General features: G+C 72.9%; 53 protein-coding genes and 2 riboswitches (1 of these 55 running past the window's edge). Of the genes, 19 read left to right on the forward strand and 34 right to left on the reverse strand.

The annotated features are described in order from the left end of the window. Positions 1-382 precede the first annotated feature (382 nt). A complete protein-coding gene (locus JXZ78_RS17995) occupies positions 383-1,003 on the forward strand; it encodes a DUF4126 domain-containing protein (RefSeq protein ID WP_030020896.1) in 621 nt (206 codons plus the stop codon). 43 nt (positions 1,004-1,046) lie between these two features. After that, entirely contained in the window at positions 1,047-2,597 is a 1,551-nt protein-coding gene (locus JXZ78_RS18000) for a phytoene desaturase family protein (RefSeq protein ID WP_030020895.1), read from the forward strand. Positions 2,598-2,682: 85 nt separating this feature from the next. On the opposite strand, the gene JXZ78_RS18005 is transcribed toward JXZ78_RS18000, so the two are convergent. From JXZ78_RS18005 to JXZ78_RS18025, 5 genes are all read right to left on the reverse strand, one after another. Beyond that, entirely contained in the window at positions 2,683-3,864 is a 1,182-nt protein-coding gene (locus JXZ78_RS18005; RefSeq protein WP_030020894.1) for a hypothetical protein, read from the reverse strand. 52 nt (positions 3,865-3,916) lie between these two features. After that, complete coding sequence (gene metF / locus JXZ78_RS18010) at positions 3,917-4,834, reverse strand: methylenetetrahydrofolate reductase [NAD(P)H] (protein WP_030020893.1); 918 nt, start codon at positions 4,832-4,834, stop codon at positions 3,917-3,919. A 165-nt stretch (positions 4,835-4,999) separates the two neighbouring features. Continuing rightward, the gene (gene thiE, locus JXZ78_RS18015) at positions 5,000-5,650 is read right to left on the reverse strand and encodes a thiamine phosphate synthase (RefSeq protein WP_030020892.1); all 651 of its coding nucleotides are present in this window, start codon (positions 5,648-5,650) and stop codon (positions 5,000-5,002) included. Positions 5,651-5,805: 155 nt separating this feature from the next. Then, positions 5,806-6,171, reverse strand: a complete 366-nt coding sequence (locus JXZ78_RS18020) for an Rv2175c family DNA-binding protein (RefSeq protein WP_030020891.1) — start codon at positions 6,169-6,171, stop codon at positions 5,806-5,808. A gap of 179 nt (positions 6,172-6,350) precedes the next feature. Continuing rightward, on the reverse strand, positions 6,351-7,631 hold the full coding sequence (locus tag JXZ78_RS18025) for an NAD(P)/FAD-dependent oxidoreductase (RefSeq protein ID WP_030020890.1): 1,281 nt from the start codon (positions 7,629-7,631) through the stop codon (positions 6,351-6,353). A 156-nt stretch (positions 7,632-7,787) separates the two neighbouring features. Continuing rightward, positions 7,788-7,903: riboswitch (TPP riboswitch) on the forward strand. On the opposite strand from JXZ78_RS18025, the gene thiO reads away from it, so the two are divergent. The 5 genes from thiO to JXZ78_RS18050 all read left to right on the forward strand — a co-directional run bounded on the left by thiO (position 7,901) and on the right by JXZ78_RS18050 (position 13,578). After that, positions 7,901-9,253, forward strand: coding sequence for a glycine oxidase ThiO (gene thiO / locus JXZ78_RS18030; protein WP_167745433.1), 1,353 nt, complete (start codon positions 7,901-7,903; stop codon positions 9,251-9,253). (Overlaps the previous riboswitch by 3 nt.) Beyond that, entirely contained in the window at positions 9,250-9,468 is a 219-nt protein-coding gene (gene thiS / locus JXZ78_RS18035) for a sulfur carrier protein ThiS (RefSeq protein WP_030020888.1), read from the forward strand. Before thiO ends, thiS begins: the two co-directional genes overlap by 4 nt. A 10-nt stretch (positions 9,469-9,478) precedes the next feature. Further along, entirely contained in the window at positions 9,479-10,273 is a 795-nt protein-coding gene (locus tag JXZ78_RS18040; protein ID WP_030020887.1) for a thiazole synthase, read from the forward strand. A 206-nt stretch (positions 10,274-10,479) separates the two neighbouring features. Next, positions 10,480-12,489 carry a Stk1 family PASTA domain-containing Ser/Thr kinase gene (gene pknB / locus JXZ78_RS18045; protein WP_030020886.1) on the forward strand — a complete coding sequence of 670 codons (2,010 nt, stop codon included), beginning with the start codon at positions 10,480-10,482 and terminating at the stop codon, positions 12,487-12,489. A 138-nt stretch (positions 12,490-12,627) separates the two neighbouring features. Further along, entirely contained in the window at positions 12,628-13,578 is a 951-nt protein-coding gene (locus tag JXZ78_RS18050; protein WP_078624338.1) for a deoxyribonuclease IV, read from the forward strand. A gap of 111 nt (positions 13,579-13,689) precedes the next feature. Here JXZ78_RS18050 and JXZ78_RS18055 read toward each other — a convergent pair whose 3' ends face one another. Continuing rightward, on the reverse strand, positions 13,690-14,322 hold the full coding sequence (locus JXZ78_RS18055) for a sulfite oxidase-like oxidoreductase (protein WP_030020884.1): 633 nt from the start codon (positions 14,320-14,322) through the stop codon (positions 13,690-13,692). 146 nt (positions 14,323-14,468) lie between these two features. Between JXZ78_RS18055 and bfr the strand changes: the two genes are divergently transcribed. Beyond that, positions 14,469-14,948, forward strand: a complete 480-nt coding sequence (gene bfr / locus JXZ78_RS18060) for a bacterioferritin (protein WP_030020883.1) — start codon at positions 14,469-14,471, stop codon at positions 14,946-14,948. 117 nt (positions 14,949-15,065) lie between these two features. On the opposite strand, the gene JXZ78_RS18065 is transcribed toward bfr, so the two are convergent. From JXZ78_RS18065 to JXZ78_RS18075, 3 genes are all read right to left on the reverse strand, one after another. Further along, positions 15,066-15,389, reverse strand: coding sequence for a (2Fe-2S)-binding protein (locus JXZ78_RS18065; RefSeq protein ID WP_030020882.1), 324 nt, complete (start codon positions 15,387-15,389; stop codon positions 15,066-15,068). Between the two features lie 145 nt (positions 15,390-15,534). Beyond that, complete coding sequence (locus JXZ78_RS18070; protein ID WP_033038167.1) at positions 15,535-16,884, reverse strand: class II 3-deoxy-7-phosphoheptulonate synthase; 1,350 nt, start codon at positions 16,882-16,884, stop codon at positions 15,535-15,537. A 119-nt stretch (positions 16,885-17,003) separates the two neighbouring features. Beyond that, positions 17,004-18,386 (reverse strand): aminotransferase-like domain-containing protein, encoded by a 1,383-nt coding sequence (locus tag JXZ78_RS18075; RefSeq protein ID WP_030020880.1) that lies wholly within the window; start codon positions 18,384-18,386, stop codon positions 17,004-17,006. Between the two features lie 135 nt (positions 18,387-18,521). On the opposite strand from JXZ78_RS18075, the gene JXZ78_RS18080 reads away from it, so the two are divergent. From JXZ78_RS18080 to JXZ78_RS18085, 3 genes are all read left to right on the forward strand, one after another. After that, complete coding sequence (locus JXZ78_RS18080; RefSeq protein WP_238783197.1) at positions 18,522-19,343, forward strand: alpha/beta fold hydrolase; 822 nt, start codon at positions 18,522-18,524, stop codon at positions 19,341-19,343. Between the two features lie 10 nt (positions 19,344-19,353). Then, a complete protein-coding gene (locus JXZ78_RS41315; RefSeq protein ID WP_505016627.1) occupies positions 19,354-19,416 on the forward strand; it encodes a trp operon leader peptide in 63 nt (20 codons plus the stop codon). A 92-nt stretch (positions 19,417-19,508) separates the two neighbouring features. Beyond that, on the forward strand, positions 19,509-21,488 hold the full coding sequence (locus JXZ78_RS18085; RefSeq protein WP_050502585.1) for an anthranilate synthase family protein: 1,980 nt from the start codon (positions 19,509-19,511) through the stop codon (positions 21,486-21,488). Here the strand turns inward: JXZ78_RS18085 and JXZ78_RS18090 are convergent. From JXZ78_RS18090 to JXZ78_RS18110, 5 genes are all read right to left on the reverse strand, one after another. Next, positions 21,454-22,470, reverse strand: coding sequence for a 2-hydroxyacid dehydrogenase (locus JXZ78_RS18090; protein WP_030020877.1), 1,017 nt, complete (start codon positions 22,468-22,470; stop codon positions 21,454-21,456). The genes JXZ78_RS18085 and JXZ78_RS18090 overlap by 35 nt on opposite strands. Positions 22,471-22,683: 213 nt before the next feature. After that, entirely contained in the window at positions 22,684-23,712 is a 1,029-nt protein-coding gene (locus tag JXZ78_RS18095; RefSeq protein WP_030020876.1) for a 6-phosphofructokinase, read from the reverse strand. A 233-nt stretch (positions 23,713-23,945) separates the two neighbouring features. Then, entirely contained in the window at positions 23,946-24,590 is a 645-nt protein-coding gene (locus tag JXZ78_RS18100) for a response regulator (RefSeq protein WP_275127903.1), read from the reverse strand. Between the two features lie 23 nt (positions 24,591-24,613). Further along, complete coding sequence (gene macS, locus JXZ78_RS18105; RefSeq protein WP_275127890.1) at positions 24,614-25,927, reverse strand: MacS family sensor histidine kinase; 1,314 nt, start codon at positions 25,925-25,927, stop codon at positions 24,614-24,616. Between the two features lie 28 nt (positions 25,928-25,955). Beyond that, on the reverse strand, positions 25,956-26,759 hold the full coding sequence (locus JXZ78_RS18110) for a lysophospholipid acyltransferase family protein (RefSeq protein WP_033038166.1): 804 nt from the start codon (positions 26,757-26,759) through the stop codon (positions 25,956-25,958). 290 nt (positions 26,760-27,049) lie between these two features. Here JXZ78_RS18110 and JXZ78_RS18115 point away from each other — a divergent pair, with 290 nt between their 5' ends. The 3 genes from JXZ78_RS18115 to JXZ78_RS18125 all read left to right on the forward strand — a co-directional run bounded on the left by JXZ78_RS18115 (position 27,050) and on the right by JXZ78_RS18125 (position 30,017). Next, positions 27,050-27,847 (forward strand): alpha/beta hydrolase, encoded by a 798-nt coding sequence (locus JXZ78_RS18115; protein ID WP_030020873.1) that lies wholly within the window; start codon positions 27,050-27,052, stop codon positions 27,845-27,847. Next, complete coding sequence (locus JXZ78_RS18120; protein ID WP_030020872.1) at positions 27,834-28,592, forward strand: hypothetical protein; 759 nt, start codon at positions 27,834-27,836, stop codon at positions 28,590-28,592. Before JXZ78_RS18115 ends, JXZ78_RS18120 begins: the two co-directional genes overlap by 14 nt. Before the next feature lie 147 nt (positions 28,593-28,739). After that, positions 28,740-30,017, forward strand: a complete 1,278-nt coding sequence (locus tag JXZ78_RS18125) for an SGNH/GDSL hydrolase family protein (protein WP_063726104.1) — start codon at positions 28,740-28,742, stop codon at positions 30,015-30,017. Positions 30,018-30,041: 24 nt separating this feature from the next. Here JXZ78_RS18125 and JXZ78_RS18130 read toward each other — a convergent pair whose 3' ends face one another. From JXZ78_RS18130 to JXZ78_RS18155, 6 genes are all read right to left on the reverse strand, one after another. Next, a complete protein-coding gene (locus JXZ78_RS18130; RefSeq protein ID WP_050502589.1) occupies positions 30,042-30,746 on the reverse strand; it encodes an endonuclease/exonuclease/phosphatase family protein in 705 nt (234 codons plus the stop codon). A 102-nt stretch (positions 30,747-30,848) separates the two neighbouring features. Further along, complete coding sequence (locus JXZ78_RS18135; protein WP_030020869.1) at positions 30,849-31,790, reverse strand: ROK family glucokinase; 942 nt, start codon at positions 31,788-31,790, stop codon at positions 30,849-30,851. Positions 31,791-31,879: 89 nt separating this feature from the next. After that, positions 31,880-32,428, reverse strand: a complete 549-nt coding sequence (locus JXZ78_RS18140) for a DUF5304 domain-containing protein (RefSeq protein WP_030020868.1) — start codon at positions 32,426-32,428, stop codon at positions 31,880-31,882. Positions 32,429-32,529: 101 nt separating this feature from the next. Beyond that, positions 32,530-33,735 carry an ArsA family ATPase gene (locus JXZ78_RS18145; RefSeq protein WP_238783198.1) on the reverse strand — a complete coding sequence of 402 codons (1,206 nt, stop codon included), beginning with the start codon at positions 33,733-33,735 and terminating at the stop codon, positions 32,530-32,532. A gap of 2 nt (positions 33,736-33,737) precedes the next feature. Beyond that, complete coding sequence (locus JXZ78_RS18150; RefSeq protein ID WP_030020867.1) at positions 33,738-34,211, reverse strand: SRPBCC family protein; 474 nt, start codon at positions 34,209-34,211, stop codon at positions 33,738-33,740. 197 nt (positions 34,212-34,408) lie between these two features. Then, positions 34,409-35,185 (reverse strand): metallophosphoesterase family protein, encoded by a 777-nt coding sequence (locus JXZ78_RS18155; protein ID WP_106968814.1) that lies wholly within the window; start codon positions 35,183-35,185, stop codon positions 34,409-34,411. A 310-nt stretch (positions 35,186-35,495) separates the two neighbouring features. On the opposite strand from JXZ78_RS18155, the gene JXZ78_RS18160 reads away from it, so the two are divergent. Then, on the forward strand, positions 35,496-37,292 hold the full coding sequence (locus JXZ78_RS18160) for an AMP-dependent synthetase/ligase (RefSeq protein ID WP_030020865.1): 1,797 nt from the start codon (positions 35,496-35,498) through the stop codon (positions 37,290-37,292). 76 nt (positions 37,293-37,368) lie between these two features. On the opposite strand, the gene JXZ78_RS18165 is transcribed toward JXZ78_RS18160, so the two are convergent. After that, positions 37,369-38,511, reverse strand: a complete 1,143-nt coding sequence (locus tag JXZ78_RS18165; protein ID WP_030020864.1) for a glycosyltransferase family 4 protein — start codon at positions 38,509-38,511, stop codon at positions 37,369-37,371. 193 nt (positions 38,512-38,704) lie between these two features. Here JXZ78_RS18165 and JXZ78_RS18170 point away from each other — a divergent pair, with 193 nt between their 5' ends. After that, positions 38,705-39,964 carry a glycosyltransferase 87 family protein gene (locus JXZ78_RS18170; protein WP_030020863.1) on the forward strand — a complete coding sequence of 420 codons (1,260 nt, stop codon included), beginning with the start codon at positions 38,705-38,707 and terminating at the stop codon, positions 39,962-39,964. On the opposite strand, the gene JXZ78_RS18175 is transcribed toward JXZ78_RS18170, so the two are convergent. The 5 genes from JXZ78_RS18175 to JXZ78_RS18195 all read right to left on the reverse strand — a co-directional run bounded on the left by JXZ78_RS18175 (position 39,921) and on the right by JXZ78_RS18195 (position 45,643). Then, a complete protein-coding gene (locus JXZ78_RS18175; RefSeq protein WP_078624336.1) occupies positions 39,921-41,201 on the reverse strand; it encodes a hypothetical protein in 1,281 nt (426 codons plus the stop codon). The genes JXZ78_RS18170 and JXZ78_RS18175 overlap by 44 nt on opposite strands. Before the next feature lie 40 nt (positions 41,202-41,241). Next, positions 41,242-42,270 (reverse strand): C40 family peptidase, encoded by a 1,029-nt coding sequence (locus tag JXZ78_RS18180; RefSeq protein ID WP_030020861.1) that lies wholly within the window; start codon positions 42,268-42,270, stop codon positions 41,242-41,244. A 264-nt stretch (positions 42,271-42,534) separates the two neighbouring features. Then, the gene (locus tag JXZ78_RS18185) at positions 42,535-43,578 is read right to left on the reverse strand and encodes a C40 family peptidase (RefSeq protein ID WP_030020860.1); all 1,044 of its coding nucleotides are present in this window, start codon (positions 43,576-43,578) and stop codon (positions 42,535-42,537) included. Positions 43,579-43,995: 417 nt separating this feature from the next. Beyond that, entirely contained in the window at positions 43,996-45,372 is a 1,377-nt protein-coding gene (locus JXZ78_RS18190) for an NYN domain-containing protein (RefSeq protein WP_030020859.1), read from the reverse strand. 31 nt (positions 45,373-45,403) lie between these two features. Then, positions 45,404-45,643 carry a hypothetical protein gene (locus tag JXZ78_RS18195; protein ID WP_030020858.1) on the reverse strand — a complete coding sequence of 80 codons (240 nt, stop codon included), beginning with the start codon at positions 45,641-45,643 and terminating at the stop codon, positions 45,404-45,406. 207 nt (positions 45,644-45,850) lie between these two features. Between JXZ78_RS18195 and JXZ78_RS18200 the strand changes: the two genes are divergently transcribed. Together JXZ78_RS18200 and JXZ78_RS18205 are read left to right on the forward strand one after the other, a co-directional pair. Continuing rightward, positions 45,851-46,636 (forward strand): rhomboid family intramembrane serine protease, encoded by a 786-nt coding sequence (locus tag JXZ78_RS18200; RefSeq protein ID WP_030020857.1) that lies wholly within the window; start codon positions 45,851-45,853, stop codon positions 46,634-46,636. Next, entirely contained in the window at positions 46,633-46,914 is a 282-nt protein-coding gene (locus tag JXZ78_RS18205; protein ID WP_030020856.1) for an Lrp/AsnC ligand binding domain-containing protein, read from the forward strand. The genes JXZ78_RS18200 and JXZ78_RS18205 overlap by 4 nt, the downstream gene beginning before the upstream one ends. A gap of 102 nt (positions 46,915-47,016) precedes the next feature. On the opposite strand, the gene JXZ78_RS18210 is transcribed toward JXZ78_RS18205, so the two are convergent. The 6 genes from JXZ78_RS18210 to ctaE form a co-directional block, all read right to left on the reverse strand. Further along, on the reverse strand, positions 47,017-48,417 hold the full coding sequence (locus JXZ78_RS18210; RefSeq protein WP_030020855.1) for an aminotransferase class V-fold PLP-dependent enzyme: 1,401 nt from the start codon (positions 48,415-48,417) through the stop codon (positions 47,017-47,019). Between the two features lie 179 nt (positions 48,418-48,596). After that, positions 48,597-48,714: riboswitch (SAM riboswitch) on the reverse strand. 84 nt (positions 48,715-48,798) lie between these two features. Then, a complete protein-coding gene (gene trpD / locus JXZ78_RS18215) occupies positions 48,799-49,863 on the reverse strand; it encodes an anthranilate phosphoribosyltransferase (protein ID WP_030020854.1) in 1,065 nt (354 codons plus the stop codon). Between the two features lie 147 nt (positions 49,864-50,010). Then, positions 50,011-51,648, reverse strand: a complete 1,638-nt coding sequence (gene qcrB, locus JXZ78_RS18220) for a cytochrome bc1 complex cytochrome b subunit (RefSeq protein WP_030020853.1) — start codon at positions 51,646-51,648, stop codon at positions 50,011-50,013. Then, a complete protein-coding gene (gene qcrA / locus JXZ78_RS18225) occupies positions 51,645-52,709 on the reverse strand; it encodes a cytochrome bc1 complex Rieske iron-sulfur subunit (protein ID WP_238783199.1) in 1,065 nt (354 codons plus the stop codon). The genes qcrB and qcrA overlap by 4 nt, the downstream gene beginning before the upstream one ends. Beyond that, entirely contained in the window at positions 52,706-53,515 is an 810-nt protein-coding gene (gene qcrC / locus JXZ78_RS18230) for a cytochrome bc1 complex diheme cytochrome c subunit (protein WP_030020851.1), read from the reverse strand. Before qcrC ends, qcrA begins: the two co-directional genes overlap by 4 nt. Positions 53,516-53,594: 79 nt before the next feature. Beyond that, entirely contained in the window at positions 53,595-54,215 is a 621-nt protein-coding gene (gene ctaE / locus JXZ78_RS18235; protein WP_030020850.1) for an aa3-type cytochrome oxidase subunit III, read from the reverse strand. Positions 54,216-54,513: 298 nt separating this feature from the next. On the opposite strand from ctaE, the gene JXZ78_RS18240 reads away from it, so the two are divergent. After that, positions 54,514-54,915 carry a DNA-binding transcriptional response regulator gene (locus JXZ78_RS18240; RefSeq protein ID WP_030020849.1) on the forward strand — a complete coding sequence of 134 codons (402 nt, stop codon included), beginning with the start codon at positions 54,514-54,516 and terminating at the stop codon, positions 54,913-54,915. A 31-nt stretch (positions 54,916-54,946) separates the two neighbouring features. Here JXZ78_RS18240 and JXZ78_RS18245 read toward each other — a convergent pair whose 3' ends face one another. Both JXZ78_RS18245 and JXZ78_RS18250 read right to left on the reverse strand, forming a co-directional pair. Beyond that, complete coding sequence (locus JXZ78_RS18245) at positions 54,947-56,221, reverse strand: L,D-transpeptidase (protein ID WP_030020848.1); 1,275 nt, start codon at positions 56,219-56,221, stop codon at positions 54,947-54,949. Between the two features lie 108 nt (positions 56,222-56,329). Next, a protein-coding gene (locus tag JXZ78_RS18250; RefSeq protein WP_030020847.1) for a cytochrome c oxidase subunit 4 crosses the window boundary here: on the reverse strand, positions 56,330-56,626 show its 3' portion. Its footprint extends 102 nt past the window's final position; only the last 297 of its 399 coding nucleotides appear in the window; the start codon falls outside the window, past its right edge; it ends in the stop codon at positions 56,330-56,332.

Here is a 56,626-nt window from a genome sequence, read left to right on the forward strand (position 1 = left end):
GGCCCCCCCCGGCCCCCCCCCCCGGGGGGGGGCGCGGGCTGCGCCCCCCCCCCCCCGCCGCTGTTCCGTACCAGGCGCGCTGCCCCGGACCGGATCGTTCCCCCGGCGATCCGTCCAGGACAGCGCTTCCCCCGTGGGGCCCCGTACCCCCGTGCTTTCCCCCGTGGAGCCCCCTATCTTCCCCCGTGCTCCCCCGTCACGTCCGGGCTGCCGTGCCGTTCCGCCGCCCCGTGCCGGCGGTGCCGGCCCGGCGTCCCTTCCGTGCTGCACACTCTTCCGTCCGCGCAGGTCGCAGCCCATCCGCGTACCTACTCATCTCGGCGACTGAGTACGCATACTCAAACCTGAGCACCGGCGCGCAGCGGCTGGTTACGATCTCTGCGTGTCGGTACTCCCCCTTGTCTTCACCAGCGGATGGGCCAGTGGCATCAACGCCTACGCCGTCGTGCTGCTCCTCGGCGTGCTCGGAGCCACCGGAGCCGCCGACGAGGTGCCCGCCTCGTTGCAGCGCGCCGATGTGCTGATCGTCGCGGGGGTGCTCTTCCTGATCGAGGCGGTCGCCGACAAGATCCCGTACGTGGACTCGGTCTGGGACGCCGTGCACACGGTCGTACGGCCGGTGTCCGGCGGGGTCGTGGCGGCGCTGCTGGCGGGCCACGACGGGTCGCTGCCCGAGCTGGCGGCGGGCGCGGTGGGCGGCACCAGCGCGCTGGTCAGCCATCTGGTCAAGGCGGGCACGCGGATGGCGGTCAACGCCTCGCCGGAACCGGCCAGCAACTTCGTGCTGAGCACCCTGGAGGACCTCGGGGTCGCGGGCATCGTGGTCTTCGCGGTGTTCCACCCGGTGGCCGCGGCGATCGTCGCCGGTGTGCTGCTGGTCGCCGGGATCGTGCTGGTGGCGTTCCTGTGGTCGCGGGTACGGCGCTTCCTGCGGCGCAGGCGGCAGCGGCGGGAGGAGCGGCACCTGGCGGCGGCGCGGGAGGGTTCGGCGCCGGCGGGCTGAGCCGGGAGCCGCGTTGTCAGTGGTGCCGGATAAAGTCGCAGGCATGGCACGGATTGCGGTGATCGGCGCCGGGATGGGCGCGATGGCGGCCGCCGCCCGGCTGGCCGTCGCGGGCCACCGGGTGGCGGTGTACGAACGTGGGGCGACGTACGGCGGTGCGGTGCGCCGCTTCGAGCGCGCGGGCTTCGGCTTCGACACCGGCCCCGGGCTGCTCCATCTGCCCGCCGTCTACCGCGACCTGTTCGTCAAGACCGGCCGCGAGCCGCTGGAGAGCGTCGTCGAGCTGTCCCAGGTCGACCCGGCCGCCCGGCACGTCTTCGCCGACGGCTCGGCCGTCTCCTTGCCCAACGCGTCGCGGGCCGGCGTGCTCGCGGCGCTGGACGGCGCGCTCGGCGCGGGCGCGGGTGAGCGCTGGAGCGCGTTCCTGGGCCGCGCCCGCGACGCCTGGGACCGGACCCGCCGCCCGCTGCTGGAGGAGCCGCTGTGGCCCGACTGGCAGGTGCTCGGGCGTGATCCGTACCCGGCGCTGCCGAAGCGCGGGCTGTTCGGGCGCCGCAAGCCGGTCACGGACGCCTCCCTCGCCGACATCGCCGTCCATGAGCTGAAGGACCCACGGCTGGCCGCCCTCCTGGAGAGCTACGCCCTGGCGTACGGCTTCGACCCGCGCAGCGTCCCGGCGAGCGCCGCGGTCCTGCCGTACATGGAGCAGACTTTCGGAAGTTGGTATCCGCGCGGCGGCATCCGGGCGCTGGCCGACGCACTGTACGAGCGCTGTCTGGCCCGGAAGGTGGAGTTCACCTTCGGCGCCGAGGTGACGCGCGTCGTCGAGGCGGACGGCCGGGCGGCGGGCGTGGAGCTGCGCGACGGCGGGGTCGTCGAGGCGGACACGGTCGTCGCGGGCGTGGCTCCGCAGCGGCTGACGGCCCTTCTGCGGGGCGCGGAGCCGTGGGGCGCGGACGACGTACGGCCCGATGGCGACGCACACCGCCGGACGCCGGGGCGGTTCACGGTCGCCCTCGCGCTGCGTGGCCCCCGGCCCGCCGACGCGACCCACCGCACGGTGGTCCACGCGCCCGACCGTGCGGCGGAGTTGGGCACGCTCTTCGGGGTGGGCCCCGGGGCGCTGTGCGAGCGTCCGACGGTGACGGTGCTGCGCCCGGACGATCCGGCGTCCCGGCCCGACGACGATCACGAGGCCGTGACGCTGAGCGCCGCGGTCGCGCCGTACGGAGACCTGGCTGTGCCGTCCACCGCGGTAGCCGACGGGGATTCCGGGACTGCCGGGGAGACGGCCGCGCAGGCAGCGGCCGCCGACCGGCTGGTGACGGCCGCCGAGGCGGCGGTGCCAGGGCTGCGGGAGCGGGTGCTGTGGCGGGCCGTGCTGCCGCCCGCCGAGGGCGAAGCGATACCGGGCCCGGCGCTGGCCGGGGCCGGCGGCCGCTTCCTGCGCCCCGCCAACCGCACCCGCGTACCGGGGCTGTACGCGGTCGGCGGCTGGACGCACCCGGGCGGCGGGCTGGCGCACGCCGGGATGTCGGGCGCCCTCGTCGCGGGCCTGATCGTGAACGGGGACGACTGGCGCGGCTCGGAGTGACCCGAGGGCGCCGGCCAGCGGGCAGGGGGCGTCCGCGGGTGACCCGCGGGCGTCCGCGAGTGAGCAGGCGGCGTCCGCCGGCCGCTCAGTAGTGGTACTGCTGCCCGTCGTAGCCCTGGTTCTGATTCTGGTTCTGCGGTGGCTGGTAGGGCGGGTACGGCTGGTCGGCAGTGGGCTCGTTGCCACGCTGCTGCGGGACCCACACCCCGCCGGGCGGAGTGTCGCCGTAGGAAGGCTGCGCCTGGCCCTGTGACGGGTCCTGCACGCCGGTGTACTGCTGCGCCGGGTAGGCCTGGGTGCCGCCGAAGGCGTCGGGCTGGTCGTACGGGTCGTACTGCCCGGCGTACTGCTGCTGGCCGATGTACGGGTCGGTGTAGGGCGCCTGCCCGCCTTGCTGCTGGCCGGGGAACCCGCCCTGACCGGGGAGTCCGCCCTGGCCATGGCCTTGTTCGTGGCTCTGACCCTGCCCCTGCCCCTGCCCCTGCCCTTGACCGTGTCCCTGGCCCTGTCCCTGGCCCTGGTCCGTGCCGTAGGCGCTGTAGTGGTCGGGGTAGGCGTCCTGCCCGCTCTGGGCGGCGGCGCCGTAACCGCCGTCGTAGCCGTAGGCGTCCTGCCCGTATCCCCCGTAGCCGTCGTACGCGGCGTAGCCGGGCTCCTGCGAGCGGGCGTCGGAGCTGTATATGCCGTACTGGCCGGTCTCCTCGGGGATGGGCTGCGGGGCATACACCTCGGTGGAGTCGCCACCCCCGTAACCGCTCCCGGAGCCCTCGACGCCCGCGAACGGGTCCGTGCCGTCGAACGCCGCCGTGCTGCCGTACGCGGCCGTACCGTCGTACGCGGCCGTGCCGGCCGGTGGCGTGCCGCCGTCCGCCGCCCCGGTGGTGGCCGCTTCCTCCGCTGCGGGGACCGCCTCCAGGCCGCTGACCTGCAGGGTCGGCCCGGCGTCCGCGGCCCGGCCGCCGCCCTTGGCCCGGCGCCGCCGGTTGTCGCCGCGCTTGCCGCTGTCCCGGCGCTTGCCGCGCAGCGCCCAGCCGGACTGGAAACCGCTCCGGAAGGAGAGCGTGACGTAGGTCTGCCCGACGGCGAAGGCGATGGCGCCGGCCGCTATCACGATCACCGACGGGATGACGACACCGACGACCACACCGAGGAAGCCGGTGAAGGCCAGCAGCCGCCACCGCAGTCTGGCCTTGTACTGGAGCAGCACTTCACTGAGGAGCCAGAGGGCGACACAGCCGAATGCGATGTAGAGGACCACCCAGCCCATGTACGCCCCTCTTCCGCCGCCCCACAGGCCGCCGTGGTGCGGCAAACCGCCGTCAGGACTGCTGGTGCAGACCCAGATTCTCGTAGATTTCCAGCGTCGCCGTGGAGTGGTTCAGGGTAATGAAGTGCAACCCGGGACTTCCCTCGGCCATCAAGCGCGCACACAGCTCCGTCGCATACTCGATGCCAATGGAGCGTACAGCCGCCGGATCGTCCTTGACCGCGAGGATGCGCTCGGCCAGCTCGGGCGGGAAGGCGGCATTGCTGAGCTGCGCGAACCGTTCGATCTGGCGGACGTTGGTGACCGGCATGATCTCCGGGATGATGGGCGTCTCGCAACCCGCCGCGGCGACCCGGTCCCGCAGCCGGAGGTAGTCCTCGGCGTAGAAGAACATCTGGGTGATCGCGAAGTCCGCGCCGGCCCGGCACTTGTCGACGAAGTGCCGTACGTCGGTGTCCCAGTCCGTCGAGCGCGGATGCATCTCGGGGAAGGCCGCCACGCCGACGCAGAAGTCGCCCGACTCCTTGATGAGCCGGACCAGTTCGGCGGCGTACAGGACGCCTTCGGGGTGCTGGACCCAGTCGCCCATCGGGTCGCCGGGCGGGTCGCCGCGCAGCGCGAGCATGTTGCGGATACCGGCGTCGGCGTACTGCCCGATGATGTTGCGCAGGTCGGCTAGGGAGTGGTTGACGGCGGTCAGGTGGGCGACCGGGGTGAGGGTGGTGTCGGTGGCGATCCGTTCGGTCGCGCGCACCGTGCCCTCGCGGGAGGTGCCGCCCGCCCCGTACGTCACGGAGACGAAGGTCGGCGCGACCGCCTCGATCCGGCGAATGGCGTTCCACAACGTCCGCTCGCCCTTCTCCGTCTTCGGGGCGGCGAACTCGAACGAATACGACTGCTTGCCGGAAGCGAGCAGGTCGCGCACGGTCCGTGCGCGATCAGTCCTGGTGGAAGCTGTGCCTAGGGCCATACGTGCAGATTATCCACCGGCTTCCCGCACACCAACCGACTCCGGTGAAATGCCCGGATAGCCGCGTTCCGGTCCACACCGTGGACACCGCCCGGCCGACGCCCGGCCATCTCCCGTACGAACGGGCCCACGGCGGAGCGGTACGGGCGGCCCGCGCCGGAGCGGTCACTCCCCGCGGGCGCGTACCCGCTTCGCCAGGTCGGCGGCCGCGGCCCCCGGGTCCCCGGCCTCGGTGATCGCCCGGACGACGACCACCCGGCGGGCGCCCGCGTCCAGCACCTGGTCCAGGTTGGACGCGTCGATCCCCCCGATGGCGAACCAGGGGCGCTCGGGCCGCCGCGCGGCGGCGTGGCGGACCAGGCCGAGGCCGGGCGCGTGGCGGCCGGGCTTGGTCGGGGTGGGCCAGCAGGGGCCGGTGCAGAAGTAGTCCACGCCGGGCTCGGTCAGCGCGGCGTCCACCTCCGCCTCGGCGTGGGTGGACCGGCCGATCAGCACGTCCTCGCCGAGAACGGCGCGGGCGGCGGGCACCGGCAGGTCGCCCTGGCCCAGGTGCAGGACGTCCGAGCCGATGGCGTGGGCGACGTCGGCGCGGTCGTTGACCGCGAGCAGCTTGCCGTGCCGGCGGCAGGCGTCCGCGAAGACTTCCAGGTGGGCCAGCTCTTCGGCGGCCTCCATGCCCTTGTCGCGCAGCTGCACGACGTCCACGCCCGACGCGAGCACCGCGTCCAGGAACTGCGCGAGGTCGCCCTGGCGCTTGCGGGCGTCCGTGCACAGGTAGAGCCGGGCGTCGGACAGGGCGTGGCGTGCGGTGCTCATCGGGCGGGTCCCCCCAGGTCTGCGGCGTACGGGCCGGGCCTTCCGGCCCGTACGCCAGTGGTGCGAAGACGGTCGCGGCCGCGGGTGCGGGCGCGACGGTGGTACGGCTGCGGACGCACTCGACGCACGGGTGCGCCCCGCAGCAGGGAGCGGGCCTAGACGGCGAGCGCCTGAGCCCGGCGCTTCACCTCCGTACCGCGGTTCTCACGCAGGGCCTGGGCGGGGGTGCCGGGCAGCGTCTCGTCGGCGGTGAAGAGCCACTCCAGCATCTCCTCGTCGGCGAAGCCGTCGTCCCGCAGGAGCGTCAGCGTCCCGACGAGGCCCTTGACGACCTTGCCGTCCTTGATGAAGTCGGCCGGCACATGCAGGGCACGGTTCTCGCCGCGGCGCACCGCGATCAGCTGGCCCTCCTTCACCAGCTGCCGCACACGCGTCACCTCGACGCCGATCATCTCGGCGATGTCGGGGAGGGTGAGCCAGGCGGGGACGAGTCCATCGATCTTTGCGTCAATCTCGGTCACGGGACAAGCCTGCCACCTCGCACTGACAGCCGGTAGCCGGGCATCGCCATCGGCGCAGCCCACAGCACCCGAACGCGCCGCCGAACGTGCCGCCGGACGCGCTGTCGGACACACCGCCGGACACGCCACTCGCAGGAGCTACGGCCCGGCCCCGGCACCGGTTTCCGCCCCGGATTGCCTCAGACCGCCGCCGACTTCAGCGGTACGGACGCGTCCGCCGCCCTCCGCCGGTCCAGCACCGCGCCCCGCTCGATGAGCTTGCGGCCCTGGGCCAGGTCGCGGGGCCGGCCGACCGCCAGCAGCCCGACGAGCACGCCGTCGCGCAGCCACACCACCGACCAGGCCGCGCTCTCCGGGTCGCCGCGCCACACCGTCTCGTCAGCGCCCGCGTGGTGCCCGGCGTACTGCACGAAACGCCCGAACTGCTCGGACCAGAAGTACGGGACCGGGTCGTACACCGGCCCCTCGGCGGCGCCGCGGACGATGGTGGCGGCGACCGTGCGCGGCCCGTGCAGGGCGTTGTCCCAGTGGTGGACCAGCAGGCGGCTGCCGTAACGGGCGGACGGGAAGGAGACGCAGTCGCCGACCGCGTACACGTCGGGCAGCGTCGTGCGCAGCCGCTCGTCGGCCAGGACGGAGCGGTCCTCGGGCGACAGCTCGATGCCGGACCCGGCCAGCCAGGCGGTCGCGGGGCGGGCGCCGATGCCGACGACGACCGCGTCGGCGGTGAGCACCGTGCCGTCGGCGAGCGTCACCGCGCCCTCGGTGACCGCGGCGACCCGGGCGCCGGTCCGCAGCCGGGCGCCGCTGTCCTCGTACCAGGCCGCCATCGGAGCGGCGACCTCGGCGGGCAGCGCACCGGCCAGCGGCCGGTCGGCGGCCTCGACGACCGTCACCCGGCAGCCCGCCTCGCGCGCCGCGGTGGTGAACTCCGCGCCGATCCAGCCCGCGCCGACGACCACGACCTCGCGCTGCCCGGTCAGCACCGGCCGCAGCCGCTCGGCATCGTCGAGAGTGCGCAGCACATGGACGTCCGGCAGCCCGTCGCAGCCGGGCAGGGTGACCGGCTCGGCGCCGGTGGCGATGACCAGGTGGTCGTACGGCAGCGGCCCGGCGTCCGTCTCCAGCACCCGCGAGCCGGCCGCGAGCCCTATGGCGCGCCGGCCCAGCAGCAGCTCGATGCCGAGCGCCTCGAAGTCCACGTCGAAGGCGGACCCGTCGGCCTTGCCGAGCAGCACGGCCTTGGACAGCGGCGGGCGGTCGTACGGCTGGTGCGGCTCTTCGCCGAGCACCGTGACCGCCCCGCGCCAGCCCTGTTCGCGCAGGGCGACGGCGGTCTGCACACCGGCCAGTCCGGCGCCGACGATGACGGCGCGCCGGGTGCGCTCGGCCGCGCGTTCGGCGGATTCGCGGTCCTGGCGCGCGCGGTCAGGGTCCTGGGGCTGGGTCTGCTCGCTCACCCGATCACTGTAGGACGGGGCGTCTCGCGACCTGGAGCACCGCGCGACGAGATCTATGACACAACGTCACGGTCCGTAACCCGCCGGTGCCGGCCCCCGCGCCCCGCACCCGGCGCTCCCTTACGGCGCGTCGGCGGCCCGTACTAGGGTTGCCGGTGAACGCACACGCGGGAGCCCGGACGCGACCGGGCTGAGAGGGAGGCTGACGCGGCCTCCGACCGTACGAACCTGATCCGGGTCATGCCGGCGAAGGGAGGGGCTGGACACCCATGCATCCACCCGCACGGAACACGCGTCCGTCCACACGGAAATCGACATCCCCCGGGGCGGTCTCCGCGTCCGGCGCGAGCCCGGACGTGCTCGTCGTCGGCGGCGGCATCATCGGCCTGGTCACCGCCTGGCGGGCGGCCCGGCTCGGGCTGCGGACCGCCGTCGCCGACCCGGCCCCCGGCGGTGGCGCCGCCCAGGTCGCGGCGGGGATGCTGGCCGCCGTCACCGAGCTGCACTACGGCGAGCAGACGCTGCTCGGCCTCAATCTCGCCTCCGCGCGCCGCTATCCGGAGTTCGCCGCCGAGCTGACGGAGGCGAGCGGTCTGGATGTCGGCTACCGCCGGTGCGGCACCCTGGCCGTCGCGCTGGACGCCGACGACCGCGCCCACCTGCGCGACCTGCACGCCCTCCAGCTCCGCAGCGGCCTGGAGTCCGAGTGGCTGACGGGGCGCGAGTGCCGTCGCCTGGAGCCGTTGCTCGCGCCGGGCGTGCGCGGGGGCCTGCGCGTGGACGGGGACCACCAGGTCGATCCGCGGCGGCTGGCCGCCGCGCTGCTCGCCGCCTGCGAGCGGGCCGGGGTCGCCTTCCACCGCTCCGCGGCCGAGCGGCTGACCGTCGTGCGGGGCCGCGCCACCGGCGCCGGACTGGCCGACGGCAGCCGGGTCACGGCCGGGCAGGTGGTGCTCGCGGCGGGCAGCCGGAGCGGGCTGCTGGCGGGCGTCCCCGAGGACGTGCTGCCGCCGGTCCGCCCGGTCAAGGGCCAGGTGCTGCGGCTGCGGATGCCGGACGGCCTGCCCGGCGGCGTACCGTTTCTGTCCCGCACCGTACGGGCCGTGGTGCGCGGCGGCCCGCTCTACCTCGTACCGCGCGAGAACGGTGAGTTGGTCGTCGGCGCCACCAGCGAGGAGCTGGGCTGGGACACCACGGTCACCGCGGGCGGGGTCTACGAGCTGCTGCGGGACGCCCATGAGCTGGTCCCCGGCATCACCGAACTGCCCCTGGTCGAGTCCCGCGCCGGGCTGCGCCCCGGCTCGCCCGACAACGCGCCGCTGCTCGGCCCGACCGCGCTGCCCGGCCTGCTGGTGGCGACCGGGCACCACCGCAACGGGGTGCTGCTGACGCCGGTCACGGGCGACGTGATGGCGGCGGCGCTGACCGGCGGCCCGCTGCCGGAGGAGGCGCGGGCGTTCACCCCGGACCGCTTCGCGGCGGGCGCGTCCGGGCTCCCGGCATCGTCCGGTCCCGCGCCCTCGTCCGGTCCCGCGCCGTCGTCCCCTCCCCTCCAGGCTCCCGCGAACGGCACCGACCAGGCTCCCGCGACCGCCCCCGCCCCTCAGGAGCAGCCCGTATGACCGTCACCACGCCCATCACCGTCTCCGTGAACGGCGAGCCCCGGGAGTTCCCCGGCGGGCTCACCCTGGACCGGCTCGTCGCCGGTCTGACCACGGCACCGGGCGGCGTGGCCGCCGCCGTCAACGAGGCCGTGGTGCCGCGCGGCCAGTGGCCCGCCACCGCGCTCGGCGACGGCGACCGCGTCGAGGTCCTCACCGCAGTCCAGGGAGGCTGATCCGTACGTCATGGCCGACGACCTCCTCACCATCGCCGACACCGCCTTCGACTCCCGACTGATCATGGGGACGGGCGGAGCGCCCAGTCTCGACATCCTGGAACGGGCGCTGCTCGCCTCCGGTACGGAGCTGACGACGGTCGCCATGCGCCGTCTGGACCCGACCGTGCAGGGCTCGGTGCTGTCCGTACTGGAACGGCACGGCATCCGCGTGCTGCCGAACACCGCGGGCTGCTTCACCGCGGGCGAGGCGGTCCTGACCGCCCGGCTGGCCCGGGAGGCGCTGGGCACCGACTGGGTCAAGCTGGAGGTGGTCGCGGACGAGCGCACGCTGCTGCCGGACCCGGTCGAGCTGCTGGACGCCGCGGAGACCCTGGTGGACGACGGCTTCACCGTCCTGCCGTACACCAACGACGACCCGGTGCTGGCCCGCAAGCTGGAGGACGTGGGCTGCGCGGCGATCATGCCGCTGGGCTCCCCCATCGGCTCCGGGCTCGGCATCCGCAACCCGCACAACTTCCAGCTGATCACCGAGCGGGCCAGGGTCCCGGTGATCCTGGACGCGGGCGCCGGCACCGCCTCCGACGCCGCCCTGGCCATGGAGCTGGGCTGCGCCGCGGTGATGCTGGCCTCGGCGGTGACCCGAGCGCAGGAGCCCGTCCTGATGGCGGAGGCCATGCGGCACGCGGTCGAGGGCGGCCGGCTGGCGTACCGGGCCGGGCGCATCCCCCGCCGCCACTACGCGGAAGCCTCCTCCCCGGTGGAGGGCGTCGCCGCGCTGGACCCGGAACGCCCGGCCTTCTGATCGGCCGCGGCCTCCCGGGGCACGGCGGGCAGCGTCCCTGACCGGCCGCCGCCCGCCACCACCCGACACCACCCACCCCGCGAAAGGGGCATCCCGCACATCCCGGCCGGTCCGCGGCCCGCCCCTGTCACTGTTCGGATGCAATGGCCGCGGGTTCCCGGGCAGGGCGTCCGGCACCGCCGTGGCGGCTCGTAGACTCGTCTGCCGTGGATACGACCCTTCAGGACCCGCTGGTCGGGCAGCTGCTCGACGGCCGGTACCAGGTGCAGGCGCGCGTCGCCGCCGGCGGCATGGCCACGGTCTACCGGGCCGTGGACACCCGGCTGGACCGGGTGCTCGCCCTGAAGGTGATGCACCCGTCGCTGGCGGCCGACGCCGCGTTCGTCGACCGCTTCATCCGCGAGGCCAAGTCCGCCGCCCGGCTCGACCACCCCAATGTGGTGGGCGTCTACGACCAGGGCACCGACGGCACGTACGTGTACCTGGCCATGGAGTACGTCGCCGGGTGCACGCTGCGCGACGTCCTGCGCGAGCGCGGCGCCCTCCAGCCGCGGGCGGCGCTGGACATCGTGGAGCCGATCCTGGCCGCGCTGGGCGCCGCCCACCGGGCCGGGCTGGTGCACCGCGACATGAAGCCGGAGAACGTCCTGATCGGCGACGACGGCCGGGTCAAGGTCGCCGACTTCGGCCTCGTACGGACCGTGGACGCGAACAGCACCGCCTCGACCGGCTCGCTCCTGGGCACGGTCTCCTACCTGGCGCCCGAGCGCATCGAAGACAGTACGGCCGGTGCGGCCGGTCCGCCCGCGGACGTCTACGCGTGCGGTGTCGTGCTGTTCGAGATGCTGACCGGCGGCAAGCCGCACACCGGCGGCAGCGCCGCCCAGGTGCTCTACCAGCACCTCCACGAGGGCGTGCCGGCCCCTTCCACGTACGCGCCCGAGCTGGCGCCGCAGCTCGACGACCTGGTCGCCGCGGCCACCGCGCGCCGCCCCGAGCTGCGCCCGCAGGACGCGGTGACGCTGCTCGCGCAGACGCGCACGGTACGGGCCGAGCTGACCGACGCGCAGCTGGACGCGGTGCCGCCGCAGGCCAACGAGGCACCGGCGGGCGGGGCCGCGGCGGGCTCCGAGGACCGTACGAGCGTGCTGCCGCGGATCGCCGTCCAGCAGCCGCTGCCGCTGGAGGAGCCGCTGAACCACACCAGCAGGCTGGAGACTCCGCCACCGGACCCGGTGTCGGCGGCCGAGCCGACCACCCGGCTGCGCCCGGCGGCGGCCGCCCCGCGGACGGGGCCCTGGGCCGGAGCGTGGACCGGGCTGCTGCGGACCCGGCGCAGGGCGGCCTCGGTAATCGCCGCCGTGCTGCTCGTACTGGTGGTGGGCGCGGGCGTCTGGTACATCAACTCCGGACAGTTCACCACCGTCCCGCCCGTACTGGACATGACGCAGGCGAAGGCGGAGCAGACGCTGCGCGACGAGGGCCTGGAGGTGAAGGTGGAGCGCGCCTTCAGCCCGAATGTGGAGCGTGGCCACGTCATGGCCACGGAGCCGGAGAACGGCAAGCGCATCCGCGGTACGGGCACGGTCACCATCACCTTGTCCAAGGGCCCGGAGATCGTGCAGGTGCCCGACCTGGTGGGCACGCCGGTCGCCGACGCCAAGCGCAAGCTGCGCGACCTGGGGCTGACCGTCGGCACGGTGCACAAGGAGTTCTCCGACGAGGTCGCCAAGGGGTCGGTGATCGGCACCGACCCGGCGGCCGGCAGCAAGCGGCGCCCGGAGACCGCCGTCGCGCTCACGGTCAGCCGTGGCGCCGAGGTCGACGTGCCGGACGTGACCGGCCGGGACCGGGCGGACGCGGAGGCGACACTGCGCGGCGCGGGCTTCGAGGTGAAGATCGCGGACGGTACGGTGCACTCCCCGCACGACAAGGGCAAGGTCGCCCGGCAGGAGCCGGGGGCGGGCGGCAAGCTGGGCCGGGGCGACACCGTGACGCTCACGCTCTCCGAGGGCCCCGAGATGGTCACCGTGCCGGACGTGACCGGCAAGACCGAGGCCGACGCGCGGCAGGCCCTGTCCGACGCGGGCTTCGCGGTCGAGGTCAAGAAGCCGTTCCTGTTCCCGAAGGACAAGGTCGCGAGCCAGTCGGTCGCGGGCGGCGGGCAGGCGGCGAAGGGCAGCAAGATCACCATCCGGCTGGAGAGCGTGCTGTGAGCCGGGGCGGCGCCTCGGCGCCGTCCCCGGGCCCCCGGGCCCCCAGGCCCCCAGGCCCGCTGTCCCGCCGTCCCGCTGTGAGCAAGGACGCCCGCCCGCACGCCGGGGCGGGCGCCCGGCACCTGGCACCCTTGACGGGTGAGCACCTCCCCTTCCCCGCAGAACTCTCCGCAGAACGTTCCGCAGGACGCCCAGCAGGACGCCCGGCAGACCTCCCAGCAGCGCGCCCGGGAGCGCAATCCGGTCGGCGGCCACGTCCCGGTGGCCGGCGGTCTGGCCAAGGTCGGCGTCCCGTACGCCCGTGACATCGGCGGCGAGGCCGTACAGGTCTTCGTCGCCAACCCGCGCGGCTGGGCGACGCCGCCCGGCAGCCCGCAGCAGGACGAGGCGTTCCGGGAGGCGTGCGAACGGGAGGCGCTCCCGGCGTACGTGCACGCCCCCTACCTGATCAACTTCGGCTCGCACACCGCGGAGACCGTCGAGAAGTCCGTGCTCTCGCTGCGCCACTCGCTGCGGCGCGGCCGGGCGATCGGCGCGCGGGGCGTGGTGGTGCACACCGGCTCGGCGACCGGCGGGCGCCCCCGCGCCGAGGCCCTGGCGCAGGTACGCGAACGGATGCGTCCGCTGCTGGAGGAGCTGACGCACGACGACGACCCGTGGCTGCTGCTGGAGCCGACGGCGGGTCAGGGCGCGTCGCTGTGCGCGCTGGCGGAGGATCTCGGTCCGTACTTCGACGCGCTGGACCGGCACCCGAAGCTGGGCATCTGCCTGGACACCTGCCACGCCTTCGCGGCCGGGCACGACATGGCGGCGCCCGGCGGCATGAAGGCGCTGCTGGACGAGCTGGTCGACGTCGCGGGCGAGGGGCGGCTGAAACTGATCCACGCCAACGACTCCAAGGACGTCGTCGGCGCACACAAGGACCGCCACGAGAACATCGGCGCGGGGCACATCGGCGCCGACCCGTTCGGTGAGCTGTTCCGGCATCCGGCCACCCTGGGCGTACCGCTGGTGATCGAGACCCCGGGCGGCAAGGAGGGGCACGCGGCGGACGTGGCCCGGCTGAAGGATCTGCGGCACCCGGCCTGAGGCGGGCGGGCCGGGGCGCGCGGTACCGGCTACGGGCAGGTGCCGGTGCGGCTACGGGCGGGTACGACTACGGGTCGGCGCCGGTGCGGATACGAGCAGGCGCCGGTACGGCTACAGCTCCGGCCCGTCCCCCGGCCCTTCCTGGTAGGAGTAGCGCTGCTCGCGCCACGGGTCGCCGAGGTTGTGGTAGCCGCGCTCCTCCCAGAAGCCACGGCGGTCCGCTGTCATGTACTCGATGCCGCGCACCCACTTGGGCCCTTTCCAGGCGTACAGGTGCGGCACGATCAGGCGGACCGGAAACCCGTGCTCGGCGGTGAGCAGCTCACCGGAGCGGTGGGTGGCGAACAGTGACTTGGCGTCGGCGAAGTCGGCCAGCTTGAGGTTCGAACTGAATCCGTATTCGGCCCACACCATCACATGGGTGACATCCGGGGCCGGCGGCGCGAGGTCGAGAAGGGTACGGGTGGAGATTCCACCCCATTCGGCGCCGAGCATGCTGAACTTCGTGACGCAGTGCATGTCGGCCACAACGGTCGTATAGGGCAGCGCGGTGAATTCCTCGTGCGTCCAGCAGTGCTTGCCGCCGTCCGCGGTGGCGCCGAAAGCGCGGAACTCCCAGCGCTCGGGCCGGAATTTCGGTACCGGGCCGTAGTGCGTGACCGGCCATCCCCGTTGCAGTCGCTGCCCCGGAGGCAGCTGAGGATGCTCCGCTTCGCGGCTTTCGGGCTGACCCATGCTCTCCATGGTGTCAGACCCTCGGGCGTGCCGGTGACCAGGGCGACAGCGATTCGGGCAACTCGTACTAAGCGTGCACTTACTGGACGCCCAGCTCACGACGGTGCAAGGATGCGCGGCACCTGCCAGTACTCGCGTGGAAGGAGCCCGCTGCCATGCAGGGCGACCCCGAGGTCATCGAATTCCTCAACGAGCAGCTGACCGCCGAGCTGACCGCCATCAACCAGTACTTCCTGCACGCGAAGATGCAGGAGAACTTCGGCTGGACCAAGCTGGCCAAGTACACCCGGCACGAGTCGTTCGACGAGATGAAGCATGCGGAGATCCTCACCGACCGCATCCTCTTCCTGGACGGCCTGCCCAACTACCAGCGGCTCTTCCACGTCCGGGTGGGCCAGACCGTCACCGAGATGTTCCAGGCGGACCGGCAGATCGAGGTGGAGGCCATCGACCGCCTCAAGCGGGGCATCGACGTGATGCGGACCAAGGGGGACATCACCTCGGCCAACATCTTCGAGTCCATCCTGGCCGACGAGGAGCACCACATCGACTATCTGGACACCCAGCTGGACCTGATCGAGAAGCTCGGCGAGCCGCTGTATCTCGCCCAGGTGATCGAGCAGCCGGAGGGCTGAGGTGGTCCGCTGACGATCCGCTGAAACGGTCCGCCCAAGCGGAACGTTCCTTCAGCCGGGCCGTACGGACGAGTGCTCCGGACAGCGCCACGTCGGCGCGCCGCCTCCGGAGTGGCTTCAGGCCGCTTCCGGCAGGGCGCCGGGCGCCACGCCGGGTGCCGTCTGCGGCGCGATGTCGTACGGGCCGGGCCTGCCGGCACCCGTCCCCGCGGCCGTACCGCCGGACGCCTCGGCGCCGAGCGGTTCGGGGGCGCCCTGGTCGATCAGCTCGCGCCGGGGGCAGGTGCCCCGGCCCAGCAGCGCCTGGATGCGGCGGACGCAGCCGCCGCAGTCGGTGCCGGCCTTGCTGGCGGAAGCGATCTGGCGCGGAGTGCAGGCACCGGACTCCGCGTGCTCACGGACCTGCTGCTCCGTGATGCCGAAGCACGAGCAGACGTACACGCGGATTCACCTCCGTCGACCTGTTCCGCAGTGAGGTTACCCTTACCTTACCCGGGACGAAAGTCCGTTAACAACGCCGATGGGGCGCGGATCCTGTGATCCGCGCCCCATCGGTGCGTGCGTACGGCCCGGCCGGGCCGGTGACTCACTGGTCCCGGTACATCTCCGCCACCAGGAACGCCAGGTCCAGCGACTGGCTGCGGTTGAGCCGCGGGTCGCAGGCGGTCTCGTAGCGCTGGTGCAGGTCGTCGACGAAGATCTCGTCGCCGCCGCCCACGCACTCGGTGACGTCGTCGCCGGTCAGCTCGACGTGGATGCCGCCCGGGTGCGTACCCAGGCCCTTGTGCACCTCGAAGAAGCCCTTGACCTCGTCCAGCACGTCGTCGAAGCGCCGGGTCTTGTGCCCGGAGGCGGCCTCGAAGGTGTTGCCGTGCATCGGGTCGCAGATCCAGGCGACCTGCGCGCCGGAGGCGGTGACCTTCTCGACCAGCTCGGGCAGCTTGTCGCGGATCTTGTCCGCGCCCATCCGGGTGATGAAGGTCAGCCGGCCCGGCTCGCGCTCCGGGTCGAGGCGCTCGATGAGCGTGAGCGCGTCCTCGGCGGTCGTCGTCGGGCCCAGCTTGACGCCGATCGGGTTGCGGATGCGGGAGGCGAACTCGATGTGCGCGCCGTCCAGTTGGCGGGTGCGCTCACCGATCCAGACCATGTGGCCGGAGACGTCGTAAAGGTTGCCGGTCCGCGAGTCGGTACGGGTCAGCGCGGACTCGTAGTCCAGCACCAGCGCTTCGTGGGAGGCGTAGAACTCGACCGTCTTGAACTCCTCCGGGTCCACCCCGCAGGCGTTCATGAAGTTCATCGCGCGGTCGATCTCGCGCGCCAGCGCCTCGTACCGCTGCCCGGACGGGGAGGACTTCACGAAGTCCTGGTTCCAGGCGTGCACCTGGCGCAGGTCGGCGTAGCCGCCGGTGGTGAAGGCCCGTACGAGGTTCAGCGTCGCGGCGGAGGCGTGGTACATCCGCTTCAGGCGCTGCGGGTCCGGGATGCGGGCCGCCTCGGTGAACTCGAAGCCGTTGACGGAGTCGCCGCGGTAGGTCGGCAGCGTCACCCCGTCGCGGGTCTCGGTGGGCTTGGAGCGCGGCTTGCTGTACTGGCCCGCGATCCGGCCGACCTTGACGACCGGGACCGACCCGGCGTACGTGAGGACCGCGCCCATCTGGAGCAGGGTCTTGAGCTTGTTGCGGATGTGCTCGGCGGAGACGGCGTCGAACGCTTCCGCGCAGTCGCCGCCCTGCAGCAGGAACGCCTCGCCGCGGGCGACCGCGCCCAGGCGCTCGCGCAGCTGGTCGCACTCGCCGGCGAAGACGAGCGGCGGATAGGACTCCAGCTCGGCGATCACATCGCGCAGAGCCTCTTGGTCCGGCCATTCAGGCTGCTGCGCCGCGGGCAGGTCTCGCCAGGTGTTGCCACCGGCGTGGATTTCAGCGTTCACGGTCACGCGTCAACTTTACGGGGTCGGGAGAGGGGTCCATCTCGCCGACCGGGATGTGAGACGAAGGTCCCACTCCTGTGGACCGCCGGGGGCGCGCGCCCGGCCCGGTGGTGCGCCCGCGCGGCTCAGTCCGGTACGGAGTCCTCCGGGGCGCCACGGGCGATGGCGGCCAGCGTGCGCAGCGCGTACGCCAGGTCGTCGGGCGCCGGCGCGGCGAGGGCGACGCGGACGGCGTTGGGGGCGGGCGCGGCGCCGTGCGTGCCCTCCGCGCCGACGGCGAACGCGGCGGCCGGGGTGACGGCGATGCCGTGCCGGGCGGCGGCCGCGAGGAAGGTCTCCGCGCGCCATCCCTCGGGCAGCTCCCACCAGGCGAAGTAGGAGGCCGGGTCGGCCCGTACCCGGAAGCCGCCGAGATGCTCGCGCAGCAGCGCCTGCCGGGCGGCGGCGTCCTCGCGCTTGGCCTCGACGACCGTCGTCACCACACCGTCCAGCAGCCAGCGGACGGTGGCGTCCAGGGCGAAGCCGCCGGCCGTCCAGCCGCCGGAGCGCAGGGCGGCGGCGACCCGGTCGGCGGATGCGGGCGGCGCGAGGACCAGGCCGGTGGTCAGGCCGGGCGCCAGGCGCTTGGAGAGGCTGTCGACCAGGAGGGTGCGCTCGGGGGCCAGGGCGGCCAGCGGCGGAAGAGCGGCCTGCCGGCCGTCGTCCAGGAGGAAGGACCAGACGGCGTCCTCGACGGCCCACAGGTCCAGGGCGCGCAGCGTCTCGGCCAGCTCGGCGCGGCGCCCGGCGGGCATGGTCACGCCGAGTGGGTTGTGCAGCGTCGGCTGGAGGTAGACGGCGTGCAGCGGGGCGCCGCGGTGGGTCTCCCGTACGGCGTCCGGGTGCAGGCCGTACGCGTCGCCGGCGAGCGGTACGAGGGTGACGCCGAGGCGGGCGGCTACGGACTTGACCAGCGGATAGGTGAGCGCTTCAACGCCGAGACGGCCGCCGGGCGGCACCAGCGCGGCGAGCGCGCCCGCGATGGCCTGGCGGCCGTTGCCCGCGAACAGCAGGCCCGCGGGGTCGGGGCGGAACTCCCCACGGGCGAGGAGGGCGGCGAAGCTCTCGCGGGCGGCCGCGGAGCCGGTGGCAGGAGCGACGGCCAGGGCCGCGCTCAGTACGTCGGGGCGCAGCAGGGGTTCCAGCCCGCGGGCGAGGAGGGCGGCCTGCCCGGGGACCTCGGGGTAGTTGAGTTCCAGGTTGACGCGGGTGCGACGGGCGGGGTCGGCGGGTTCGGCGAGCGCGGTTCCGGGGGCGTGCTGGGCGGCGCGTACGTACGTGCCGCGGCCGACCTCGCCGACGGTCAGCCCGCGGCGGGCCAGTTCGCGGTAGACGCGGGCGGCGGTGGAGTTGGCGATGCCGTGGGCGCGGGCGAAGGCGCGCTGGGTGGCGAGCCGGTCGCCGGGGCGCAGCCGCCCGGCGGCGATGTCGGCCGCGACGGCGTCGGCGATGCGCTGGTAGTCCTCCACGGGCCCTCCCGGTCGTCACTTCAGATGTCCAGCATTGCACCGAGTGCAATGTTTTTATTGCACCGAGATGGTGGGCGTCCTAGCATCGAGCCGTCAACAGGCCGGCCGCCAAGATCCTACGAACAGGGGCGAGTTGTGCTGCGTACAGCCACCGTCAACGGCATCACCACCGCGTACGAGGACACCGGCGAAGCGGCCGGAGAAACGATTCTGCTCATTCATGGGCACCCCTTCGACCACACGATGTGGGCCCCGCAGACCACCGCGCTGGCCGCCGCCGGCCACCGCGTCCTCGTACCGGACCTGCGCGGCTACGGTGCCACCCAGGTCGTCCCGGGCACGACCCGCCTGGAGACCTTCGCCGCCGACCTCGCCGCTCTCCTGGACCACCTCGGGGTGACGGACCGGATCGTCCTCGGCGGCCTGTCCATGGGCGGCCAGATCGCCATGGAGTGCGCCTGCCGCTTCCCGGAACGGCTGCGCGCCCTCGTCCTCGCGGACACCTTCGCCCGCGCCGAGACCCCCGAAGGCCGTCAGGCCCGCAACGCCATGGCCGACCGGCTGCTGCGCGAAGGAATGCGCGGCTACACGGAAGAGGCCCTGGACAAGATGGTCTCGCCGCGCACCATCGCCACCCGGCCCGCCGTCGCGGATCACGTACGGCGCATGATGCTCGGCACGCCGCCCGAGGGCGCCGCCGCCGCTCTGCGGGGCCGCGCGGAACGCCCCGACTACGCCGATACGCTGGCCCGGCTCGCCGTACCGGCCCTCGTCCTGGTCGGCCGTGACGACACCTACACCCCGGTCGCCGACGCCGAGTTCCTGTGCGACCGCATCCCGGACGCACGCCTGGCCGTCGTCGAGGACGCCGCCCACCTGCCCAACCTCGAACAGCCGGACGCCTTCGACGCCGCGCTCACCGCCTTTCTCGCGGCGCTGCCGGAGCGTGTCGGGTAGGGTGCCCCCCATGCACGCGCAACCGACCATGAACATGAACTGGTGGTGGACCGCTCATCCGGCGGCCCACTGATCGCGCGTAACCACTGACATCGCGAAGGCCGCCCGAGGGGCGGCCTTCCGTGCTGTACGGGCCGTTCCTCCCTCCCGGAAGGAACCGCCGACATGCCTCGCTCCACCACCGAAGCCGGCATCACCGACGCAGGCACCACCGCAGCCGGCACCGCCGACGTCCTGCGCCGCCTGCTGTCCCCCGGCTGCCCGCCGTTCGCCCTGCTGCACCGCCGTACGCCCGGCCGTCCCGCCGCCGGCACCGCCGGCACTGTCGAAGTACTGGTCGGCGAGGTGACCGAGGTGTCGCGGCTGGACGGCATCCCGCTCGGCGACGGTGTGCCGGACGGCGGCGCCGCGGTCACCGACGCGCTCGCACTCGTCCCGTTCCGGCAGATCCGCGAGCGCGGGTTCGACGTCCGCGACGACGGCACACCCCTGGCGGTGCTGCGCCCGGAGGAGGCGTACGAGCTGCCGCTGGACGAGGTGCTGGCGGAGCTGCCCGCCCATGAGGTGGAGGTGCGCGGCGGCGCCTTCGACGTCTCCGACGACGCGTACGCCGGGATCGTCGAGCGCGTCCTGCGGGACGAGATCGGGACCGGCGAGGGCGCCAACTTCGTCATCCGGCGCACCTTCCAGGGCGAGATCCCCGGCTTCGGAACGGCCGACGCGCTCGCGCTGTTCCGGCGGCTGCTGGCCGGTGAGCGCGGCGCGTACTGGACGTACGTCGTGCACCGGCCGGGCGTGCGCACGCTGGTCGGCGCCAGCCCCGAGGTGCACGTACGGATGTCCGGCGGGACGGTCGTGATGAACCCGATCAGCGGCACCTACCGCTACCCGGCCGAGGGGCCGAGCCCCGAGCACCTGCTGGAGTTCCTGGGCGACCGCAAGGAGGTGGAGGAGCTGTCCATGGTCGTGGACGAGGAGTTGAAGATGATGTGCACCGTCGGTGACATGGGCGGTGTGGTGGTCGGGCCGCGTCTCAAGGAGATGGCGCACCTCGCGCACACGGAGTACGAGTTGCGCGGCCGCTCCTCGCTCGACGTGCGTCAGGTGCTGAAGGAGACGATGTTCGCCGCGACCGTCGTCGGCTCGCCGGTGCAGAACGCCTGCCGGGTGATCGAGCGCCACGAGGTGGGCGGACGCGGTTACTACGCGGGGGCGCTGGCCCTGATCGGGCGGGACGCGGGCGGCGCGCAGACGCTGGACTCGCCGATCCTGATCCGTACGGCGGACATCGGCGCGGACGGCGGGCTGCGGGTGGCGGTCGGCGCCACCCTCGTACGGGCCTCCGACCCGCGCGCCGAGGTCGCCGAGACCCACGCCAAGGCCGCCGGGGTGCTGACCGCGCTCGGCGTGCGCCCCGCGCCGGACCGTACGGAGGAGACCGCCGGGCGGCCGCGGCTGGCGGACGACCCGCGGGTGCGGGCCGCGCTCGACGCCCGCCGCGCGGACCTCGCGCCCTTCTGGCTGCGGATGCAGAGCACCGCGCCGACCGCCGCGCTGTCCGGTCACGCGCTGGTGATCGACGCGGAGGACACCTTCACCGCGATGCTGGCGCACCTGCTGCGCACCTCGGGGCTGACGGTGACCGTGCGCCGGTACGACGAGCCGGGGCTGCGGGAGGCCGTGGCGGCGCACGAGGGGCCGGTCGTGCTCGGCCCCGGCCCGGGCGACCCGTCGGACGCCGCCGACCCGAAGATGCGGTTGCTGCGCGCGCTGACCGCGCGGCTGGTCCGCGACCACCGGCACGGGCTGCTCGGTGTCTGCCTCGGGCACGAGCTGATCGCCGCGGAGCTGGGGCTGGAGACCGTGCGCAAGGAGGTGCCGTTCCAGGGCGCGCAGGAGCGCATCGACTTCTTCGGCCGCCCGGAGACCGTCGGCTTCTACAACACCTTCACGGCCCGCTGCGACGAGACGGCGGTGGCCGAACTGGCCATGCACCGGGTCGAGCTGAGCCGGGACGCGGACTCCGGCGAGGTGCACGCGCTGCGCGGTCCCGGGTTCGCCGGGGTGCAGTTCCACCCGGAGTCCGTGCTGACGCTGGACGGGGCGGCGATCACCGCGCAGCTGCTGGCCGCTGTCCTGGTGTGACGAGGAAATTCTCGTTGGTGCGGCCGGCCAGGTAGTCCTCGACGTTGCGTACGGTGGCGTCGAGGATCTGGCCGACCGCGTCCTCGGTGAAGTACGCCTGGTGCGAGGTGACGAGCACGTTCCCGAAGGTCATCAGGCGGGCGAGGGTGTCGTCGTGGACGACTTCGAGGGACTTGTCGAAGAAGAAGAGTCCGGCCTCCTCCTCGTAGACGTCCAGGCCGACCCCGCCGAGCCGGCCGGCCTTGAGGGTCTCCACCAGCGCCGCGGTGTCCACGAGACCGCCGCGGCTGGAGTTGACCAGGATCGCGTCGTCCTTCATGGCGGCCAGCGCGGCGGCGTCGACGAGGTGGCGGGTCGACTCCATGAGCGGTACGTGCAGGCTGATCAGGTCGGATTCGGCGAACAGCCGGTCCTGGCCGACGTAGGTCATGCCCAGCTCGGTGCAGCGGGGGTTCTCTGCGAGGTCCCAGCCCAGCAGCCGCATGCCGAAGCCGTGGGCGATCCGGGTGAACGCCTCGCCGATCTTGCCGGTGCCGAGCACACCGGCGGTGCGGCCGTGCAGGTCGCGGCCCATCAGCCCGTCGAGGCGGAAGTCGAAGTTCCGGGTGCGGTTGGCGGCCCGTACGATCCGGCGGTCGACGGCCAGGGCCAGGCCCCAGGCGAACTCCGCGACCGAGTACGGCGAGTAGGCGGAGACCCGGCCGACGGTCAGCCCGAGGTCGGCCGCGGCCTCCAGGTCGATGTTGTTGTAGCCGGTGGCGCGCTGGGCGATCATCTTCGTGCCGCCGGCCGCCAGCTCCTGGAGCACCTCGGCGTTCAGGTCGGCGTTGACGCTGACGCTGACGACCTCGTAGCCCGCGGCGATGGGGGCGGTGTCACGGTTGAGGAAGACGTCGAGGCAGCGGACCTGGTGGCGGCCGGCGAAGGCCTGCCCCAGCAGCGGCCGCTCGTCCGCCTGCACGCCGAACGCGATGATCTCCACGGTGTCTCCCGACGTTGCCGGTCATGCGGTCCGGTCGCCGCCGCCCGTTTCAGGGCATATGCGGCGACAGGGCCGAATATACGGCGCGGGACGCGGCCCGGCCGCCCGTCCGACGCGTTCGGCGCCATGCGGGCGCGGACGGGGCGTACGAGCGCGTACCGAGACATGCGGGCGGGCCCGCCGGTGCCCGGCCCGCCCGCACGCCGCCCGGGCTCAGCCGAAGAAGACCCCCGCCTCCGCGTACAGCTTCGGGTCGACGGTCTTGAGCTTCGTGGTCGCCTCCGCCAGCGGCACCCGGACGATGTCCGTACCGCGCAGGGCGACCATCTTCCCGTGGTCCCCGTCCCGCACCGCGTCGATCGCGTGCAGGCCGAAGCGGGTGGCCAGCCAGCGGTCGAAGGCGCTGGGCGTGCCGCCGCGCTGGGTGTGGCCGAGCACCGTCGTCCGGGCCTCCTTGCCGGTACGCTCCTCGATCTCCTTGGCCAGCCACTCGCCCACACCGGACAGCCGCACATGCCCGAACGAGTCCGTCGACCCGTCCTTGAGGACCATCTGGCCGTCCTTGGGCATGGCTCCCTCGGCGATCACCACGATCGGCGCGTACCGCACCTTGAAGCGGGACTCGATCCAGGCGCAGACCTGGTCGATGTCGAAGCGCTGCTCGGGGATGAGGATGACGTTGGCGCCGCCGGCCAGGCCGGAGTGCAGCGCGATCCAGCCCGCGTGCCGGCCCATGACCTCGACGACCAGGACGCGCATGTGCGACTCGGCGGTGGTGTGCAGCCGGTCGATGGCCTCGGTGGCGACGCCGACGGCGGTGTCGAAGCCGAAGGTGTAGTCGGTGGCGGACAGGTCGTTGTCGATCGTCTTGGGCACGCCGACGCAGGGCACGCCGTACTCGCCGGAGAGCCGGGCCGCGACGCCGAGGGTGTCCTCGCCGCCGATCGTGATCAGCGCCTCGACCTCCTCCTTGGCGAGGGTGTCCTTGATCCGGCGGATGCCGTCCTGCCGCTTGAGGGGGTTGGTCCGCGAGGAGCCGAGGACCGTGCCGCCGCGGGGCAGGATGCCGCGTACGGCGGGGATGTCGAGCGGTACCGTGTCGCCTTCCAGGGGCCCGCGCCAGCCGTCCCGGAAGCCGACGAAGTCGTAGCCGTACTCCTGGACGCCCTTGCGCACCACGCCTCGGATGACCGCGTTGAGACCGGGGCAGTCACCGCCGCCGGTCAGTACTCCGACCCGCATCGCTTCTTCACCTTCATCCCGTGAGGGGCCGCGCACCCGCCGGTGGCCGCGCGCGGCCGTGCTGTGCCGACGCCGGTCACGCTAATGGTGATGCACGTCACCCCGGGATGGGGCGGAAAGCGAATTCCCCGGAAATGCCGGGGACTTGACGCGATGCGTTCACTCGTACGAGCGCACGGCGCACCAGCGTCCGGTGCCCTCACGGAACTCCCGGGCGGCGCGGGCCTGGACGGCTAGATCTCGTCCAGGCCCCGTTCTATCGCATACCGGACCAGTTCGACGCGGTTGTGCAGCTGGAGCTTGCCCAGGGTGTTCTGCACGTGGTTCTGGACCGTGCGGTGCGAGATGACCAGCCGGTCGGCGATCTGCTTGTACGACAGGCCCTTGGCGACCAGGCGCAGCACCTCGGTCTCCCGCTCGGTCAGCTGCGGCGCGCCCGGCTCGTCCTCGGCGGCCGGGGCGGGCTCGGTCGCCAGCCGGCGGTACTCCCCCAGCACCAGCCCGGCCAGGCCCGGCGTGAACACCGGGTCACCGGCCGCCGTACGGCGCACCGCGTCCAACAGCTCCTCGGTGCTGGCCGACTTGAGCAAGTAGCCCGTCGCACCCGACTTGACGGCCTCCAGCACGTCGGCGTGCTCGCCGCTCGCGGAGAGCACCAGCACCCGCAGGGCGGGGTTGGCGCCGACCAGTTCCCGGCAGACCTCCACGCCGGGCAGGCCCGGCAGGTTCAGGTCCAGGACCAGGACGTCGGGCGCCGCGGCCTGCGCGCGGCGCACCGCCTGCGGCCCGTCCCCGGCCGTCGCCACCACCTCGTACCCGGCCCCGGCCAGGTCGCGGGCGACCGCGTCCCGCCACATCGGGTGGTCGTCGACCACCATCACCTTCACGTCCTGCGGCTCGCTCACGCCGTGTTCCTCCCCCGTTTCCGGCCCTCGGGCGCTCCGCCCTTGGGGACTTTCAGCTCCACTTCCGTGCCCTGGCCGGGGACCGAGATCCAGTCGGCGCTGCCGCCCAGCTCCCGCAGCCGGCCGCGGATCGACAGGGCCACCCCCAGCCGGCCCTCCCGCTCGGCGTCCGCGAGGCGCCCTTCGGGAATGCCGGGACCGTCGTCCCGCACCGTCACGACCACCTCGTCCGGCTCGTCCTCCACCAGGATCCACGCCTGCGCCTCGGCACCCGCGTGCACCCTGACATTGTCCAACGCGGCACTGACAGCGGCCGCCAGCTCCGCGGCGGCCGCCGCCGGGAGCACGACGGGCCCGCCCGGCTCGGAGAACGTGACGCGCGCGCCGGCGTGCGGCGCGAGCAGGGCCCGTACGTCGCAGGGCCCGGCGTCGGGACCGTCCTCGGCGCACGGCACCGGCGCGGCCAGGGCCTCCTGCGGGGTGCGGACCGTGTCCTGCCCGGCGGCGGAGACGGCCGTACCGGGCCGCGGGACCAGCCCGCTGGAGACGAGCGTGCGCAGCGCGACCTCCTGCTCCCCGGCCATCCGGCCCAGCTCGGCGGCCTCGCCGCCGATCGCGGCACCGCGCCGCTGCACCATCGCCAGGACTTGCAGGACGCTGTCGTGGATGTCCCGGGCCAGCCGCTCCCGCTCCCGGGTGGCGGCCTCGATCTGGAGGGCGCGGGCGAGGGTGCGCTCACTGGCCCGGGCCACCTCGACCACGTAGCCGATGGCGACGCTCGCCACCCACACCAGGACGACATTGTGGATCGTGTCGCGGGCGAGCTCCTGGCGCTCGACCAGATTGACGACGGCGACCAGCGCCGAGGCCACCGCGGCCCAGCGCCAGCCGCCCTTGATGGCGAAGCCGAGCACCGCGCCCGCCGTCCAGATGGAAGGCAGGGTCGCCGCGCCGTCCATGATCCGCTCGTGGCTGTCCGCCACCAGGGTGAGCAGGATGCCGCCGAGCGCGAAGGACAGGTCGCCGATGAGGAAGGCGCGGGTGCAGCGCTCCGCCGAGGTGGTACGGCGCCAGGTGAAGGCCATCCACACGGTCAGCGCCGTCATGTAGGCGGCGGCGACGAGGGGGTGCGCGTACTTCTGGTACGAGAACACGAACAGGACCAGGACGTAGGCCAGGGTCAGGACGCGGTAACCGGTCAGCGCCCGCCACAGCGGGAGCTCCACCGACATCCGGACCACCCGCTGCGGCCGCCCCTTGCCCTTGCCCGCCGCCGTGCCGGCCGCGGGCCGTGTCTCTGCCTCTGTCATGTCGCCCCCACCCTGTGCCGGGGCGTGCCTACGCCCCGCTGCCGGTCCTGTCCTGCCGGTCCGCGGCCGGCGCGGCCTGCCCCTTGCCGCCCTTGGCTGCTTTCTCGGCCTTCTCGGCCTTCTCGGCCTTCTCGGCCTTTTCCGCCTCGGCCTTCTTCTTGGCCGCGTCCGCGATCTGCCGCTTGGCGGCGGTCGCGTAGATGTCCACGTACTCCTGGCCCGACAGCTTCATGATCTCGTACATGACCTCGTCGGTCACCGAGCGCAGGATGAAGCGGTCGCCCTCCATGCCGTGGTACCGGCTGAAGTCCAGCGGCGTGCCGATCCGGATGCCGGGCCGGATCATCTTCGGCATGACCTTGCCGGGCGGCTGCACCTTCTCCGTGTCGATCATCGCGACGGGGATGACCGGGGCGCCGGTGGCCAGCGCCACCCGGGCCAGGCCGCCGGGCTTGCCGCGGTAGAGCCGGCCGTCCGGCGAGCGGGTGCCCTCCGGGTAGATGCCGAACAGCTCACCGCGCTCCAGCACCTCGATGCCGCTCTTGATCGCCGCCTCGCCCGCGCCGCGCGCGCCCGAGCGGTCCACCGGCAGCTGGCCCACACCCTTGAAGAAGGCGGCGGTCAGCTTGCCCTTGACGCCCGGCGAGGTGAAGTACTCGGCCTTGGCGATGAAGGTGACCTTGCGGTCGAGCACCGCGGGCAGGAAGAAGGAGTCCGAGAAGGACAGATGGTTGCTCGCCAGGATCGCGGGTCCCGTTGCGGGGATGTTCTCCAGGCCCTCCACCCAGGGGCGGAAAGCCAGCTTCAGCGATCCGCCGATGGAAAACTTCATTGCGCCGTAGATCAACCCACTGCCTCCTGTGTGTGACGCAAAGACCTTAACCTGCCCCGGCGTCCCCCTCTTCTCGGCGGCCCGCCCGCCGGCGGCTCCGCCCGGCCCGCCCGCCCCGCGGCTCCGTACCGCCGGAGCGCCCGTACGGAGCGCACGGCCACGGCGCGCGGGGCGCACGAGCGGGCTCCGCGGGGGCTTTCGGACCTATCCGCCCGGCGCCGCTCCGCGTAGGCTTCCAGTAACCCGCGCAACCCGTTGCCGCCCGGCCCCTCACCGATCGGAGTCCCCCGGTGCCGCTGCTCCCCGGAGCCGAGCCGTTCCGCCGCGACGGCGGCCGGACCGGCGTCCTCGTCTGCCACGGTTTCACCGGCTCCCCCCAGTCCGTACGCCCCTGGGCCGAGTATCTGGCCGACCGCGGCCTGACCGTCTCGCTCCCGCTGCTGCCCGGCCACGGCACCCGCTGGCAGGACATGCAGCTCACCACCTGGCAGGACTGGTACGCCGAGGTCGACCGCGAGCTGCGGTCGCTGTCCGAGCGGTGCGAGCAGGTCTTCGTCTGCGGCCTGTCGATGGGCGGCGCGCTGGCGCTGCGGCTGGCCGAGGTGCACGGCCCCGCCGTCAGCGGCCTGGTGCTGGTCAACCCGGGCAACAAGGTGCACGACGCGGCCGCCCCGCTGCTGCCCGTGCTGCGGCATCTGGTCCGTACGACCAAGGGTGTGGCGAACGACATCGCCAAGCCGGGGTCCGCCGAGACCGGCTACAGCCGGGTGCCGCTGCACGCCGCGCACTCGCTGCGCCGTCTCTTCCAGCTCGTCGACGCCGAACTGCCCCGGGTCACCCAGCCGTTGCTGGTGCTGACCAGCCCGCAGGACCACGTCGTGCCGCCCGCCGACTCCGAGCGCATCCTGAGCCGGGTGTCCTCCACGGACGTACGGCAGAGGCTGCTGGAGCGCAGCTACCACGTCGCCACGCTCGACCACGACGCCGAGCGGATCTTCGAGGACACCTACGACTTCATCGCCCGTCTGGCACCGAGCGTGCGCACGGGCGTGGAGAGTGAGGAGACGGCCACCGGTGGAGGAGCGTAGCCCCCGCGACCCCCGCGACCCGCTGGACGAGGAAGCCGCCTGGGCCGAGATCGTGGCCGGGTACGGCAAGGCGCCCGCCTTCCCGGACGAGGACGGACCGGTCTCCAGCACGGGCCCGAGGACGGCCGGCGAGCCGTCCGGCAGCGGTGGTACGGACACCGGACCGGCCCGCGCCGACCTGGGCAGGACGGGCGAGGACCGCGCCGACGGCGGGCGGCGCCCCGACGGCAAGCCGCCCGAGAAGAGCGACCCGGGACGTACGGACCGTACGGACCGCGCCGACCGTACCGACCCCGCGGACTGCACCGACCGGGACGACGGCGGCCTGACGGTCGAGGAGCGCCCGCGCAGCGAGCCCTCCCCCGGCGCCCCGGACGGGCCCGGCAAGAACGGCGTGGGCAGCTTCGTGGTCTTCGCGCCCGGCGTCGGACCGCGCGACTGGTCGGTGTCCGGGGCGTCCGGGGCGTCCGGCGACGACCTCGACGGAACGGACGAAGGGCACTTCGTGCCGCCCGAGCCGCCTCCGCTGCCCAAGGCCGACGTGACGGCCAAGTTCGCCTGGATCGCGGTGCTCGGCGGGCCGCTGCTGCTGGTGCTCATGGTGCTGTTGCAGCAGCCCGTCACCTGGTGGCTGACGCTGCTGGGCATCGGCGGTTTCCTGGGCGGCTTCGCGACGCTGGTGGCCCGGATGAAGCACGACGACGAGGACGACGAGGAGCTGCCGGGCGGCGGCGCGGTCGTATGACCGTACCGGCCGCAGCCCCGCGGCCGGACCGCCGTCCCCCGCACGCCCGGGGATTCACCCTCGCGCGCCAGGTGTCCTGACCGACGTTGACGCCGCGAGCGGGAAGGATCACGCCGAGTATCCGGCCGTGTTCCCGGGAGGACCCCCGTGCGTCATCCGCTCTCGTCGTCATGCCCCCGTCCACGTCGTCGCGTCCGGGTGGCGGCCGCCGCCGCGACGGCCGCCGCGGTGACGGGCCTGCTCGCCACCGTGCCCGCCGCGGCCAGCCCGCCGCAGCAGCGGCAGGCCCCCGGGCCGGGCGCGGTGGTCTCCCTCGGCGACTCCTACATCTCCGGCGAGGCCGGGCGCTGGGCCGGCAACACCAACGCCAACCCGGCCAACTTCCCCCGTGTCGACGCGCTCGGCCCGACCGCGTACTTCGACAACGCGAACCGCACCGCCGAACGCATCCCCAAGTGCCACCGCTCGCGCTCCGCCGAGATCCACCTCGGCCTGCCCGGCACCGCCAGCGAGAACCTGGCCTGCTCCGGCGCCCGTACCGACTCCTTCCGGTCCTCGAAGGGCGTCGCCAAGCCGGGCCTGGACTTCTCGGACGCGGCGGGCGTGCCGGGGCAGGCCAGGCAGCTGGAGGAGTACGCCCGCGACCACCCGGTACGGATGGTCGCCGTCTCGGTCGGCGGCAACGACTTCGGCTTCGGCGACGTGATCACGTCCTGCGTCCTGGCGTACCTGAACCCGCTGCCGAAGTCGTGCAGCCAGGACGCGGCCAACCGGGCCCGGTTCACCGACCAGGCGGTGGAGCGGCGGGCGGACGACATCGCGGGCGGGCTGCGCAACGTCAAGCAGGCGATGCTCCGGGCCGGCCACGACACCGACGAGTACGACGTGGTCGTGCAGAACTATCCGGCCCCCATCCCGCACGGCCGCGACTTCCGCTACCCGGCGGCGCTGGGCGCGCGCCAGACGTTGGGCGGCTGCGCGTTCAACGACCGGGACGCCGACTGGGCGGTGGACAGCGTGCTGCCGGCCGTCGGTCGGGCCGTGGAGCGCGGCATCGACAAGAGCGGGCTGGACAACGTCCGCTTCCTCGACCTCACGCACAGCTTCGACGGGCACCGGCTGTGCGAGCGCGGAGTCGGGCTGGTCGAGCCGGTGCGCGGCACGGTGAACCGGTGGACGGACCCGGGGGCGTCCGACAAGACCGAGTGGATCAGCTGGGTGCGGACGGTCACCGCGGTGCTGCCGCCGTTCCAGGTGCAGGAGGCGCTGCACCCGAACCACTGGGGTCAGCTGGCCCTGCGGAACTGCCTGCGGCAGGTCTACACCTCGGTGAACAGCGACAAGGCCCCCAAGAGCCGGCTCACCTGCACCGGCGGCGGCCCCGGCCGCAACGGGCGCGGCGAACCGAACATGAAGCTGTCCTGAGCACCGCCGGAACCACAGCTCGCCTTACGCGGCGGCCGGCACCCGCAGCGCGGCCAGCACCGGCAGATGGTCGGTGGCGGCGAGCAGGTCGCCGTGGGCGAGGCCCGGCAGGTCGCGCGGTACGCCGCAGCCCAGCACCTCGACGCCGTCGGTCGTGAAGACGGCGTCGATGCGCTGGTGCGGGTCGTGGGGCGTGGAGGTGTACTCGCCGCCCCACGGCGCCGCCGTCCAGGCGTCGGTGAGCGAGCCCGCCAGCCGCCGGAAGGCCCGCCCGTCGGGCCGGTCGTTCAGGTCACCGGCCGCGACGGCGTACGGGGTGTCCAGCGCGCGCAGCCGCTCCAGCAGCAGGCCCGCCTGGTCGTACCGCTCGTCGGCCTGAAGGCTGAGGTGGCAGCTGAGCAGGCCGATCCGGGCACCCCCGATCCGTACCACCGCGGTCGCGAAACCGCGCTGGTGCAGGCCGGGGGTGCGGGGCAGCAGGATGTCCTCGGTGCGCTCCACATGGGCGCGCAGCGAGGAGAGGATCATCGGGCCGGCGGTGGTGGCGCCGCCCGTCACGTGGACCAGGTCCGTCGCCCGGCACAGCTTCGCCACGCTCTTGCGCCAGCGGAAGAACCGCGGCGCCTCCTGCACGAACACGACGTCCGGGGCGCAGGCCCGGATCACCCGGGCCAGCGCCGCGCGGTCGTCGCGCAGGGAACGGACGTTGTAGCTGAGCACACGGAGCACGGCCGAGCCGCTCCGCCCCGCTCCGTCTCCGCTCGATGCGAAGCCCTCGGAAGCGGAGCCCGGCTCGGTACCGGAGGCGGGCAGCGCGGCCGGCACCGCGGGTCAGCCCTGGCGCGCCAGGTCGGCGGCGCCGACCAGTCCGGCCTTGCCGCCGAGCTGGGCTGCGAGCACCTGGGCGTGCGGCCGCCACTGGTTGCCCACCAGCCAGCGGCGGAAGGACTTGCGGATCGGGTCGAGGACCAGTTCGCCCTCGTCCGAGACGCCGCCGCCGACGATGAAGGCGGACGGGTCGAAGAGCGAGGCCAGGTCGGCGAGGCCGGCGCCGGCCCAGCGGGCCAGCTCGCGGAAGGAGTCGACGGCGACCGGGTCGCCCTGGCGGGCGGCCTCGCTGATGTGCCGGCCCTCGATGCCCTCGGAGGTGCCGTCACCCAGGGAGAGCAGCACCTCGGCGTTCTCGGGGGTGGCGAAGGCGCGCTGGCGGGCGTAGCGCAGCAGGGCGCGGCCGGAGGCGTACTGCTCCCAGCAGCCCTGGCTGCCGCAGCCGCACAGCAGGCCGTCCGGTACGACGCGGATGTGGCCGAACTCGGCGGCGACGCCGAACCGGCCGCGGCGCAGCTTGTTGCCGATGATGATGCCGCCGCCCAGGCCGGTGCCCAGGGTGATGCAGATGACGTCGCTGTGGCCCTGGCCGGCGCCGAAGCGGTACTCGCCCCAGGCCGCCGCGTTGGCGTCGTTCTCGACCACGACGGGCAGGCCGACGCGCTGTTCGACCTTGTCCTTCAGCGGCTCGTGGCGCCAGTCGATGTTGGGCGCGAACAGGACGGTGGCCCGCTTCTCGTCCACGTAGCCGGCGGCGCCGATGCCGACGGCCTCGACCTGGTGGTCGGCGCCGACGGTGCGGACGGCGTCGGCGATGGCCTCCGTCAGCTCGTCGGTGGCCTGCGGGGTCGGCACCTTGCACGTTTCGAGGATCGTGCCCTCTTCGTCGACCACGCCGGCCGCGATCTTCGTGCCGCCGATGTCGACGCCGATGGTGAGTCCCATGTGTCCCTCAGTTATTGGTCGTACCCCGCCGCGTACAACCGTACCGGAGTGCGGGGCGGCGCCCGTGCCCTCCGGCCGCGAGGGGTCGGTCAGTCGAGGTCGATCCGCTCGGTGCCGGCCGGACCTTCGTCGTCCCGGCGGGCGCCCGGGTCATCACGCTTGTCCCGCTTGTCGCGGGTGTCGTCGCCGTCGCGTGCGGTGCCCGGCCCGGCGGCCTCCCGCGGGTCGGCCTGCGCGGCCTCGTCGGCGGCCTCGCGGGTCCAGCGGCGCTCGCTGCTCTCGACGGCCGAGCGGTAGGCGGCCAGCAGCTCCGATCCGGCGGCGGCGAGGTGGTCGAAGACGTCCGGATTGCGTTCGACGACCGGCTCGACGACGGCCTTGGCCTGCCGGAAGAGCTGCTGCACGGCGCCCTGCGCGGCCATTCCGGCGAGCGCGCCCGGCATCTGGATGCCGGCGAGCTTGTCGGTGACGGCCTCCGCGAGGCGGCGCAGCTCCTCGGCGGCGCTGCCCGGCGGCGGGCCGTACTGCGCGCGGCGGCGGGCCTTCTCGGCCGCCAGGTCCTCGGCACAGGCCGTTTCCCAGGCATCGGCGTCGAACCGGTCCGTACGGTCGGCGGGGCGCTCGGTGGCATCGCTCATGGCGGACTCACTCCTGCGGCGAGGCGGATCTGGACCCGCGTGGGCGGCGGGTGCGCGGCGGTGCTGCTTCTCCCGACGTTACCCGAACGGCGGTGTGCCGTTCAGTGACCGCGGGGCCAGAGGTCCGGGTCGGGGGTGAAACGGATGTGCAGCGCGCCCTCGCGCAGCCCGGCGCCGGAGACCGAGCAGCGGCGCAGCGCGGAGGGCAGGGTGCGTATCCGACGGAAGCGGCCGACGGTGACGACGACCTCGTCGCCGCGCCGCAGCAGGCCCAGCCCGTCGCGTTCGGCGCCCGGCAGCGGCACCCGCCACACCAGGATGCCGTCCGAGGCCAGCCGGTCCTCCACGGTCCAAGGGTCGTCGGCGGCGGCGGGCGCGGCCGGTTCGCCGACCGTGCCGCGGATCAGCTCGTCCAGCTCCTCCGTGCCCTCGGGGTCGCGGCCCAGGTGCGGCACCTCGACGACCGGCGCTTCGGGGAACTCCTCGCGGAGCGCCTTGAGCGCGCTCTGCTGCTGTCCGGAGAGCGCCGCCAGGAACGGGTCGGCCGACCCGGTGGGCAGCAGCCGGTTGGCGACGACGGCGTCGGTGCGGTGCCCGTACAGGGCGAGGCCCGAGCGCACCTCCCGCAGGTCCGCGACGGCGGCCGGGCCCGCCTCGGTCACGATCCGTACGGTCGTGCCGGGGTGATCGATGATCCGCTGTACGGCGGCGAGTTCGTGCTCCCAGCGCTCCGCGGCCTCGTACAGCTTCTGGGTGGGCATCTGCACGCCCGCCAGCTGGGCCAGCACCGGCCGCAGCGCGCGGGCGGCCTGCCGCTCGGGCGGCAGCAGGCGGCGGAGGTAGCGGCGGGCCTGTTCGGGCAGGGCAAGCAGGGCGACGGTGTCGGCGGCGGGCGGCATGTCGACGACGACCGTGTCCTGGCCGTCGGGCCCGGCCGTCTCGTGGGCCGCGCGCAGCTCGTGGAGCAGCGCGAACGCCTCGGCGCCGGGCAGTTCGGTCAGCTCGTCCTCGTCCAGGGGTGCGGCGCCCAGCAGGTCGAGGGCGGCGCCCGCGCGCTCCTGGAAGGCGAGCACTTCGCGGCGGAAGTGGTCACCGGCGTCGACGCACTTGGCGTGCAGGCCGGGCACGACGGGCACCGGGCCGTCGCCGGGGCGGCCGAGGCGGGTGCCCAGGACGCGTTCCGCCGCGCCGCCGCGGGCGGTGAGCAGCAGGACGCGCTCACCGCGCCGGGCACCGGCCAGTGCGGTGGCGGCGGCGAGGGTGGTACGGCCGGCGCCGCCGGGGCCGGTGACGAGGACGGTACGCATGGTCAGAGGCTCTTGGCCTCGCCGGCGGGGGCCGCGGGGCCGCTCTCGACGCGCTTCTTCAGCCCGTCCAGCGCGCGGTCGATGATGACCTTCTCCGCCTTGCGCTTGATCATGCCGAGCATCGGGATCTTGACGTCCACGGTGAGCTGATACGTCACTTCGGTCTGCGCGCCGCCGGCCAGCGGTACCAGCCGGTAGGAGCCGTCGAGCGTCCGCAGCATCTGGGACTTCACCAGCGACCAGCTGACCTCGTGGTCGCTGGTCCAGGTGTAGGCGAGAGTGTGGTCGTCCTTGATCGCGCCGGCGTCCAGCAGCAGGCGGACCTGCTCGGCACGGCCCTGGTCGTCCTTGCTGAGGATCTCGGCTTCCTTGACCTCGCCGGTCCAGTCCGGATAGCGGTCGAAGTCGGCGATCACTCCCATCACCTCGGCGGGTGCCGCCTCGATCGTGATGCTAGAGCTGGTGTGTTCGGCCATCGCCGTGACTCCTCCATGCCGATTCGTGCCGGTCCGCCAGACGCGTATCCCTGCTGCTGAAGGCTACCGCGCGGCGAAAGCGCGCCGGACCGGCGTCCCGGCCGATCCGGTCGGCCCTGGAGGCGGCCCCCGGGAGGGCCTTTCGGGGAAGCCCTCGGAAGGCCCCGGAAAGACCCGGGAAGACCCCGGAAAGGCCGTCACCACTCCAGGACGTACGGCGCTCCCGTCGCGTTGAAGTGCCCCACGTTGACGCACTCGGTGGCGCCGACGCGTACCCGCCGGGCCAGCGGCTGATGCACGTGCCCGAAGAGCGCGTAGCGGGGACGGGTCCGGCGGATCGCGTCCAGGAGGGCGGAGCTGCCGCGTTCGAAGCGGCGGGCGACGACGTCGTAGCAGAGCTCCGGCACGTCCGGCGGGATGTGCGTGCACAGCACGTCCACCTCGCCGACGGCCTCGACCTTGGCGGCGTACTCCTCGTCGCTGATCTCGTAGGGGGTGCGCATGGGGGTCGTCAGGCCGCCGCCGACGAAGCCGAAGACGCGGCCGCCGATCTCCACCCGCTCGCCGTCCAGGACGGTGGTGCCGGGTCCGGCGTACTCGGGCCACAGGTGGGGGAGGTCCACGTTGCCGTAGGTGGCGTACGTCCGCTCCGGGAAGGCGGCGAACAGTTCGGCGTACTGCCGTCGGACGGCTTCCTCGATGACGGCCATCCGGCCGCCGCCCTCGCGCTCGACATCGCCCCACAGGCGGCGGCCCAGCGCGCGGGCCTCCTCGAAGCGGCGGGCGGTGCGCAGCTCGACCAGCCGGTGGGCGTTCTCGGTGCCGAAGAGGTCGGGGAAGATGCCGCGGGAGTGGTCGGCGTAGTCGAGGAAGAGCACGAGATCCCCGAGGCAGACCAGGGCGTCGGCCCCGTCGCCCGCCGTGGCGAGGTCCCGCCCGTTGCCGTGTACGTCGCTGACCACATGGACTCGCATGACGGTCACCCTAGATCGAAAGACGTACGGCCGGGAGGGGGGCCGGGGCGCCGCCGGGAGGCGGGTCCGACCTGCGGTTACTTCCCGGTCACCGAAAGCCTGGTCTAGTCTGCGCGAAGCAGTCCCAAGGCGTGTCCGGACGCGTGTCACGCAGCGTGTGACGCATCGAACATCTGGGCGTAACCCCCTATCCCAAAAGCAATACCGGTGGGTAACGTCCGGGCAGTCCACCACCCCCCCTGCCTGATCATGGACCGCAGCCGGCCAGCACACAGCGTCGTGACGCCGGCGCCATAGAGGAGCAGCAGTCTTGCGCGAGTTCAGCCTTCCGGCCCTGTACGAGGTCCCCGCGGACGGCAACCTGACGGATCTGATCCGCCGCAATGCCGCGCAGCACCCCGATGTCGCCGTCATGGGCCGCAAGGTCGACGGCCGGTGGCAGGACGTGACGGCCACCGTCTTCCTCGCCGAGGTACGGGCCGCCGCCAAGGGCCTGATGGCCGCCGGCATCCGGCCCGGCGACCGGATCGGCCTGATGTCGCGCACCCGGTACGAGTGGACGCTGCTGGACTTCGCGATCTGGAGCGCGGGCGCGGTCACCGTCCCCGTCTACGAGACCAGCTCCGCCGAACAGGTGCAGTGGATCCTCGGCGACTCCGGCGCGGTGGCCTGCGTGGTCGAGTCCCCCGCGCAGGAGGCCGCCGTCGAGTCCGTACGGGACCGGCTGCCCGCGCTGGAGAACATCTGGCAGATCGAACGGGACGCGATCGCCCGGCTGCACGCGGCCGGCGCCGGTGTCACCGACGCGGAGGTGGACGAGCGCAGCGCCCTCGCCGACGCCGACTCGCCCGCCACCATCGTGTACACCTCCGGCACCACCGGCCGGCCCAAGGGCTGTGTGCTGACCCACCGCAGCTTCTTCGCCGAGTGCGGCAACGTCGTCGAGCGCCTCAAACCCCTCTTCCGCACCGGCCACTCCTCGGTGCTGCTCTTCCTGCCGGTGGCCCATGTCTTCGGACGGCTGGTGCAGGTGGCCTCGGTCATGGCCCCCATCAAGCTCGGCCACGCCCCCGACATCAAGAACCTCACCGACGACCTCGCCTCGTTCCGCCCCACGCTGATCCTCGGCGTCCCCCGGGTCTTCGAGAAGGTCTACAACTCGGCGCGGGCCAAGGCGCAGTCCGAGGGCAAGGGCAAGATCTTCGACCGGGCCGCCGAGACGGCCATCGCCTACAGCCGCGCGCTGGACACCCAGGCCGGGCCCGCCCTCGGCCTGCGGCTCAAGCACAAGCTCTTCGACAAGCTGGTCTTCGGCAAGCTGCGCGCCGTACTCGGCGGCCGCGCCACCCACGCCATCTCCGGCGGCGCGCCGCTGGGCGAGCGCCTGGGCCACTTCTACCGGGGCATCGGCTTCACCGCCCTGGAGGGCTACGGCCTGACGGAGTCCTGCGCGGCGACCGCCTTCAACCCGTGGGACCGGCAGAAGATCGGTACGGTCGGCCAGCCGCTGCCCGGCTCGGTGGTGCGCATCGCCGACGACGGTGAGGTGCTGCTGCACGGCGAGCACCTGTTCACCGAGTACTGGAACAACGAGTCGGCGACCAAGGAAGCGCTCTCCGACGGCTGGTTCCACACCGGTGACATCGGCACCCTCGACGAGGACGGCTACCTCGCGATCACCGGCCGCAAGAAGGAGATCCTGGTGACGGCGGGCGGCAAGAACGTCGCCCCGGCCGTCATCGAGGACCGCATCCGGGCGCACGCGCTGATCGCCGAGTGCATGGTCGTCGGCGACGGCCGGCCCTTCGTCGGCGCGCTGGTCACCCTCGACGAGGAGTTCCTGCCGCGCTGGGCGACGGAGAACGGCCGTCCGGCCGGGCAGAGCGTCACCGAGCTGAGCCAGGACCCGGAGCTGCTGGCCGCGGTGCAGCGGGCGGTGGACGACGGCAACGCGGCCGTCTCCAAGGCCGAGTCGGTGCGCAAGTTCCGCATCCTGCCGACGCAGTTCACCGAGGAGTCCGGGCACGTGACGCCGTCGCTGAAGCTCAAGCGCAACGTGGTCGCGAAGGACTTCGCCGAGGAGATCGAGGCGATCTACCGCGCGTAGCGCCTCGGAGCCACGAACGCCGGGCGGCCGGTTCTCCAGCCCGCCCGGCGTTCGCACGTCCGGCTACGGCGATTCCCTACAGCAGCTCCTTGAGCCGCTCCGCCAGCAGGTCCCAGCGCCACTTCTCCTCCACCCAGGCGCGGCCGCGCTCGCCCATCCGGCGCCGGGCGGCGGGGTCCTTCAGGAGCGCGACGACCCGTTCGGCGGCGACCGTCGGGGAGCCGCCCGGGACGACGTACCCCGTCTCGCCGTCCAGCACGGCGTCCGGCGCGCCGCCGGAGTCCCCCGCCACGACCGGGAGTCCGGTGGCGGACGCCTCCAGGTAGACGATGCCCAGGCCCTCCACGTCCAGCCCGCCGCGCCGGGTGCGGCACGGCATCGCGAAGACGTCGCCCGCGCCGTAGTGGGCGGGCAGTTCCTCCCAGGGCACGGCCCCGGTGAAGCGCACCGCGCCGGCGACGCCCTTCTCGACGGCGAGCGCGTGCAGCTGCTTCTCGTACGGGCCGCCGCCGACGATCAGCAGCACCGCGTCCGGCACGTCGGCCAGGATGCGCGGCATCGCCTCGATCAGGGTGTCCTGGCCCTTGCGCGGCACCAGCCGGGAGACGCAGACGACGACCGGCCGCTCGGCGAGCCCGAGGCGGGCCCGTACCTCGTCGCCGCCGGAGCCGGGGTGGAAGGTCTTCTCGTCCACGCCGGGCGGCAGTTGCGTCATCCGCCCGGCGGCGGCCGGCGTCAGCGCGGCGGCGATCCGCGAGCGGGTGTACTCACCCAGATAGGTGATCGTGTCGGTGCCCTCGCCGATCCGCCGCAGCAGTTGACGGGAGGCGGGCAGCTGCGCCCAGCCCGCCTCGTGCCCGTGCGTGGTGGCCACGATCCGGCGGGCGCCCGCCCGGCGCAGCGCGGGCGCCATCAGGCCGAGCGGCGCGGCGGCGCCGAACCACACCGAGGAGCAGCCGTGCCGGCGCAGCAGGGCGGTGGCCGTCCGGGTCACCCGGGGCGTCGGCAGCAGCATCGTCGTCCGGTCGCGTACGACCGGGAAGGGCTGCTCGGCGTCGAAGCGCGCGGTGGCCTCGACGCCCTCCTTGCTCCGCTTCCAGGTGGAGGCGTAGACCACGACCCGGTCCGGGTCCAGGCGCAGCGCCATGCTGTGCAGGAAGGCCTGGATGCCGCCGGGGCGGGGCGGGAAGTCGTTCGTGACGATCAGCGTCTTGTCCATTGCCCTGGCACAGTACCGGGTCACCGGACACGACCGGCGGGGACCGCCCCGGCACGCACGTGACTCGTCTACGGTCGTGACACGGCCCCGTCCACCGGGACGGACGCGGGCGGGCGCGGAGGGACGCGGGGGACAGGAACGGGGAGGGACGCGGAGGGACACGGACAGCCGCGGACGACGGGACGAGGTGGCGATGGGCAGCGCCGGCAGCCGGCAGCCGAGGGACACACTGCGCGTGCCGGCGCCGCCGGTGGCGGTCTGGGCCGCGACCCGGGCGGTGCTGCTGCTGTGCGTGTTCAAGGTGCTGGTGCTGCCCGGCCCGGACGTCACCAGCGACATCTCGGGGATCTACCACGGCTGGTCCGAGGTCCTGAAGTCCGGTGCGTTCCCGCAGGACGACGTGGCCTGGCAGTATCCGCCGGCCGCCGCGCTCGCCGTCCTCTCCCCCGGGCTGCTGCCCTTCCTGGACTACGCCTCGGCGTTCTTCGTCCTGGCGTGCGCCGCCGACGCGGTCACCTTCGCGCTGCTCCTGTACGCGGGCCGGCGGCCGGGTAAACGTCTCACCGGTGCCTGGGTCTGGACCGCGGGGGTCGCCCTGCTCGGCCCCACCGCGTACGCCCGGTACGACCTGATGGTCACCGCCGTGGCCGTCGCCGCGCTCTTCGCCGCCGCCCGGCACCCGCGCGTCTCCGGCGCGCTGATCGCCTTCGGCGCGCTGCTGAAGGTGTGGCCGGTGCTGCTGCTGACCGGCGCGCCCCTGCGGGGCCGCCGCGCGCGGCAGCTGTGGGGCGCTGCGGCCGTCAGCGCGCTGGCGATCACCGCGCTCTGCGCCGCCTGGGCCCCTGGCGGGCTGGCCTTCCTCACCTTCCAGCGCGACCGGGGCACGGAGGTGGAGTCACTCGGCGCGCTCGTCTTCCATCTCGCCCGGCAGTTCGGCTGGGACGGACAGGTGCTGCTGCATTACGGCTCCGTGGAGTTCGTCGGCCCGTACGTGCCGCTGGTCAGCTCCCTGGCGCAGCTCCTGACCGTGGCGGCCTTCGGCTGGCTGCTGCTGTGGCGGCTGCGCGCGCGGCGGTGCACGTCCGCCACACTCGCCGACGCCGCCTTCACCGCCGTCCTGCTCTTCGTCACCACCAGCCGGGTGATCAGCCCGCAGTACATGATCTGGCTGGTCGGCGCGGCGGCCGTGTGCATGACGCTGCGGGCGAGCCGGATGGGGCCGCCCGCCGTCCTGGTCCTGCACGCGACCGGCGCGACGCTGGTGGAGTTCCCCGTACGGTTCGTGGACGTCGTGGCCAGCGAAGGGACCGGCGTCGTCCTGCTGGCCGTGCGCAACGCCCTGCTCGTGGCCGCTTCGCTGACCGCCGGCCGGCGGCTGTGGCGCTCGACGGTCACCGGGCCGCGGCGCGTCACCCCAGCTGCCGCACCACGTACGCCTGCCACTGCCGGGTGAACTCCGCCGGACTCAGGTTCAGTTGGTCGCGCATCGCCCGCCCGGCGCTCTCCGTGCCGCCCCGCCCCGCCGCCCGGTAGAACGCGCCGAGCCGCTTCTCGCCCCAGTGGTCGGCGATCATGCGGCAGGCCAGCCAGCCGCCCTCGTAGGCGCGGGCCAGCTCCCGCGCGCCCCGGCTGAAGCGGAAGTCGCCGTCGGCCGGGAGCCGGGACGGCGGGGCACCCTTGGCCACGGCGTGCGCGAGTTCGGGGGCGACGGCGGTGGCCGGGCGGCCGCCGCCACGGTAGGCGGCCCAGTCGGCGAAGCCCTCGGAGAGCCAGAGCGGGGTGGCGGCGGTGGTGGCCGTGCGCGTCGCGACGTGGGTGGCCTCATGGGTCAGTACGGTCTGGCGCCCGGCGGCGGACAGTTCGCCGTACGCCTCCGGGTTGACGACGACCCGGTCGGCCGGTGCCGCCGGTGCCGGGCCCGCCTCGCCGGTCGTGACGGCCGCTATGCCCCGGTAGCCGGAGGGGTCGTCGGCGTTCAGCAGCTCCGCCATCCCGTCCAGCGACCGCGGCGCCTCGACGACCACCCGCCCGGCCCACTTCCCGGGCCACGCCTTGGCGACGGCGGGCACGGCCTCGTCCGTACGGTCCGCCAGTTCGCGCAGCGCCGCGGCGCCGCGGCGGACCCCGAGGACCAGACTGTGGCGCCCCTTGACGACCTGGACCGGCCCCTGGTCCCACAGTTGGCGCGCGCTGCGCCGCCCGCTCCCGGCGCCGTCCGAGTCGGAGCTGATCAGCCACCGGCCACCGCGGTCGGTGAGCGTCAGGTACTGCACGGAGGTGACCGGCGCGTTGTCGTACCCGGTCAGCCGGTAGCGCAGCCGTACCTCGGCGGCCACCCGGCGGCCCTCCGCGCCGACCACCGCCGGCAGGCCGAACGCGTCGGTCTTCACCAGCTCGTACGACCAGGCGCCGAGCGGCACCTGCGCGAGGTTGGCGAACACCGCCCGCTGCTGGTCGCGGTAGGCGGACGCGTGCGGGTCGACCGAGGCGAGGAAGGCGCCGGCGTCCCGGTCGCGCACAGCCGCCGCGCGCCGGTCCAGCATCCGCTGGATGCCCGGCGGGGCGTCCTGCGCCGCGCCGGCCGGGTCCTGGCAGCCCGCGAGCAGCGGCAGCAGCGCCGACGGCAGGGTCGCGCAGAGCGCCGTCCTGATCCGCCGGGCCGTCCGCCGCGTCGTCCGTCGCCCTGCCACGCGGTTGATCGTAAGCACCGGCGCCGCGTACGGACAGCGGTCAGGGTCGGGTTACGGACGAGATGGGCATCATGCCGACGGGGTCCGAGCGCACCCGGGCGCCCGGATACGGCGCGTGCACCACCTGCCCGTTGCCCACATACATACCGACATGACTGGCGTCGTCCCGGTAGATGACCAGGTCCCCGGGCCTGGCCTGACTGACCTGAACCTGCTGCCCGGCGCCGCGCTGGGCTTGCGAGGTGCGCGGAATGGAGACTCCGGCGCGCGCGTAGGCCCACTGCATCAGCCCGGAGCAGTCGAAGGAGGACGGACCGGACCGCCCCCAGGCGTACGGGGAACCGATCGCCCCGCGCACGGCCTGGACGGCGGCCCCGGCCCGGCCGGAGGCGGGCGACGGCCCGGACACGTCGGGCAGCGACCGTCCGACTCCGCGGTTCGCGCGGTCGTAGGCGTCCCGGTCCGCGCCGGTCAGCGAGTTCAGCAGGCGCCGCGCCGCGGCCAGTTTGTCCTCGACGTCCTTCTTGTGGCGCACGACGTCCTGCCGGCTCGCCTCCAGGGCGGCCAGCTTCCCGGTCGCCTCCCGGCGCTCCTGCTCCAGGCCGCGCTGGGCACCCTGGAGTTCGCGCAGCTCCCCGGCCTGTCGGCCGTGGATGCGGTCCAGGGCGGCGGCCTTGTCGAGATAGTGCGCCGGGTCCTCGGACAGCAGCAGCTTCAGGGACGGGTCCAGGCCGCCGGAGCGGTACTGGGCGGAGGCGACGGCGCCTAGCCGGCCGCGCAGCCGGTTGACGTGCTCCTGGCCGCGGGCCACCCGGTCCTGGAGGGCCGCCACGTCGGCCCGCAGCGTGCGCGCCCGCTCGTTGGCCCCGTTGAACTGCTCGGTGGCCTTCTCGGCCTGCTCGTAGAGGGCGTCGACGCGCGAGGTGACCTCGGCGGGCGCCGGACCCGGGACGGCGTTCGCCGCGCCGGCGGACAGCGCAGCGGCGGCGGTGACCGCGGCGGCGGACAGGACGGTGGCCCTGGTCGCACCGGCCAGGCCGGACTGTGAGACACGGCGGTGGGACGCCACGTGAGGCCGCACTCCCTTCCGTGCAGCCCCTGCCGCCCGGGGCGGGCGGACGCAAACCGGCAGCTGCGAGGGCAGACAGTAACGGCGCCGGTGGCCCGCGGCCAAAGACCCGCAACACCCGTCGCCGGTAGGGAAAAAGCCGCCCCGCCGGTGACTGCGCAGGTCACCGGCGGGGCGGGAAGTCAGCGGCACACACCGCAATTCGCCCGATCGGGCGGCATGTCCGGCTGCGTCCCGCGAGCGCGGGACGCGGCCGGCGGGACGTCAGACGCGGACGCCGAACTGGAAGGGCATGTTGTTGATCGACTCGTAGCGCACGGACGCGCCCGGCTTCGGCGCGTGCAGCACCTGGCCGTTGCCCGCGTACAGGCCGATGTGGTGCAGGTCGCCGTAGAAGAGCACCAGGTCGCCCGGCTTGAGCGCGCTCTGCGAGCCGATCCGGGTACCGGCGTTGGCCTGCGCCTGCGAGGTGCGCGGCAGCGACTGGTCGGCCTGCGCGTACGCCCAGGAGGTCAGGCCCGAGCAGTCGAAGGAGGAGGGGCCGGTGGCGCCCCACACGTAGGGCGAGCCGATCTTCGAGGCGGCGGCGGCCAGGGCGGCGGCGCCGCGCTGCGAGGCCGGGACGTCGTTGCCCAGGTCGGGGCGCTCGTTGCCGCGGCTGGAGCGGCCCTGGCCCTGCTTCTTCTCCTCCTCCTTCCGCAGCTCTTCCTTCTCCTTGGCGGTCAGCGTGTTGAGGAGTTCCTGCGCCTTGGCGAGCTTGCCCTTGATCTCGTCCTTCTTGTCACCCAGTGCCTTGCGGGTGTCCGAGAGGTCCTTGATCTTGCCGGCGGCCTCCGCGCGCTCCTGGGCGAGCCGGCGCTGCTTGTCCGCGATGGTCTTCAGCTGCTCGGCCTGCTTGCCGCTCAACTGGTCGAGGGTGGCGGCCTTGTCGAGGTAGGTGTCCGGGTCGCCGGAGAGGAACAGCTGCACGGACGGGTCGATGCTGCCGCTGCGGTACTGGCCGGAGGCGACGGCGCCGAGGCCCTTGCGGAGGTCGTTCAGCTCGCCCTGGCCGCGGGCGACCTTGTCCTGGAGGGCGTCGACCTCCTTCTGGAGCTTCTCCTGGTCCTCCTTGGCCCCGTTGTACTTCTCGGTGGCCTGCTCCGCCTGCTCGTAGAGCTTGTCGACCTCGGACTTGACGTCTTCCTTCTTCGGCTTCGGGTCGGCGTGGGCGGCCTGGGACGAGAGGGCGACGGCTGCCGCTGCGGTCGCGGTGAGGACGGTCACGCGGGTGCGGCTCGGCTGCTTGGGTCGACGGTGGGACGCCACGGAGGCGAGCTCCTTCTTCCTTCAGCCGCCTACCGGGCGTGGGGGGTACGGGACCCCGGCTCCGCGTGTGAACACCGCGGACTCGGCGGTTCCTTCACTGTTCATCCCGGGTGGATGATCAACTGCATGAAGGGTTGAGGCCTGACCTTAGTAACCGAGTTGTGATCGCTTCAAATCCTCACCGGAAAAAACTGCTGGATGCTCCTCATCCTTTACCAACATCACACACGCAGTAATGGTCACTTGACACTCAGAGACGAACGACAGGCATGAGACACCTCGTTGATGGGTACACCTTTACCCCCGTCCCGGGCGCCACGGAGACCACCGGCCCGCCTCGGACGCCCGAGCGAGACTGCCCCGCGGACCCCTCCGCGAAGCACGTTCCGGACAAGTCGTACGGAAGGAACGTACGACTCAGGTACGGGCAAGTCGCTTCAGCAGCAGGGCCGATGCGACCGGCCGCGCCCCCGCCTTGGCCACTCCGTCGGCCACCTCGCGGTCCGTGGAGACCACCACCACCGGACGGCCGGGCGGCTCGGCCCGTACGAGCTGGCGGATCAGCTCGTCCGCCGTCACGCCCGGCTTGCTGAAGAGGACCCGCACCCCGCGCGGCGGCGCGAGCAGCACCGGCGCGGCCAGCTCGGCGCCGTCGAAGACACACGTCATCTCCGCGCCGGTCTGGGCGGCCAGCACCGCGAGACCGCCCAGCAGCCGCAGCCGCTGCTTGTCCAACGGCATCGTGGGATAACCGGTCTTGGTGACGTTGTAACCGTCCACCACCAGGTGGGCCTGCGGCAGCGCCAGCAGCTGGTCCAGCAGGGCCGGGTCGGTCTCCGACAGCGCGCGCGTGGCGATGTCCTTGGGCGTCATCTTGCCCGGGGCCACCGCGTCCACGGTGTCCGCCGGGTGCGTGTCGGCGGGCGGCAGTGCCAGTTCCCGGCGCAGCCCCTGGGCCGCGTCCAGGACGGTGTCCAGCAGCAGCCGCAGTCGCATGTCCTCGACGCTGCGGCCTTCACGGGTGGCGCGGCGGCTGGCCTCCAGGGACGCCTCGACCTCCGCGACACGGGCCTTCAGGCGGCGCGCCTCGCTGTCGGCCACGGTCTTCTCCTGCGCGGCGGCGGCCCGTACGGACTCCGCCTCCGCCGCGGCCTTGCGCGCGGCCGCCTCGCCCCGCTTGACGTCGCTGAGCGCGCTGCGCAGCTTGCGGTGCAACGACTCGTTCTCCTTGCGCAGCGCGTCCAGGTCGCCGCGGGTGCGGTCGGCCTCGGCGCGGGCCTGCGCGCGGACCTGCGCCAGCTCCTCGCGCAGCGCGGCCAGCTCGCGTTCGGCCTCCTCGCCGGCCTGCTCCGCGCGGGCGCGCTGCGCCTCCTCGCCGGCCGCCGCGACCAGCTTGACCCAGCCTTCGGGGCGCAGCACATAGGCCGCCGCCGCGACATCGAGCGGGTCGGCGGCGGCGGGCGGGGTGCCGTTGTCCAGCGCCTCGGCCAGTTCCGGCTGGGCCTCGCGCAGCCGGCCCGCGATCCGCTGCCGGAAGACCGCGTCGTTCTCCAGCGCGGCCGCCATCGCGTTGCCCGCGAACTTGGCCCGGCGGCTGGGGGTGAACCGGGCGTACTGCCGCAGCGGCGGCGGAAGTTCGGCGACCGTCAGGCCGCCGAAGGACTCCGCGGTGAGCGCCACGACCCGGCGCCGCACGCCCTCGGGCAGGGGACGGTCGAGCACCTCGTCCGCCTCGGCCGCACCGGCCTCGGCACCGTGCTCCGCCCCCGCGGGCCCTTCTGGACGCTCCACCACTGCTGCATCGCTCCGATCTCAGGCGCTCGACTCAGGCGCCGGCGCCGGGCCGGTCGACCAGCTCGATCTGGTCGACCGCGTTGCACCAGCGGCAGCGCACGGACTCGATGCTCTCACTGAGCACCTCGCGTTCCTCCACCTTCGGCTCCCCGGCGAGGTCGAGGTGGAGGTACTCCACGACCTCGGAACGGCGAGTGACGTCGAAGCGCGTCAGATTGCCGCACAGGGTGCAGCGCCACCGCGTCCCGTCCGTCGGCAGGGGAACAGCCATGGTGTCGTCCTCTTTCGTCGCGTTCGGGCGAGCGGGGCTCGTGCTGTCGTTCGGGGGCTTCCCGCGGTGCGCCGTCGGACTGCGGAAGTACGCGGGGTACTGACCGTTACCCTACGGCCTGACGCGTGTACGGCGCGGCCCCGCCCGGGAGGCGGGACGCGGCGAGGCACTCTGTCCCGATTGCCCGTATTACGCCATGATCACTTCATGACGGCCCCGCTCCTGACCCCCCGGACGCCCCGCGCCCGCTCGGTGCTGACCGTGTTCTCCCGGATGACGAACGTCCTGATCGCCCTGTGCTGCGTGGTCTTCGTCGTCGGGCCCGCCTCCGGCCTCAACGGCATATACGGCACCGGCGACGCCGTCGTCCAGGCGCAGACCGCGTACTTCGAACGCTGGGGCGTCATCCCGCGCGACCTGTGGAGCGGCTCCCCCGGCCCGCTGCTCACCCCGCTGACCGCCCTGTTCGTGCACGGCAGCTGGCTGCACCTGCTGGGCAACGTCCTCTTCCTGTACGTCTTCGGCGGCATGGCCGAGGACCGCATGGGCCGGCTGCCGTTCACCCTCTTCTACCTCGTCACCGGCTACCTGGCCCTGATGGGCTACGCGGCCGCGCACGCCTCCTCGGGACAGACCCTGGTCGGCGCCTCCGGGGCGATCTCCGGGGTGCTGGGGGCGTTCCTCTACCTCTTCCCCAAGGCCCGGGTCACCAGCATCTACCCGTTCCTCTTCTTCCTCCCGCTGCGCTTCCCGGCGTGGATCGTGCTGCTGTTCTGGTTCGTCCTCCAGTGGATCGCCGCGCAGCGCGGCCCCAGCACCCCGGGCGTGGCCTATCTCGCCCATGTCGTGGGCTTCGCGGTGGGCTTCCTGTACGCCTGGGTGCGGTACCGGCCGAGCCCCGCTCCGGCCGGGGGAACCGCCGCGCCCACCGGTAGGGTGGACTCCGCCGGAACGGCGAAGCAGCAGGCGGCCGAGGGAGAGAGCCAACCGTGATCACTTCGATCGTGCTCATCAAGACCAGCGTGGACCAGATCCCGGAGATCGCGGAGAAGATCGCCGCTCTGGAGGGCGTCAGCGAGGTCTACTCGGTCACCGGTGCGCACGACCTGATCGCGCTGGTGCGGGTGGCCCGGCACGACGACCTGGCGGACGTCATCCCGGGCCGGATCAGCAAGGTGCCGGGCGTCGCCTCCACCGAGACGCACATCGCCTTCCGTACGTACTCCCAGCACGACCTGGAAGCGGCCTTCGCCATCGGCCTGGACGCCTGACCGGGCGACCGGGCCGGACCGCCACCGCCACCACCATCACGTACAAAACCCGCGCCGCGGCGCCCGGACAGCGGAGCGCCGCGACGCGGGCGGTTCACAGGACTACGCCGCGGTGTCCGGCACGCAGCGCCCGTCCTCGGTGCGGTAGCTCCAGCGCGCGCCCTGCGTCACCAGCTCCTTGACGGCCTGGACGAAACGGTCCACGTGCTCGTCGGGCGTACCGGCCCCGAAGCTCACCCGGATGGCGTTCAGGCTCCGCTCCCCCGGCGCTCCTTCGGGCGCGCCGCACGCGCCCGGCGCCTCGGACGCGGCGCCCAGCAGGGTCCGTACCAGGGGGTGCGCGCAGAACAGCCCGTCGCGCACGCCGATGCCGTACTCGGCGGAGAGCGCCGCCGCGAAGTGCGAGCTGTTCCAGCCCTCGACGACGAAGGACAGCACGCCCACCCGCGGCGCGTCGTCCCCGAACAGCGAGAGCACGGTCACCTCGGGCACCTCGGCGAGGCCCGCCCGTACCCGCTCGACCAGCCGCTGCTCCCGGGCGACCAGGCTCTCGAAGCCCGCCTCGGTGAGCGCCTTGCAGGCGGCCGCGATGGCGTAGACACCGATGACGTTGGGCGAGCCGGCCTCGTGGCGGGCCGCGGTGGTGTGCCAGTCGACGTCCACCCCGCCGTCGGCGCGGCGCGCGACCGTACGGCTGGCGCCGCCGCCCGCGAGGTACGGCTCCGCCGCCTGGAGCCAGTCGGCGCGTCCGGCCAGCACGCCGGCCCCGAAGGGCGCGTACAGCTTGTGGCCGGAGAAGGCGGCCCAGTCCACGTCCAGCTCCGCGATGTCGACCGGGTGGTGCGGCGCGAGCTGGGCGGCGTCGAGCACGATCCGCGCGCCGTGCGCGTGCGCCGCGGCGGCCAGCTCCCGTACGGGCCACAGTTCCCCGGTCACATTGGAAGCACCCGTCACGCAGACCAGCGCATTCCGATACGGCTCGCGCTCCGCCAGCGCCCGCTCCAGCGTGTCCACCGCCTGCCGCGGCGTACGGGGCGCGTCCAGGTACGTCACCTCGACGTCGGCGCGCTGCTCCCAGGGCAGCAGCGAGGCGTGGTGCTCGGTCTCGAAGACGAACACCCGGGTGTCCGCGGGCAGCACGGCGGCCAGCAGGTTCAGCGAGTCGGTGGTGGAGCGGGTGAAGACCACCTGGTCTCCCTCCCTGCACCCGAGGAAACCGGCGACCGCCGCCCGGCTGTTCTCGAACAGGTCGGTGGACAGCTGCGAGAGGTAGCCCGCGCCGCGGTGGACGCTGCCGTAGTACGGGGCGTACGCGGCCACGTCGTCCCAGACGCGCTGGAGCGCCGGGGCGCTGGCGGCGATGTCCAGCGCCGCGTACTCGACCTCGCCGCCGGTGACGAGCGGGACCAGCACGTCCCGGCCCAGCACGGGCAGCGGGGCACAGACGGCGGCGTCGGTGGCGGCATCGGTGGCGGTGGTGGCAGCGGTAGCGGAAACAGGCATGGCGAACTCCCGTGAAGGCAGGGCGACTTCGCTGCGGGGCACGCACGCCGAAGCGGGGCCGGACCGGCAGCGGTGAAAGAAAAAGGGGTGAGCAAAAACGGAGAACGGGGCCGACGGCCCTAACGCATTCGCTGAATCACGGGAGAACTCCCTCAAGGACCAGGATCCCTGGCACGAGGGATCCGCGCTTGCCGCAGACCTCGCTGCCTGCGACCTGGTCATCACCCGGGGCACCCCGCCACGGACGGAGGGTTGCCGGACAGCGGGCCGGGGCCGTAGTCGCTGTCACTCGTGACCTGGGCAGCATCATGCCACACGATCGGGAACGCGCAAGGCCCGGTCCGCATCCCGGACCGGGCCCCGCGTCACACCACGGCCGCCTCACGCGTTGCTGGCCGCCACCCACCGCTCCAGCGCCCGGCGGGCCGCCCCCGAGTCGATGGCCTCGGCGGCCCGCTCGATGCCGGCCGCGAGCTGCTCGTTCAGCGGCGCCGCGGTCGGCTCCAGGGCCACCAGCGCCGCGGCCGAGTTGAGCAGCACCGCGTCCCGCACCGGCCCGGTCTCGCCACCCAGCAGGCGGCGGGCCACGTCCGCGTTGTACGAGGCGTCGGCGCCGCGCAGCGCCTCCACGGGCACCAGGCCGATGCCCACGTCCCGCGGGTCGAAGGCCTCCTCGCGTACGCCGCCGTCGCGGACGACCCAGACCTTCGACGTGGCGGTGGTCGTCAGTTCGTCCAGCCCGTCGTCGCCCCGGAAGACCAGCGCGCTGGAGCCGCGTTCGGCCAGCACGCCGGCCAGGATCGGCGCCATCCGCGCGTCGGCCACGCCGGTGGCCTGGGCCCGTACCTTCGCCGGGTTGGTCAGCGGGCCCAGCACGTTGAACGTCGTACGGATGCCCAGCTCGCGCCGGGCCGGTGCCACGTGCCGCAGCGACGGGTGGAACTTGACCGCGAAGCAGAAGGTGATCCCGGCCTCCTCGGCGACCTCGACGACCCGGCGCGGGGTCAGGTCCAGGTTGACGCCCAGCTTCTCCAGCACGTCGGACGCGCCGCTGGCCGACGAGGCGGCGCGGTTGCCGTGCTTGACCACCTTCGCGCCGGTGCCGGCCACCACGATCGAGGACATCGTGGAGATGTTGACGGTCTTGGCGCCGTCGCCGCCGGTGCCGACGATGTCCACGCTCGGGCCCGGCACGTCGATGAGGTTGGCGTGCGCGTACATCGCCCGTACCAGGCCGGTGATCTCGGCGACCGTCTCGCCCTTGGCGCGCAGCGCCACCGCGAAGCCCGCGATCTGCGCGTCGGTGGCCTCGCCGCGCATGATCCGGTCCATCGCCCACGCGGTGTCGTCGGCGCCCAGGTCGCGGCCCTGGAGGAGCGCGTCCAGGACGCCCGGCCAGGTGCGGACCGCCACGCTGTCGCCGCCGTTCGGGGTCGCAACGTTCATGGTCCACACTCCTGGATTCGTGTCCTGCTGGTGCCGAAACCTTATCCGGCGCCCTGGCATGCCGAAGGGCCCCGTCCGATGTACGGACGGGGCCCTCTGGGTGGCGTACTTACGCGGGGGTACTAGCCGTGGGTCACACGGCGGGGATCAGTGGTGGCCGTGGCCGCTGGTGATCTCCTTGTACTCCTCCGGGGTCGGCTTCGGGATGACGTTGTCCTCGCCGTAGTAGCCCTTGGAGAGCTTGGCGCGGAGCTTGGTCGTCCGCTTGACCTTCCGCTCGACACCGTTCTCGTCGACCTCCGGGCCGATCTCGAACGGCTTGGGCTGGTCGTGCTGGGTGAGCGTGTGCAGCTGCTCCTGGTTGAGCGGCTCGTGCACCTCGATGAACTCACCGTGCGGCAGCCGCTTGATGATGCCGGACTCGCGTCCGTGCAGCACCTTGTCGCGGTCCCGGCGCTGGAGGCCCAGGCAGATCCGCTTGGTGACGATGAAGGCCACCACCGGCCCGACGAAGAAGCCGATCCGGACGAACCAGGTCAGCGCGTTCAGCGACAGGTGGAAGTGGGTGGCCCACAGGTCGTTGCCGCCGCCGATCAGCATGATGAGGTAGGCGGTCAGCCAGGCCACACCGAAGCCGGTACGGGTCGGGGCGTTGCGCGGGCGGTCCAGGATGTGGTGCTCGCGCTTGTCACCGGTGACCCAGGACTCGACGAACGGGTAGACCGCGATCGCTACCAGCACCAGCGGGAAGATGAGGATCGGGATCAGCACACCGAAGTTGATGGTGTGGCCCCAGATGTCCCACTCCCAGCCGGGCATCACACGGACCAGCCCCTCGGCGAAGCCCATGTACCAGTCGGGCTGGGCGCCGGTGGACACCTGGTCGGGCCGGTACGGGCCGATGGCCCACACCGGGTTGATGCTGGCGACCGCCGCGATCACCGAGATCACGCCGAAGACCAGGAAGAAGAAGCCTCCGGCCTTGGCCATGTAGACCGGCAGCAGCGGCATGCCGACGACGTTCTTGTTGGTCTTGCCGGCACCCGGGAACTGCGTGTGCTTGTGGTAGAAGACCAGGATCAGGTGCGCCACCAGCAGACCCAGCATGATGCCGGGCAGCAGCAGGACGTGCACCGTGAAGAACCTCGGGATGATGTCGTGCCCCGGGAACTCCCCGCCGAAGATGAACATCTGCAGGTACGAGCCGACCAGCGGCATCGCCAGGATGACACCCTCGATGAACCGGACGCCGGTGCCGGAGAGCAGGTCGTCCGGCAGCGAGTAGCCGGTGAAGCCGGTGAACATGCCGAGCACCAGCAGCAGGAAGCCGAACAGCCAGTTGACCTCGCGCGGCTTGCGGAAGGCGCCGGTGAAGAACACCCGCATCATGTGCACCATCATGGCGCCCAGGAAGACCAGGGCCGCCCAGTGGTGGATCTGCCGGATGAGCAGACCGCCGCGCACGTCGAAGCTGATGTCCAGCGTCGACTCGAACGCCTGCGTCATCCGGATCCCGTGCATGGGCACGTACGAGCCGTGGTAGGTCACCTCGGCCATGCTCGGGTGGAAGAACAGCGTCAGGTAGACGCCGGTCAGGATGATGATGATGAAGCTGTAGAGGCAGATCTCACCGAGCATGAAGGACCAGTGGTCCGGGAAGATCTTGCGCATGTTGGACTTGGCGAGGCTGTAGATGCCCAGCCGGCCGTCCGCCCAGTCGGCGATCCGCTCGCCCCGCGGCGCCTGGCCGCGGCGCGTGGTGGTCGCGCTCGTCTCGTTACTCATCCGCGCTCCCAGAAGCTCGGGCCGACGGGCTCCGCGAAGTCGCTGACGGCTTCGAGGAAGCCGTCCTTGACCGTGATGTGCAGCTGCGGCAGGGCGTGTCCGGCGGGACCGAAGATCACGCGTCCGCCGTCGGCCAGGTCGAAGGTCGACTGGTGGCAGGGGCACAGCACGTGGTGCGTCTGCTGCTCGTAGAGGCTGATCGGGCAGCCCACGTGGGTGCAGATCTTCGAGTAGGCGACGATGCCCTCGTGCGACCAGTCCAGTTCCTGCTTGTCCTTGATGTTCTGCGGCTGGATCCGCACGAGCATCAGGGCGTCCTTGGCGATCTTCTGGTTGAACTCGTGGTCGTCCTCCTCCAGGCCCTCGGGCTTGGCGAAGGTCAGCGAGCCGACCGCGATGTCCTCGGGACGCAGCGGGAGGTTGGTCGACTGGTTGACCAGGCGGATGCCCTTCTTCCAGCCGGTCGTACGGAGCTTCTTCTCCGGCAGCGGACCGAGGTCGCGCAGCAGCACCACACCGGAGAGCGGCACCAGGGCCAGCGCGCCGAACATGGTGTTGCGGACCAGCTTGCGGCGGCCGATCGCGGATTCCTTCGCGCCTGCGCGGAAGTCCTCCATGACCTTGGCCTTGACCTCGGGGGCCGCCTCGATCGGGTGCCGGTCGTCGGCGACCTCCTCGTCGGACATCAGCGTGCGGGCCCAGTGGACCGCGCCGGCGCCGATGCAGAAGAGCGCCACACCGAGCGTCAGACCGAGCCAGAAGTTCAGCGCGCTGACGTGGCCGAACGGCCAGATGTAGGTGATCTCGTCGACCGGGAAGATCACATAGGCGGCGATGAAGCCGACCGTCGCGAGCATCGACAGGGTGAAGAGGAAGGCGACCGCGCGCTCGGAGCGCTTGGCGGCCCGCTCGTCGATGTCCTGGATGCGGTGCTCGTGGGGCGGCAGCCCCGGGTCGGCGAACGGGTTGTCCGCCGTCTCGACCGCGCCGCCGTGAGCCGTGTCCCGCTCACCGGGGAGGTTCTTTTCTGGCACGTCTTCGTGTCGTCCAGTCTCACTCATGACTTCTTGGCCTTCGTAGTCCGGGCTGCGACCCAGATGGCGACCGCGATCAGCGCGCCCAGGCCGGCGATCCAACCGAAGAGGCCCTCACTGACCGGGCCGAGACCGCCCAGGCCCAGACCACCGGGGCTGGGGGTGTCGTCGCTGTTGACGGCGCCGAGGTAGGACACGATGTCCTTCTTGTTCTGCGGGGACAGCGAACCGTCACCGAAGGAAGGCATGTTCTGCGGGCCGGTCTCCATGGCCTCGTAGATGTGCTTCGGGTCCACGCCTTCGAGCGTCGGTGCGAACTTGCCGTTGGTCAGGGCGCCGCCCTTACCGGTGAAGTTGTGGCACTGCGCGCAGTTCGTACGGAACAGCTCACCGCCCTTGGCGATGTCCGCGCCGTCCTTGCTGTACTGCTCCTTGCCCGGCACGCTGGGACCGGCACCCAGCGACGCGACGTACGCCGCGAGCTGGTCGATCTCGGCCTGGCTGTAGATGTTCTTCTTCCGCGGCACCTGGGCGCCGGGCTGCTGCGCCGGCATCCGGCCGGTACCGACCTGGAAGTCGACGGCGGCGGCGCCCACGCCGACCAGGCTCGGGCCGTCGGAGGTGCCCTGACCGCCGGTGCCGTGGCAGCTGGCGCAGCCGACGGCGAAGAGCTTCTTGCCCTCCTTGATGGCAAGAGACTGGGCGGTGTCATCGGCCTGAGCCTTGTCCGCAGGCGCGAACGCGGCGTACAGCCCCCCAGTGACCGCCAGCGCGAAGAGTAGGACGACGAGCGCCGCCAGCGGATGGCGCCGTCGTGCGGAGAGCTTTTTCACGGATTACCCCGGTGTCAGGATCTTCTGCGTCGATGCTTTGGCTATGTCTGTCTGATGCGCGGTTCCGGTGCGGGACCGGTCAGCGGATCAGGTAGATCGTGGCGAAGAGGCCGATCCAGACGACATCGACGAAGTGCCAGTAGTAGGACACGACGATGGCCGCGGTGGCCTGTTCGTGGGTGAACCTCTTGGCCGCGTACGTCCTGCCCAGGACCAGCAGGAAGGCGATGAGACCGCCTGTCACGTGCAGTCCGTGGAAGCCGGTGGTCAGGTAGAACACCGAGCCGTACGGGCCGGACGAGAGCGAGAGGCCCTCTTCCTTGACCAGATCGGTGTACTCGAAGACCTGACCGCCGATGAAGATCGCACCCATGATGAAGGTGATCACGAACCAGGTCCGGAGCTTCTTGACATCGCCGCGCTCGGCTGCGAACACACCGAGCTGGCAGGTCAGGGAGCTGAGCACCAGGATCGTGGTGTTCGTCGCGGAGAACGGAAGATTCAGCGCATCGGCGGATTCCTTCCAATACTCGGTCCCGGTCACCGATCGAAGGGTGAAGTACATCGCGAAGAGGGCCGCGAAGAACATCAGCTCGGAACTCAGCCAGATGATGGTTCCGACGCTGGTGAGGTTCGGCCGATTGACCGACGGGTGCGCGTGCCCGGTTTCTACTGTCGTTGCTGTCGCCACGACCGACATTATGTCGGTCGCTTATCCCGCCCTCACTCCGGGGGGTGCCGTTCGGTGTGTCAAGGGCGTATGCCCTGCTCGTACGGCCCACTCCGGCAGTCGCCCGAAGGGAGGACCCGGGACCCGCCGTACGGCCCCGTGCCCCCGCTCCGACCAGTCCTGACGGGCCGTCGGTCAGATCGTGGATCGTGCCGAACCCTCCTGCGTGCCGCCGTACGAGCAGTAGCATCCGCGCTGGAGGCACTTCCCGGCGGCGGCCGGGTGACGCCCCGCCCGAAGCCGTACCGCCGAGAAGCGTGGAGGAACGATGCAGGCGACTGCCACGGTGCTGGTCTACAGCGACAACGCCGACACCCGCGAACAGGTACGGCTCGCCACGGGCCGCCGGCCCGCCGCCGACGTGCCGCCGGTGGAGATCGTGGAGTGCGCGACCCTGCCCGCCGTCCTGGCGGCCCTGGAGCAGGGCGGGATCGACGTGTGCGTCCTGGACGGCGAGACGGCGCCCGCGGGCGGTATGGGCGTCTGCCGGCAGATCAAGGACGAGATCTTCCGCTGCCCGCCGGTGCTGCTGCTCATCGGCCGCCCGCAGGACGCCTGGCTGGCGACGTGGAGCCGCGCGGACGCCGCTGTGACGCACCCTGTGGACCCCGTGGAGTTCACGGACGCCCTGGCCGGGCTGCTGCGCCGCAGGCTCCTCACGGAGGCCTGAGCGGCCTCCTGAGGGCCCTTCTGAGGGGCCTTTAGGCCTGCGGGCGCAGCCGGGCGGCATTCTCGGGTCCCGGCCGCTGGTCCTGCTCGCCTGTGGTGCTGGGCTTGTTCTTGTCCAGCGCGCTGCCCTCGCGCCACTGCTTCCACGGCATGTTCCAGTCGCCGAAGCCGTTGTCGAAGGGCGTCATGGTCTCGCCGCCGCTGTTGACGACCTTGACGATGTCACCGACCCGCACGGTGTCGAAGAACCACTTGGCGTTGCCGGTGGACATGCCGGTGCAGCCGTGGCTGACGTTGGCGGCGCCCTGCGATCCCACGGACCAGGGCGCCGCGTGCACGTACTCGCCGCTCCAGGTCACCCGGGTGGCCCAGTAGACCGGCAGGTCGTAGGAGTCCGAGCTGCTCGACGGGATGCCGATGCTCTCCCCCCGCATCCGTACGAAGCCCTCCTTGCCGAGGACGACCTTGGTGCCGTTGCGGGTGGAGTAGCCGGGCTTGCCGGTGGTGACGGGGATGGTGTTGATCTCCTCGCCGTTGCGGGTGACCGTCATGGTGTGCGCCGCGGCGTCCGTGACGGCCTCCACCCGGTCCCCCGTACGCAGCTTCACGGGCTTGGCGGCGCCCCCGTACAGTCCGCCGGTGATCTTCAGGCCCTCCAGGTTGCTGCGCACCTCGATGTCGGCGTGCGTGGGCCAGTACTCGCGCGGGCGGAAGTGCAGCGTCTTGCTGTCGACCCAGTGCCAGGAGCCCTCCACACGCGGCGTGGAGCGGACCTTGAGGGCGCCTTCCACGATCGCCCTGGCCTTGGGGTCCTTGACGGGCTTGCTGAGCGCCGCGGTGACGGGCTGCCCGACCCCGTACGTGCCGTTCTCGGGCCCGAGCGTGACGTTCACCCGGTCGCCGGTGTCCTTGGTGTCGATCTGGAGGACCTTGCGGCCGGGCGCGCCGTCCTCGTCCTCGGTGCTCACCCGCACGGTGTAGCGGGTGCCGGCGGCCAGCGGGACGGTGGTGCGCCACTGCCTGCCGTCGGCGGCCAGTTCGCCCCTGATGTAGCGGCCGGAGGCGTCGGTGGCGGTCACGTCCGTGATCCGGGCCTCGTCACCGGTGGTGGAGACCTCCAGCGGTTTGTCCGGGTCCGCCTTGTGGCCGTCTCCGGGCGCGTTGGCCGAGATCTGCCCGGCCGCGTCGTACGGCGCGGCCGAGAGCGGGTCCGACGACGAACCGCCGCAGGCGGTGGCGCCTGCCGCCAGGGGCGCCAGCAGGAAGGCGCAGCCGAGCGCCGTCCGGTGTCGTGGTCTGAGGCTCATGACCCCAAAGTAGGAAAATCCCCCGGCCGCGGCGCGCTGGAGGACTGCAAACGGGCGGGCCCGGACACCTGGAGAGGTGTCCGGGCCCGCCCGGTGCACGGGAGCCGCTTACTGCGTGCGGTTCTCGCCGCGGTAGTACTCGAAGACCCAGCCGAACAGGCCGATCAGGATGACCGGGGCCGAGAAGAAGAGCAGCCACCAGCCGAAGACGACGCCCAGGAAGGCGAGCGCGCCACCGACACCGAGGGACAGCGGCTGCCAGCTGTGCGGGCTGAAGAAGCCCAGCTCGCCGGCGTCGTCGGAGACCTCGGCCTCGTCGTTGTCCTGCGCTCCGGCGTCCACCCGGCGCGCGGTGAACGCCAGGTAGTAGCCGATCATGATGCACAGACCGAAGGCGAGGAACAG

Source organism: Streptomyces monomycini, from assembly GCF_022271435.1.
Classification (GTDB): domain Bacteria; phylum Actinomycetota; class Actinomycetes; order Streptomycetales; family Streptomycetaceae; genus Streptomyces; species Streptomyces monomycini.

Bases quoted from the DNA above. Each gene is read 5' to 3' on its own strand.
- JXZ78_RS18110 (WP_033038166.1), bottom strand. From the start codon at position 26,759: ATGAAGTTTTCCATCGGCGGATCGCTGAAGCTGGCTTTCCGCCCCTGG.
- ctaE (WP_030020850.1), bottom strand. From the start codon at position 54,215: ATGTCGGTCGTGGCGACAGCAACGACAGTAGAAACCGGGCACGCGCAC.
- JXZ78_RS18170 (WP_030020863.1), top strand. From the start codon at position 38,705: ATGGGCAGCGCCGGCAGCCGGCAGCCGAGGGACACACTGCGCGTGCCG.
- JXZ78_RS18210 (WP_030020855.1), bottom strand. From the start codon at position 48,417: ATGCCTGTTTCCGCTACCGCTGCCACCACCGCCACCGATGCCGCCACC.
- JXZ78_RS18100 (WP_275127903.1), bottom strand. From the start codon at position 24,590: ATGGTGGTCGACGACCACCCGATGTGGCGGGACGCGGTCGCCCGCGAC.
- JXZ78_RS18200 (WP_030020857.1), top strand. From the start codon at position 45,851: ATGACGGCCCCGCTCCTGACCCCCCGGACGCCCCGCGCCCGCTCGGTG.
- JXZ78_RS18195 (WP_030020858.1), bottom strand. From the start codon at position 45,643: ATGGCTGTTCCCCTGCCGACGGACGGGACGCGGTGGCGCTGCACCCTG.
- qcrA (WP_238783199.1), bottom strand. From the start codon at position 52,709: ATGAGTGAGACTGGACGACACGAAGACGTGCCAGAAAAGAACCTCCCC.
- bfr (WP_030020883.1), top strand. From the start codon at position 14,469: ATGCAGGGCGACCCCGAGGTCATCGAATTCCTCAACGAGCAGCTGACC.
- JXZ78_RS18165 (WP_030020864.1), bottom strand. From the start codon at position 38,511: ATGGACAAGACGCTGATCGTCACGAACGACTTCCCGCCCCGCCCCGGC.
- trpD (WP_030020854.1), bottom strand. From the start codon at position 49,863: ATGAACGTTGCGACCCCGAACGGCGGCGACAGCGTGGCGGTCCGCACC.
- JXZ78_RS18245 (WP_030020848.1), bottom strand. From the start codon at position 56,221: ATGAGCCTCAGACCACGACACCGGACGGCGCTCGGCTGCGCCTTCCTG.
- JXZ78_RS18005 (WP_030020894.1), bottom strand. From the start codon at position 3,864: ATGGGCTGGGTGGTCCTCTACATCGCATTCGGCTGTGTCGCCCTCTGG.
- macS (WP_275127890.1), bottom strand. From the start codon at position 25,927: ATGACAGAGGCAGAGACACGGCCCGCGGCCGGCACGGCGGCGGGCAAG.
- JXZ78_RS18055 (WP_030020884.1), bottom strand. From the start codon at position 14,322: ATGGAGAGCATGGGTCAGCCCGAAAGCCGCGAAGCGGAGCATCCTCAG.
- JXZ78_RS18140 (WP_030020868.1), bottom strand. From the start codon at position 32,428: ATGAGCGATGCCACCGAGCGCCCCGCCGACCGTACGGACCGGTTCGAC.
- metF (WP_030020893.1), bottom strand. From the start codon at position 4,834: ATGGCCCTAGGCACAGCTTCCACCAGGACTGATCGCGCACGGACCGTG.
- JXZ78_RS18135 (WP_030020869.1), bottom strand. From the start codon at position 31,790: ATGGGACTCACCATCGGCGTCGACATCGGCGGCACGAAGATCGCGGCC.
- JXZ78_RS18000 (WP_030020895.1), top strand. From the start codon at position 1,047: ATGGCACGGATTGCGGTGATCGGCGCCGGGATGGGCGCGATGGCGGCC.
- JXZ78_RS18040 (WP_030020887.1), top strand. From the start codon at position 9,479: ATGGCCGACGACCTCCTCACCATCGCCGACACCGCCTTCGACTCCCGA.
- thiE (WP_030020892.1), bottom strand. From the start codon at position 5,650: ATGAGCACCGCACGCCACGCCCTGTCCGACGCCCGGCTCTACCTGTGC.
- JXZ78_RS18085 (WP_050502585.1), top strand. From the start codon at position 19,509: ATGCCTCGCTCCACCACCGAAGCCGGCATCACCGACGCAGGCACCACC.
- JXZ78_RS18145 (WP_238783198.1), bottom strand. From the start codon at position 33,735: ATGCGTACCGTCCTCGTCACCGGCCCCGGCGGCGCCGGCCGTACCACC.
- JXZ78_RS18240 (WP_030020849.1), top strand. From the start codon at position 54,514: ATGCAGGCGACTGCCACGGTGCTGGTCTACAGCGACAACGCCGACACC.
- qcrB (WP_030020853.1), bottom strand. From the start codon at position 51,648: ATGAGTAACGAGACGAGCGCGACCACCACGCGCCGCGGCCAGGCGCCG.
- JXZ78_RS18150 (WP_030020867.1), bottom strand. From the start codon at position 34,211: ATGGCCGAACACACCAGCTCTAGCATCACGATCGAGGCGGCACCCGCC.
- thiS (WP_030020888.1), top strand. From the start codon at position 9,250: ATGACCGTCACCACGCCCATCACCGTCTCCGTGAACGGCGAGCCCCGG.
- JXZ78_RS18095 (WP_030020876.1), bottom strand. From the start codon at position 23,712: ATGCGGGTCGGAGTACTGACCGGCGGCGGTGACTGCCCCGGTCTCAAC.
- JXZ78_RS18155 (WP_106968814.1), bottom strand. From the start codon at position 35,185: ATGCGAGTCCATGTGGTCAGCGACGTACACGGCAACGGGCGGGACCTC.
- thiO (WP_167745433.1), top strand. From the start codon at position 7,901: ATGCATCCACCCGCACGGAACACGCGTCCGTCCACACGGAAATCGACA.